The 44,337-nt window shown below is 72.8% G+C and carries 44 protein-coding genes and 3 pseudogenes; 35 read left to right on the plus strand and 12 right to left on the minus strand.

Going from position 1 to position 44,337, the window contains the following annotated elements; translation table 11 throughout:
• Nucleotides 1-124: 124 nt before the first annotated feature.
• The 9 genes and pseudogenes from ACFWUY_RS33190 to ACFWUY_RS33230 all read left to right on the plus strand — a co-directional run.
• Nucleotides 125-499 (plus strand): annotated as a pseudogene (locus tag ACFWUY_RS33190) (class I SAM-dependent methyltransferase); the annotation flags it as partial.
• Nucleotides 500-1,126: 627 nt separating this feature from the next.
• Nucleotides 1,127-2,377: an alpha/beta fold hydrolase gene (locus ACFWUY_RS33195; RefSeq protein WP_384118556.1), complete on the plus strand. Its 1,251-nt coding sequence runs from the start codon at nt 1,127-1,129 to the stop codon at nt 2,375-2,377.
• Between the two features lie 9 nt (nt 2,378-2,386).
• The gene (locus ACFWUY_RS33200) at nt 2,387-3,019 is read left to right on the plus strand and encodes an MBL fold metallo-hydrolase (RefSeq protein WP_384118558.1); all 633 of its coding nucleotides are present in this window, start codon (nt 2,387-2,389) and stop codon (nt 3,017-3,019) included.
• 47 nt (nt 3,020-3,066) lie between these two features.
• Nucleotides 3,067-3,846 (plus strand): exodeoxyribonuclease III, encoded by a 780-nt coding sequence (locus ACFWUY_RS33205; protein WP_384118560.1) that lies wholly within the window; start codon nt 3,067-3,069, stop codon nt 3,844-3,846.
• Nucleotides 3,847-3,962: 116 nt separating this feature from the next.
• Nucleotides 3,963-4,406, plus strand: coding sequence for a DUF6278 family protein (locus ACFWUY_RS33210; RefSeq protein ID WP_384118561.1), 444 nt, complete (start codon nt 3,963-3,965; stop codon nt 4,404-4,406).
• Between the two features lie 137 nt (nt 4,407-4,543).
• The gene (locus ACFWUY_RS33215) at nt 4,544-5,290 is read left to right on the plus strand and encodes an amino acid ABC transporter ATP-binding protein (protein ID WP_384118564.1); all 747 of its coding nucleotides are present in this window, start codon (nt 4,544-4,546) and stop codon (nt 5,288-5,290) included.
• Between the two features lie 14 nt (nt 5,291-5,304).
• Nucleotides 5,305-6,222, plus strand: coding sequence for a glutamate ABC transporter substrate-binding protein (locus ACFWUY_RS33220; RefSeq protein ID WP_384118568.1), 918 nt, complete (start codon nt 5,305-5,307; stop codon nt 6,220-6,222).
• 30 nt (nt 6,223-6,252) lie between these two features.
• The gene (locus ACFWUY_RS33225; protein ID WP_384118571.1) at nt 6,253-6,897 is read left to right on the plus strand and encodes an amino acid ABC transporter permease; all 645 of its coding nucleotides are present in this window, start codon (nt 6,253-6,255) and stop codon (nt 6,895-6,897) included.
• Nucleotides 6,894-7,751 carry an amino acid ABC transporter permease gene (locus ACFWUY_RS33230; protein WP_384118574.1) on the plus strand — a complete coding sequence of 286 codons (858 nt, stop codon included), beginning with the start codon at nt 6,894-6,896 and terminating at the stop codon, nt 7,749-7,751. Before ACFWUY_RS33225 ends, ACFWUY_RS33230 begins: the two co-directional genes overlap by 4 nt.
• 37 nt (nt 7,752-7,788) lie before the next feature.
• Here ACFWUY_RS33230 and ACFWUY_RS33235 read toward each other — a convergent pair whose 3' ends face one another.
• Nucleotides 7,789-9,345 carry a CocE/NonD family hydrolase gene (locus ACFWUY_RS33235; protein WP_384118576.1) on the minus strand — a complete coding sequence of 519 codons (1,557 nt, stop codon included), beginning with the start codon at nt 9,343-9,345 and terminating at the stop codon, nt 7,789-7,791.
• 101 nt (nt 9,346-9,446) lie between these two features.
• Nucleotides 9,447-10,358, minus strand: a complete 912-nt coding sequence (locus tag ACFWUY_RS33240; protein WP_384118578.1) for a hypothetical protein — start codon at nt 10,356-10,358, stop codon at nt 9,447-9,449.
• 41 nt (nt 10,359-10,399) lie between these two features.
• Here ACFWUY_RS33240 and ACFWUY_RS33245 point away from each other — a divergent pair, with 41 nt between their 5' ends.
• Both ACFWUY_RS33245 and ACFWUY_RS33250 read left to right on the plus strand, forming a co-directional pair.
• Nucleotides 10,400-10,567, plus strand: a complete 168-nt coding sequence (locus ACFWUY_RS33245; protein WP_384118581.1) for a hypothetical protein — start codon at nt 10,400-10,402, stop codon at nt 10,565-10,567.
• 264 nt (nt 10,568-10,831) lie between these two features.
• On the plus strand, nt 10,832-12,088 hold the full coding sequence (locus ACFWUY_RS33250) for a cytochrome P450 (protein ID WP_384118583.1): 1,257 nt from the start codon (nt 10,832-10,834) through the stop codon (nt 12,086-12,088).
• On the opposite strand, the pseudogene ACFWUY_RS33255 reads toward ACFWUY_RS33250, so the two are convergent.
• A pseudogene (locus tag ACFWUY_RS33255) lies at nt 12,039-12,769 on the minus strand (hypothetical protein). The gene ACFWUY_RS33250 and the pseudogene ACFWUY_RS33255 sit on opposite strands and share 50 nt — an antisense overlap.
• Before the next feature lie 105 nt (nt 12,770-12,874).
• Between ACFWUY_RS33255 and ggt the strand changes: the two are divergent.
• Complete coding sequence (gene ggt / locus ACFWUY_RS33260; protein WP_384118585.1) at nt 12,875-14,674, plus strand: gamma-glutamyltransferase; 1,800 nt, start codon at nt 12,875-12,877, stop codon at nt 14,672-14,674.
• A 30-nt stretch (nt 14,675-14,704) separates the two neighbouring features.
• Here the strand turns inward: ggt and map are convergent, their stop codons facing one another.
• Entirely contained in the window at nt 14,705-15,472 is a 768-nt protein-coding gene (gene map / locus ACFWUY_RS33265; RefSeq protein WP_384118588.1) for a type I methionyl aminopeptidase, read from the minus strand.
• Nucleotides 15,473-15,504: 32 nt separating this feature from the next.
• Here map and ACFWUY_RS33270 point away from each other — a divergent pair, with 32 nt between their 5' ends.
• On the plus strand, nt 15,505-15,756 hold the full coding sequence (locus ACFWUY_RS33270; RefSeq protein ID WP_384118592.1) for a helix-turn-helix domain-containing protein: 252 nt from the start codon (nt 15,505-15,507) through the stop codon (nt 15,754-15,756).
• A 61-nt stretch (nt 15,757-15,817) separates the two neighbouring features.
• Here ACFWUY_RS33270 and ACFWUY_RS33275 read toward each other — a convergent pair whose 3' ends face one another.
• A complete protein-coding gene (locus ACFWUY_RS33275) occupies nt 15,818-16,489 on the minus strand; it encodes an NAD(P)-dependent oxidoreductase (RefSeq protein ID WP_384118594.1) in 672 nt (223 codons plus the stop codon).
• 61 nt (nt 16,490-16,550) lie between these two features.
• On the opposite strand from ACFWUY_RS33275, the gene ACFWUY_RS33280 reads away from it, so the two are divergent.
• The 7 genes from ACFWUY_RS33280 to ACFWUY_RS33310 all read left to right on the plus strand — a co-directional run bounded on the left by ACFWUY_RS33280 (nt 16,551) and on the right by ACFWUY_RS33310 (nt 23,651).
• A complete protein-coding gene (locus ACFWUY_RS33280) occupies nt 16,551-16,955 on the plus strand; it encodes a winged helix-turn-helix transcriptional regulator (protein WP_384118596.1) in 405 nt (134 codons plus the stop codon).
• Between the two features lie 10 nt (nt 16,956-16,965).
• On the plus strand, nt 16,966-17,349 hold the full coding sequence (locus tag ACFWUY_RS33285; RefSeq protein WP_384118598.1) for a PPOX class F420-dependent oxidoreductase: 384 nt from the start codon (nt 16,966-16,968) through the stop codon (nt 17,347-17,349).
• A gap of 115 nt (nt 17,350-17,464) precedes the next feature.
• Entirely contained in the window at nt 17,465-18,847 is a 1,383-nt protein-coding gene (locus ACFWUY_RS33290; protein WP_384118600.1) for a UL36 very large tegument protein, read from the plus strand.
• Between the two features lie 228 nt (nt 18,848-19,075).
• Entirely contained in the window at nt 19,076-19,918 is an 843-nt protein-coding gene (locus ACFWUY_RS33295; protein WP_384118602.1) for a nitrilase-related carbon-nitrogen hydrolase, read from the plus strand.
• Entirely contained in the window at nt 19,915-21,195 is a 1,281-nt protein-coding gene (locus ACFWUY_RS33300; RefSeq protein ID WP_384118605.1) for an aspartate aminotransferase family protein, read from the plus strand. Before ACFWUY_RS33295 ends, ACFWUY_RS33300 begins: the two co-directional genes overlap by 4 nt.
• Nucleotides 21,196-21,223: 28 nt before the next feature.
• Nucleotides 21,224-22,627 carry a dihydropyrimidinase gene (gene hydA / locus ACFWUY_RS33305; protein WP_384118609.1) on the plus strand — a complete coding sequence of 468 codons (1,404 nt, stop codon included), beginning with the start codon at nt 21,224-21,226 and terminating at the stop codon, nt 22,625-22,627.
• Nucleotides 22,628-22,637: 10 nt separating this feature from the next.
• Entirely contained in the window at nt 22,638-23,651 is a 1,014-nt protein-coding gene (locus ACFWUY_RS33310; protein ID WP_384118611.1) for a TIGR03842 family LLM class F420-dependent oxidoreductase, read from the plus strand.
• Nucleotides 23,652-23,675: 24 nt separating this feature from the next.
• Here ACFWUY_RS33310 and ACFWUY_RS33315 read toward each other — a convergent pair whose 3' ends face one another.
• Nucleotides 23,676-24,386, minus strand: a complete 711-nt coding sequence (locus ACFWUY_RS33315; protein ID WP_384118613.1) for a TetR/AcrR family transcriptional regulator — start codon at nt 24,384-24,386, stop codon at nt 23,676-23,678.
• Nucleotides 24,387-24,516: 130 nt separating this feature from the next.
• Between ACFWUY_RS33315 and ACFWUY_RS33320 the strand changes: the two genes are divergently transcribed.
• On the plus strand, nt 24,517-26,151 hold the full coding sequence (locus ACFWUY_RS33320) for an amidohydrolase (RefSeq protein ID WP_384118616.1): 1,635 nt from the start codon (nt 24,517-24,519) through the stop codon (nt 26,149-26,151).
• 7 nt (nt 26,152-26,158) lie between these two features.
• Here the strand turns inward: ACFWUY_RS33320 and ACFWUY_RS33325 are convergent, their stop codons facing one another.
• Nucleotides 26,159-27,250, minus strand: coding sequence for a LacI family DNA-binding transcriptional regulator (locus ACFWUY_RS33325; protein ID WP_384118618.1), 1,092 nt, complete (start codon nt 27,248-27,250; stop codon nt 26,159-26,161).
• A 142-nt stretch (nt 27,251-27,392) separates the two neighbouring features.
• Between ACFWUY_RS33325 and ACFWUY_RS33330 the strand changes: the two genes are divergently transcribed.
• From ACFWUY_RS33330 to ACFWUY_RS33350, 5 genes are read left to right on the plus strand one after another with little or no spacing between them, the layout of a single operon-like run.
• Nucleotides 27,393-29,021, plus strand: coding sequence for an ABC transporter substrate-binding protein (locus ACFWUY_RS33330; RefSeq protein ID WP_384118621.1), 1,629 nt, complete (start codon nt 27,393-27,395; stop codon nt 29,019-29,021).
• Nucleotides 29,018-29,971 carry an ABC transporter permease gene (locus ACFWUY_RS33335; protein WP_384118624.1) on the plus strand — a complete coding sequence of 318 codons (954 nt, stop codon included), beginning with the start codon at nt 29,018-29,020 and terminating at the stop codon, nt 29,969-29,971. Before ACFWUY_RS33330 ends, ACFWUY_RS33335 begins: the two co-directional genes overlap by 4 nt.
• On the plus strand, nt 29,968-30,840 hold the full coding sequence (locus ACFWUY_RS33340) for an ABC transporter permease (protein ID WP_384118626.1): 873 nt from the start codon (nt 29,968-29,970) through the stop codon (nt 30,838-30,840). Before ACFWUY_RS33335 ends, ACFWUY_RS33340 begins: the two co-directional genes overlap by 4 nt.
• Before the next feature lie 5 nt (nt 30,841-30,845).
• Nucleotides 30,846-31,829: an ABC transporter ATP-binding protein gene (locus ACFWUY_RS33345; RefSeq protein WP_384118628.1), complete on the plus strand. Its 984-nt coding sequence runs from the start codon at nt 30,846-30,848 to the stop codon at nt 31,827-31,829.
• Complete coding sequence (locus ACFWUY_RS33350; RefSeq protein ID WP_384118630.1) at nt 31,826-32,611, plus strand: ABC transporter ATP-binding protein; 786 nt, start codon at nt 31,826-31,828, stop codon at nt 32,609-32,611. Before ACFWUY_RS33345 ends, ACFWUY_RS33350 begins: the two co-directional genes overlap by 4 nt.
• Before the next feature lie 158 nt (nt 32,612-32,769).
• On the opposite strand, the gene ACFWUY_RS33355 is transcribed toward ACFWUY_RS33350, so the two are convergent.
• The 4 genes from ACFWUY_RS33355 to ACFWUY_RS33370 form a co-directional block, all read right to left on the minus strand.
• The gene (locus tag ACFWUY_RS33355; protein ID WP_384118633.1) at nt 32,770-33,576 is read right to left on the minus strand and encodes a serine protease; all 807 of its coding nucleotides are present in this window, start codon (nt 33,574-33,576) and stop codon (nt 32,770-32,772) included.
• A 168-nt stretch (nt 33,577-33,744) separates the two neighbouring features.
• A complete protein-coding gene (locus ACFWUY_RS33360; protein ID WP_384118637.1) occupies nt 33,745-34,632 on the minus strand; it encodes a hypothetical protein in 888 nt (295 codons plus the stop codon).
• A 128-nt stretch (nt 34,633-34,760) separates the two neighbouring features.
• Nucleotides 34,761-35,402, minus strand: a complete 642-nt coding sequence (locus ACFWUY_RS33365) for a ScbR family autoregulator-binding transcription factor (protein ID WP_384118639.1) — start codon at nt 35,400-35,402, stop codon at nt 34,761-34,763.
• 222 nt (nt 35,403-35,624) lie between these two features.
• Complete coding sequence (locus ACFWUY_RS33370; RefSeq protein ID WP_384118643.1) at nt 35,625-35,960, minus strand: hypothetical protein; 336 nt, start codon at nt 35,958-35,960, stop codon at nt 35,625-35,627.
• Between the two features lie 65 nt (nt 35,961-36,025).
• Between ACFWUY_RS33370 and ACFWUY_RS33375 the strand changes: the two are divergent.
• The 8 genes and pseudogenes from ACFWUY_RS33375 to ACFWUY_RS33410 form a co-directional block, all read left to right on the plus strand.
• Nucleotides 36,026-36,613 (plus strand): annotated as a pseudogene (locus ACFWUY_RS33375) (MFS transporter); the annotation flags it as partial.
• 51 nt (nt 36,614-36,664) lie between these two features.
• Entirely contained in the window at nt 36,665-37,111 is a 447-nt protein-coding gene (locus ACFWUY_RS33380) for a hypothetical protein (RefSeq protein WP_384118646.1), read from the plus strand.
• Nucleotides 37,112-37,203: 92 nt separating this feature from the next.
• Nucleotides 37,204-38,040: an inositol monophosphatase family protein gene (locus ACFWUY_RS33385; RefSeq protein ID WP_384118650.1), complete on the plus strand. Its 837-nt coding sequence runs from the start codon at nt 37,204-37,206 to the stop codon at nt 38,038-38,040.
• Nucleotides 38,041-38,113: 73 nt separating this feature from the next.
• A complete protein-coding gene (locus ACFWUY_RS33390) occupies nt 38,114-39,535 on the plus strand; it encodes a phytoene desaturase family protein (protein ID WP_384118664.1) in 1,422 nt (473 codons plus the stop codon).
• A 36-nt stretch (nt 39,536-39,571) separates the two neighbouring features.
• Complete coding sequence (locus ACFWUY_RS33395; protein WP_384118654.1) at nt 39,572-40,192, plus strand: L-threonylcarbamoyladenylate synthase; 621 nt, start codon at nt 39,572-39,574, stop codon at nt 40,190-40,192.
• A gap of 113 nt (nt 40,193-40,305) precedes the next feature.
• Complete coding sequence (locus ACFWUY_RS33400; protein ID WP_384118657.1) at nt 40,306-41,076, plus strand: metallophosphoesterase; 771 nt, start codon at nt 40,306-40,308, stop codon at nt 41,074-41,076.
• Nucleotides 41,077-41,161: 85 nt separating this feature from the next.
• The gene (locus ACFWUY_RS33405; protein ID WP_384118660.1) at nt 41,162-42,637 is read left to right on the plus strand and encodes an AlkA N-terminal domain-containing protein; all 1,476 of its coding nucleotides are present in this window, start codon (nt 41,162-41,164) and stop codon (nt 42,635-42,637) included.
• Nucleotides 42,638-42,672: 35 nt separating this feature from the next.
• Nucleotides 42,673-43,149 (plus strand): methylated-DNA--[protein]-cysteine S-methyltransferase, encoded by a 477-nt coding sequence (locus ACFWUY_RS33410; protein ID WP_384118666.1) that lies wholly within the window; start codon nt 42,673-42,675, stop codon nt 43,147-43,149.
• A 22-nt stretch (nt 43,150-43,171) separates the two neighbouring features.
• Here the strand turns inward: ACFWUY_RS33410 and ACFWUY_RS33415 are convergent, their stop codons facing one another.
• The gene (locus ACFWUY_RS33415; protein WP_384118662.1) at nt 43,172-43,891 is read right to left on the minus strand and encodes an NAD-dependent deacetylase; all 720 of its coding nucleotides are present in this window, start codon (nt 43,889-43,891) and stop codon (nt 43,172-43,174) included.
• A gap of 64 nt (nt 43,892-43,955) precedes the next feature.
• On the opposite strand from ACFWUY_RS33415, the gene ACFWUY_RS33420 reads away from it, so the two are divergent.
• On the plus strand, nt 43,956-44,159 hold the full coding sequence (locus ACFWUY_RS33420; protein ID WP_030551217.1) for a type II toxin-antitoxin system VapB family antitoxin: 204 nt from the start codon (nt 43,956-43,958) through the stop codon (nt 44,157-44,159).
• The last annotated feature ends 178 nt before the right edge of the window (nt 44,160-44,337 follow it).

A 44,337-nucleotide genomic window follows, 5' to 3' on the forward strand; every position in this document is an offset into this window, starting at 1 on the left:
TCCCCTCCTCGGGGGTGCTTCCGTCTGCTCCCCCCTCTTTTTTCTATTTTAGGGGGGGGGGTTGTCTGCGGGGGGCCCGGCTCGCCACCCCCCCCACACCCGCTGTGCCGTACCGGCCTGAGGAATCCCGGCGGGTGCCGAGACGTGGCCGCTGCCGGATGAGTCGTTCGATGTGGTCTTCGCGGCGACCGCGTTCCACTGGACCGACCCCGCGGTAAGGGTGGCGAAGGCCGCCGACGTCGAGGGCTCGGATTATGCGCGGGAGGTCGCGCGAAGCGGTCGGTTCGGCTCCACGGTCTTCTCCCGCTGCGAGCAGGACCTCACGTACACCACGTCGGAGTACCTGGAACTGCTGCGCGCCTACTCCGGCCCCCGAGCTCTTCCGGAAGCAGCCAGGAACGGACTGCCGGAATGCGTCGCGGGCCTGATCGACGGGCGGTACGGCGGCCGGGTGACCAAGCGATCCCTCATCGAGCCGGCAGTGGCACACCGGCGGTGATGCCGGTCGGTGCACCCGGCCGCCCCCTGGGCGGGGCGGCCATGGAGGTGCCGCGTCCGTGAGCGGCAGGGACTCGGGGACGAGGCCGGCGAAGAGGCTCCGCGCCGGAGTCCGCGTCAGGAACCGGACCGCCTCGGCCAGGTCGTCGGCGGTGTAGTCGTGGCTGCCGACCGCGTGGGAGAGGTCGCGGACGAAGGTGCTGTGCTCGAAGCTCACCCGAGGGCCGGGAGAGACCGAGGACCGGCTCATGCAGAGCTTCTGGGCGGCGGCGGAGAATCCCTGCCGTGCGATGACGTGCAGGAAGATCCACAAGCGGTGCAGGTCGAGTGTCACGGAGACGCGTTCCCGTCGTGCGGAGGGGCACGGGAGTCATGGTCCATGTTGTGCCCCCGTGCCGGCCGCCGTGGCGGGGACGGCGAACCCGCGCCGGGCCGACCGGCCGTGGTCACCCCGGGCACGGGCTCGTGTGCCCCCTCGGCCCCGGAACGCGTCCGGAGATCTCCCGGCTGCCCCCCGCGAGGCCGACCAGGGCATCCGCACCTCTGCGACCTCGACGGCACGACGTGATCCGCTCCCCGCGTACCCCCGGCCATGGGGGGTTCCGTGAGAGATGAGAGGGTCTGGCGGGTGAGTGAGACATCGACGAACACCCTGCAATACCGCGTTGACGGTCCGGACGATGCCCCGGTCCTGGTCATGGGGCCCTCCCTGGGCACCACATGGCACATGTGGGACCGGCAGATACCCGAGCTCACCCGGGACTGGCGGGTCGTCCGTTTCGACCTTCCCGGGCACGGTGGCGCGCCCGCCCTCCCCTTCACGTCCGTCGCCGAGCTCGGCGACCGGCTCCTCGCCACCCTCGACTCGATCGGCGTCCAGCGCTTCGGCTACGCCGGGTGCTCCCTCGGCGGCGCCGTCGGCCTCGACCTCGCGCTGCGCGCCCCCCACCGGGTCGCCTCCCTCGCCCTGGTCGCCGCCTCACCGCGGTTCGGCAGCGCCGACGAGTTCCGCCAGCGCGGTGTCATCGTCCGGGCCAACGGTCTGGAGCCGATGGCCCGCGCCGCCCCCGAACAGTGGTTCACCTCGGTGTTCGCCGGCGCGCAGCCCGCCATCGTGGACTGGGCCGTCCAGATGGTCCGGACGACCGACCCCGTCTGCTACACCGCCGCCTGTGAGGCCCTCGCCGTCTTCGACGTACGCGAGGCCCTCGACCGGATCGCCATCCCCGCGCTCGTCCTCGTCGGCTCCGAGGACCAGGTCACCGGCCCCGCCGAGGCCAGGACCCTGGTCGCCGGGATCGCCGACGCCCGGCTCGCCGTCGTCCCCGGCGCCTCGCACCTCGCGCCCGTCGAGCAGCCGGCCGCCGTCACCGATCTGCTCCTCGACCACTTCGCGGGCACCGCCCCGGACACCAGCGGCATCCTGACCGTGCCGCCCCTGCCCGCGACCCCGGTGCCCGTGGCCGAGCCCGCCCCGGCCGCCGAGGTCACCGAGGCCGGCCGCCCCGACCCGTACGAGAAGGGGCTCGGGCTGCGCCGCGAGGTCCTCGGCGACGCCCATGTGGACCAGGCCCTCGCCGACGATCCCGACGGAGCGTTCCAGGACCTCGTCACCCGCTACGCCTGGGGCGAGGTCTGGAGCCGTGAGGGCATCGACCGGCGCACCCGCAGCGTCGTCACCCTCACCGCGCTCATCGCCGGGGGCCACCGGGAGGCCCTCGCGGACCACACCAGGGCGGCCCTCCGCAACGGCCTCTCGGCCGGGGAACTGCGGGAGATCGTGCTCCACGCGGGCGTGTACTGCGGCTTCCCCGCCGCCGAGACCGCGCTCCGCGTGGTGGCCCGCGTCGTCGAGGAGGAGACGACGCCTCCGGCGTAGCCTGGCGGCGTGAAGCTGACGAAGAAGTCCCACGCGTGCGTGCGTCTCGAGAAGGACGGGCGGACGCTCGTCCTCGACCCCGGCGCGTTCACCGAGGAGGACGCGGTCCACGGGGCCGACGCCCTCCTCGTCACGCACGAGCACCCCGACCACTTCGACGAGGGCCGCCTGCGGGCGGCCCTCGACGCCAACCCGGCCGCCGAGATCTGGACGCTGCGGAGCGTCGCCGAACAGCTCTCGGCGGCCTTCCCCGGGAGGGTGCACACCGTCGGGAACGGCGACACCTTCACGGCGGCCGGGTTCGACGTCCAGGTGCACGGCGAACTGCACGCGGTGATCCACCCGGACATCCCGCGCGTCACCAACGTCGGGTACTTCGTCGACGGCGCCGTCTTCCACCCCGGCGACGCGCTCACCGTGCCCGACCGGCCCGTGGACACCCTGCTGCTCCCCGTCATGGCCCCGTGGAACAAGATCTCCGAGGTCATCGACTACGTCCGCGAGGTCAAGCCGCGCCGGGCCTACGACATCCACGACGCCCTGCTCACCGATCTCGCCCGGCCCATCTACGACCGCCAGATCGGCGCCCTCGGCGGCACCGACCACGACCGGCTCGCCCCCGGCGCCTCCACCGACCTCTGAGCCGGGCGGGACGCCGATTGTCGGACCCCGCACGTAGGCTTGCGCACATGCGCATCGCCACCTGGAACGTCAATTCGATCACCGCCCGGCTGCCCCGGCTCCTGGCCTGGCTGGAGAGCAGCGGCACGGACGTGCTGTGCGTCCAGGAGACCAAGTGCACGGCCGAGCAGTTCCCCACCGAGGAGCTGCGCGCCCTGGGATACGAGTCCGCGGTCAACGCCACGGGCCGGTGGAACGGCGTGGCACTGATCTCCCGCGTCGGCCTCGCGGACGTGGTCACGGGCCTGCCCGGCGGCCCCGAGTACGACGGCGTGGAGGAGCCCCGGGCGGTCTCCGCGACCTGCGGCCCGGTCCGCGTCTGGTCGGTGTACGTGCCGAACGGCCGGGAGGTGACCCACGAGCACTACGCGTACAAGCTGCGCTGGCTGGAGGCACTGAAGGCGGCCGTCGCGGACGACGCGGCGGCGGGGCGTCCCTTCGCGGTCCTCGGCGACTACAACATCGCGCCGACCGACGACGACGTCTGGGACATCGCGGTCTTCGAGGGCGCCACCCACGTGACGGAGCCGGAGCGGGCCGCGCTCGCCGGTCTCCGCGAGACCGGTCTCTCCGACGTGGTCCCGCGCCCCCTCAAGTACGACCACCCCTTCACGTACTGGGACTACCGCCAGCTCTGCTTCCCCAAGAACAAGGGCATGCGCATCGACCTGGTCTACGGCAACAAGCCCTTCGCCGAGGCGGTCACGGACAGCTATGTGGACCGTGAGGAGCGCAAGGGGAAGGGCGCGTCGGACCACGCGCCCGTCGTGGTCGACCTCGACGTGTGACCCCGACGCACGACGGCCTGTGACCTCGGTGTACGGCGGTCGCCGCCACCCGGCGGCGGTAACGATCTCCGCGCGCCGGGTGGTCGACCGGGAGGCGGCAGTGCGACGCTGTTCTGATGAACATCCCGTTTCTCGACAACTGGCGCAAGCGGCATGAACCCGAGCCGGCCGACTCCCCGCTGGTCGCGGCCTTCGACCGCGACCCCGAGGGAGTCGGCGAGCTGCTTGCCGAATGCGAGCTGCTGCGTGCCCGTGTCGCGGAGGCAGGGGTGGCTCTCGACGACACGCCCCGCTCCCTCCAGGAGCTCGACCAGCTGCCGCCGCGCTGGCGTGACGATCCGGAGGAGCTGCCCTGGGTCGGGAACGACGCCGGGCTCTACCTCGGCACCGTCATCGTCCGGAACGTACCGGGCGCCCGCTGGCAGGTCATGCCGGGTGGCGGCCCGGTGGTGCGGCTCGCCTCCGGCCGGGAGATCCAGGTCGTCGAGGCCGGCCTCGACTGGGCGGTGACGGGCTCGCCCGAGCTCTCCCAGGTGTACGCGGAGGCCGCCGAGTACTGACTCCGCGGTGCCCCCGAACCACCCTTCCGCAGTAAATACGGCTTTTCCCGTTTTCATGCGTGTCGGGTGTTAAGTCCCTTTCCCCGTGGATAGTTTGCGCTGACTCGTCACCGCTGAGAAATGGGGCAGGGCAGCGTATGGCCGTCGTCGATCCGCTGATCGAACTGCGTGGCGTCAACAAGCACTACGGCACGTTGCACGTCCTCCAGTCCATCGATCTCACCGTCGGCCGGGGGGAGGTGGTCGTCGTCATCGGCCCGTCCGGCTCCGGCAAGTCCACCCTCTGCCGGGCGATGAACCGGCTGGAGCGCGTCGAGTCGGGCGAGATCATGATCGACGGACAGCCCCTCCCGGAGGAGGGCAAGGCACTCGCCCGGCTGCGGGCCGAGGTCGGCATGGTCTTCCAGTCGTTCAACCTCTTCGCGCACAAGACCGTCCTCGCGAACGTCTCCCTCGCACAGGTCAAGGTCCGCAAGCGAAGGAAGGACGAGGCCGACCGGCGTTCCCGCGAGCTCCTCGACCGGGTCGGACTCGCCGCGCACGCCGACAAGTACCCGGCGCAGCTCTCCGGCGGCCAGCAGCAGCGCGTGGCGATCGCCCGCGCCCTCGCCATGGACCCCAAGGCGCTCCTCTTCGACGAGCCGACCTCCGCCCTCGACCCGGAGATGATCAACGAGGTCCTCGAGGTCATGCGGCAACTCGCCCAGGAGGGCATGACGATGGTGGTCGTCACCCACGAGATGGGCTTCGCCCGCTCCGCCGCCAACCGGGTCGTCTTCATGGCCGACGGGAAGATCGTCGAGGACCGCGCGCCGGAGGAGTTCTTCACCGCCCCGCGCAGCGAGCGCGCCAAGGACTTCCTCTCCAAGATCCTCAAGCACTGAGCGGGACGGGAACCATGCAGCGTACGCACCGGACCCCGCTCGCCCTCGCCCTGCTGCTCGCCGTGACGGCGGCGCTCGGCGGCTGCGGCCGGGAGGGCAGCCCGCCCGTCAAGGGCCCCCAACCCGACCAACTCCCGGTCTACCGGGTCGACTCGGGCTTCTCCCTGCCCGACTCCGCCACCTGGAACCGGGCGAAGAAGCGCGGCCGGCTCGTCGTCGGCGCCAAGGAGGACCAGCCCTACATGGGCGAGAAGGACCCGGCCACCGGCCGCTACTCGGGCTTCGACATCGAGATCGCCAAGATGATGGCGGCCTCCCTCGGCTTCGACCCGGCCGGCATCGACTTCCGCACGATCGCCTCGGCCAACCGCGAGACCGCCCTGCAGAACGGCCAGATCGACTACTACGTCGGCACCTACACCATCAACGACAACCGCAAGAAGCTCGTCGGCTTCGCCGGGCCCTACTACCAGGCCGGCCAGTCCCTCCTGGTCCGCACCGACGAGAACGACATCGAGGGCCCGCAGGGCCTGGCGGGCAAGCGCGTCTGCTCGGCCGCCGGCTCCACCCCGTACCAGCGGATCGAGAAGGACTACCCGAAGGCGGAACTCGTGGCCTACGACACGTACTCCGCCTGCGTGGACAACCTGCTCACCTACCAGGTCGACGCCGTCACCACCGACGACACGATCCTCATGGGCTACGCCGCGAAGGTCCCCGACGAACTCAAGGTCGTCGGGAAGCCGTTCTCGAAGGAGCCGTACGGCATCGGCGTCCCGCGCGGCGACAACGCCCTGCGCTTCGCCCTCGACGACGCCATCGCCGCCCACGAGAAGAACGGCGACTGGAAGAAGGCGTACGACGCCACCCTCGGCCTCTCCGGGGTCCCCGCCCCGAAGCCGCCCGCCATCGACCGCTACCCGGCGAGCTGACCCGGAGGAGCCCCACATGGAGTCACCGGCATGGACGTCCTGACCGACAACTTCTCGCTCTACGGCAAAGGATTCCTCGGCACCGTCGAACTCACCGTCTACGCCTCGGCGCTCGCCCTCGTCCTGGGCTTCGTCATGGCCTCCTTCCGGGTCGCGCCCGTCGGATCCTTCCGGGTCTTCGGCACGGTCTGGGTCACCGTCCTGCGCAACACCCCGCTGACGCTGCTCTTCTTCGCGGTCATGCTGGGCCTGCCCCGGTTCGGGCTCGTGCTGCCCTTCGAGCTGTTCGCGGTCCTCGCCCTCGGCTGCTACACCTCGGCCTTCATCTGCGAGGTGCTCCGCTCCGGCATCAACACCGTGCCGCGCGGCCAGGGCGAGGCCGCCCGCAGCCTCGGCATGACCTTCACCCAGACCCTCGGCACGGTCGTCCTCCCGCAGGCCTTCCGCACGGTCATCCCGCCGATCGGCTCCACCCTGATCGCCCTCGCCAAGAACTCGGCCATCGCCGGGGCGTTCAGCGTCACCGAACTCCTCGGCACCTACAAGACGTTGAGCGAACTCGGCTACAACATCGTCTGGACCTTCGTCTGGATCGCCGTCGGATACCTGATCATCACCCTCACCATCAGCGCCTTCTTCCACGTCCTGGAGAAGCGCTGGGGAGTCGCCCGATGACCGAGTCCACCGCCCTCTACGACATCCCCGGACCGCACGCCCGGCGACGCCACCTCCTCTACGGCCTGGCGTCCACCGTGCTGATCCTCGCCCTGGCCGGCTGGATCCTCTACCTCCTCTTCGACAACGACCAGTTCACCTCCACCAAGTGGTCCCCCTTCCTCTACACGGGCATCCAGGAGCTGCTCCTCGAAGGCCTCGGCAACACCCTCAAGGCCTTCGCCTACGCCTCGGTGCTCTCGCTCGTCCTCGGCGCGGTCCTCGCCACCGGGCGCCTCTCCGAACACCGGGTGCCGCGCTGGATCTCCACCCTGTTCGTCGAGTTCTTCCGCGCCATGCCCGTCCTCGTGATGATCTTCTTCATCTTCGTGGCGCTCAAGGTGCAGGCGCTGCCCGCGCTCGTCGCCGGACTGACCCTCTACAACGGCTCGGTGCTCGCGGAGGTCTTCCGGACCGGGATCCACTCCGTCGCACGCGGCCAGGGGGAGGCCGCGTACGCGCTCGGCATGCGCAAGACGCAGGTCATGACCTACGTCCTGGCGCCCCAGGCCGTCCGCGCGATGCTGCCGGCCATCATCAGCCAGCTCGTGGTCGCCCTCAAGGACACCTCGCTCGGCTTCCTCATCACCTACGAGGAGTTCCTGCACGCGGGCAAGCTGATCGCGTCGAACCTCGACTACGACCTGCCGTTCATCCCCGTCGTGCTGGTCATCTCGCCGATCTACATCGGGATGTGCATGCTGCTCTCCTGGTTCGCCACCTGGGTGGCCCGCAAGGAGCGCCGCAGCCCGAAGACGAAGGCCGTGGACGTCGCTCCGGCCGAACCGGAGACGCTGCTGCCGGGACGGCAGTAGCGGCGAGGAGCCGCACCCGCCCGGCAGCAGCCGGTGATCACTCCTTCCGCAGCGGTACCGACACGTACGACGGGTCGGTCGCCGGGGAGGAGAAGGTCAGCTGCGCGCCGGTCGGGTTGTGCTCGATGTAGAGCGGGTCGACGGTGTCGACGACCAGCGCGAGCCGGTGCCCGGCCGGTACGTCGTACGCCGTGGAGAACAGCTCCAGGTCGACGGCGAACGGCGTGCCCGGCGTCCGGTCGTGGAAGGTGTACGGGGCGTTGCTGACCAGCTTGCCGACGCCGAGCGGGCCGACGTCGTAGAGGTACGCGACGAGGGTGCCGCTCGTTTCGGCGGGGGTGACGGTGGTGTGCACCTTCACCGTGCCGCGCACCCGCTGCGGGGTGTCGTACCGCTCCGAGTGCCAGACGCCGGCGAAGGCGCGGGGCAGCAGGGGGACGGAGACGACGGGCGGGGTGCGGAGGAACTGGTCCAGGGCGTTGGTGAGCAGGGTGATGCCGCCGTTGGCGCCGGAGTCGACGTTCGCCCAGACCCGCTGCGTACCGTCGAGGTCGAACTTCCGCTGGTTCGCGTGGACGGACTTCCAGTCGGGGTAGCCCTCGTAGCCGCCGGCCGACCGGGACGTGAGCTGGACGGGCTGCTCGCGGTCGATGCCGTTGTCGACGCCCTTGAGGTGGCGGTCGAACCAGCGGTGGGCGCTGGTCCAGGTGTCGTTGGGGAGCCCGAACAGGCCGGTGGCCTCGGCGGTGGCGTGGTCGCCGGGGCGGAACTCGAGCCGCTTGGGGCCGGTGAGCTTCTCGAAGAAGCTCGCGTACTGGTTGGGCGGGAAGATGGTGTCGCCCCAGGCGTTGCCGAGCATGATCGCGGCGCCGTTGGCATTGATCCGGTCGAGGTGGGCGGCGGGGGACCGGGTGCGCCCCCAGGCGATCATCTCGTCCTCCTTGTCGAGGTTCGACGAGAGGAAGTCGCCCAGCACTTCCTTGAGTTCGGGTCCGGGGCGGCCCGTGAGGTAGCCGGCGCCGCCGAGCAGGGCGGCGGCCTGGAGGTGCTGGGTGCGGCCGCTGTAGATGGACTCGATGAGGTCGGCCCAGCCGCTGAGCGCGGCGACGGCCTTGACGCGGGGGTCGTGGGCGGCGGCGAGGAGGCTGATCCCGGCGCCGTACGAGACACCCGCCATGCCCACGTGCTCGGGGTCGGAGGGGGTGTTCGCGAGGGCCCAGTCGATCACCTTCGAGGCGTCGGCGACGTCCTTCGGCCCGGCGGTCTCGATCTCCCCGCCGGACTGCCAGAAGCCGCGTGAGTTGTAGCTCACCACGACGTAACCGGAGTCGGCGAGCTTCTTGGCCTGGGCGAGGTACTCGATCTGGGGCATGGCCCAGCTGGTGGGAAGCACGATCAGGGGATGGCGGCCGGAACCGGCGGGGGCGACGACGTTCGCCTTGAGGACGGTGCCGCCCTCCCCGGCGATGTCGACGAAGCGGATGCCGGTGTCGGTGCTCGCTCCGGTCTCTCCGGCCTGGGCGGCGGGCGCGAGCCCGAGGGCCGTCCCGGCCACGAGAGCGGCCGAGACGGCGAGGGCCAGGGATGTGCGCACGGGTCACTCCTCACTGGGGACACTGCTGGGGGTGGTGGGGGGGCAGTGAAAGTGACCCGACGGTAACCGGGGCGGCTTACCCGTGGTAACCGGTCGGTATGTTACGCGAGAGTAACGATTGGCTGCGGTGTGGCGCCGCCCAGGATCCCCACCGCCTCCCCGAAGTCCGCGTGGGCCTCGCCGTACCGCTGGACGGCGACGAGGAACATGGCGCGGTCCGTCAGGGCGTGGGCGAGCGCCTCCGACGAGGCGGGGAGGCGCCGGGCGAGCGCTACACCTTCGTCGAAGACGGGGCGCAGACGCTCCTCGATCCGGTAGGTGCGCTTCCCTTCGAGCAGGGCAGCCCGCCGGGCCGGCCGCTGATGGGCCGCCGGCGCCTCGGAGAGCCGCCCCGCCTCGACCGGCCGGGCGACCTCCGCCTCCAGGGCGGGGGCGGCGGCGAAGTAGGACTTCCTCGTGTCGGGCGACCAGTGAAGGGGGTCGGCCCCGAAAGGCGGCGCCGGCGCCTCCCTGGACCCGGCGGGCTCCGCCGCCCGGCCCGACAGGGCGAACAGGGTGCTCCACCGGGAGAGGACGTTGCCCCAGACCTTGGGCTCGCCCGTCTCCGCCAGGCGGACGAGCGGCAGCAGGGCTTCCTGCCGGTCCGCGCCCGCCTCCTCCCGGCGGCCGGCGGCGTCGAACATCCGGGAGCGGTGGACGAGCTCCCACACGAGGACGGCGAGGGAGGAGGTGGCGGCCTCCGCCGTGCGCCGGGTGTCGTCCACGAGCACCGTGAAGGCGCCGAGGGCCTCGTCGCGCCGCCCGGCGGCGTCCAGCTCCGCCGACCACTCCACCGTGCTCCAGAAGGAGACCTCGGGCTGCCCCGATCCCCCGTACCTTCCGCAGATCTCCGCCGCCTCCGCGTGACGCCCCTCCTCGGCGAGGACCTTCGCCAGTTGCCCCTGCCCGTACGCGGGACTCGCTACCTGCCCCGCTCGTAGCCGAGCCGCCCGGCCGCCGCCATCTCCTCGCACGCCGCGAACCCCTCGGTCCGACGCCCGGCGGAGAGCAGGGTGTGCCGACAGGTGTCCAGGGCGCCGCAGAGCACCTCGGTCCTGTTCGGTTCACCGGCGTCGACGCGCCGGGCGGCCTCGGCGTGCAGCGCGAGCCGCAGTTCCCGCCCGCCCCGGTTCCCGACCTCGTACCCGTACGAGACGAGTGCCTGACCAGTTTCGGCAGATAGGCCGCCGGGCTCACCCGCGCGAGCACCCGGTACGCCTGGACCTCCTGGGACGGGCTCGGTCGTCCCGATCCGAGGAGCATCGTCCGCGCCCGCAGCACCGCATCGTGATCGACGTTCTCGGAGTGATTCATGACGGTGATTCCGGGAGTCGCCGACCGGGCCGGACAAGGCTCTCGAACTGTGCGATCAGTCCTACGAAAACCGCCCCTGACCTGTCAAGATGGAAACGTCTTCACCTCTGGACGACGGTCGGCGGGAGGCACGGTGGGGGACGCGAGCGACGTACCCGACGTCTTCGATCCGCGGATCTACGCCGCAGGCATCCCGCACGACCGCTTCCGCGCGCTGCGCGACCGGGCGCCCGTCGCGTGGCAGGAGGAGCCGGAGGTCCTGGGGTGGCCGGCCGGACCCGGTTTCTGGGCCGTCACCCGGCACGCCGACGTCGTCCGGGTGCTCAAGGACGCGGGGACGTACTCCTCGTGCCTCGGCGCCACCCAGATCCGGGACCCCGACCCCGCCGACCTGCCGTTCATCCGGCGCATGATGCTCAATCAGGATCCCCCGGGGCACGGGCGGTTGCGGCGACTCGTCAGCCGGGCCTTCACCCCGAGGCGGATCGAGCGCTTCGGAACCACCGCGCGGGAACGGGCCCGGACCCTGATCGGTGCGGCGGTCGCGGACGGCGGCGAGGTGGACCTCGTCCGGACCGTCACCGACGAGTACGCCCTGCTCAACCTGACCGACCTGCTCGGCGTGCCCGCGAGCGACCGGGGGCTCCTGCACACCTGGACCGAGCGGGTCATCGCCTACCAGGACCCCGATGAGCCCCCGGTCCTCGACGCCGAAGGCCAGCCGGTCAACCCCCGTTCGCCCGCCATGCTCGCCGACATGTTCTCCTACGCCCAGGAGCTCGCCGCGTACAAGCGCGCGCACCCCGCCGACGACGTCATGACCTCGCTCGCCACCTCCGAACTCGCCGACGCCGAACTGGAGATGTTCTTCTTCCTGCTGACCGTCGCCGGCAACGACACGGTCCGCAGCGCCGCCCCCGGCGGACTCCTCGCCCTCGCCCGGAACCCCGGCGAGCAGCGGAGGCTGTGGGGCGGGGAGGTCGCCATGGACACGGCGGTCGACGAACTCCTGCGCGTCCACCCGCCCGTGCTCTCCTTCCGGCGCACCGCGGCCCGCGACGCCGAGCTCGCGGGGCGGACGGTCCGGCGCGGCGACAAGGTCGTCGTCTTCCACGCCTCCGCCAACCACGACGAGCGCGTCTTCCCCGACCCGCACCGCCTCGACCTCGGCCGGACCCCGAACCCGCACGTCTCCTTCGGCGACGGCCCGCACGTCTGCCTGGGCGCCCACTTCGCCCGGCTCCAGCTCCGGGTGTTCTACGAGGAGGTGCGCCGGGCCTGCGACGGCCTGGAACCCGCCGGGCCGCCCCGCCGCCTCGTCTCCAACTTCATCAACGGCGTCACGTCGCTGCCGGTGCGGCCGCGGGGGCCGTCAGCGCCGCGCGCGTGACATCGGCCACCACCTCCACCACGTCGGGGCCGTACGCCTGCGTGTTGACCACCTTGAGGAGCAGGACGAAGGAACCCGAGCGGTGGGTGCGCGCAAGCGACTCGTGGTGGCGCGCCAGGTAGCGGGTCGCCGCCTGGTTGGTGATGGCCCGCTGCCCGCAGAAGAGGAAGACGGGCCGGCCGCCGTCCCCCGCCGTGAGCCGGGCGAGGATCACGTACTCGGTGACCCCCTTCTCCATGAGGTGCCGCTCACCGCCGACCGTGATCGATCCCCTGACCTCGGAGGGCTGCACGTCCACGTTCATGGTCACCCCGGGGAGCAGGGTGGCCAGGTGGGCGGCCGTCCTGCGATTCGAGTACGGCCCGCCGACACAGAACTCGGTCCTGTCGCCGAAGCCCTGGTGGGCCACGTCGTGCGCGAGGATCCGGGCCTGTGCCCCGCAGTCCTTGATGAGCGCCGAGAGCTCGAGCATCGCGAAGACGTCGAAGCGGTGCACGACGTTGTCGCCGCCCGCCTCCCGGTTACCACGAGCAGGCACTCCGAGCCCCCCGGAAGGCCGAAGAACGCCTGCTTCCGGCGGAGCCTGCGCCGCCAGAGGTACGTGCGGGCCAGCCAGCCGAGGGACGCGCTGACCCCCGTCGCGAGCACCCCGAGCACGATGTTGCGCACGTCTTCGTTCATGGGCGCGCATGGTAGCGGCGAACCGGCCCCTTGTTCGAGGCGGTCCTGACGGAACGGGCCGAGGGAAGTTACGCTGCGCGGACGGTCGTTGACTGGAGGTTGCGCATGCGTCGTTCCGCCGCTCGGAAGGTCTCCGTTCTCGCTGTCGCGGCGACGGTCCTCTCGATGGGTGCCGCCGCGCCTCCAGGAGCCCCGCCCGCACCGGTCAAGGTGCCCGTCGCCGTCGGATACGGCGGCGCCGTCTCCAGTGTCGACGCCGACGCCTCCGCCGTCGGTGTCGAGGTGCTCCGCAAGGGCGGCAACGCGGTGGACGCCGCCGTCGCCGTCGCGGCCGCCCTCGGCGTCACCGAGCCCTATTCGGCGGGGATCGGAGGCGGCGGCTACTTCGTGTACTACGACGCGAAGAGCCGGACCGTGCACACCGTCGACGGGCGCGAGACCGCGCCCCTCTCCGCCGACGCGAACCTCTTCGTGGAGAACGGCAGGCCCATCCCCTTCGAGGAGGGCATGACCAGCGGCCTCGGCGTCGGCACCCCCGGCACCCCGGCGACCTGGAGGGCAGCCCTCGACGCCTGGGGCAGCAAGCGGCTCGGGGCACTCCTCGAACCGGCCGAGCGGCTGGCCCGGGAGGGCTTCACCGTCGACCCCACGTTCCGCGCCCAGACCGCGGCCAACGAGGCACGGTTCCGTGACTTCCCCGCCTCCTCGGACCTCTTCCTGCCCGGCGGGCAGCTGCCGGTGGTCGGCTCCGTCTTCAAGAACCCCGACCTGGCCCGTACGTACGACACGCTCGGCCGCGAGGGCGTCGGCGCCCTCTACCGGGGCCCGCTCGCCCGGGACATCGTCAACACCGTCCGTACGCCCCCGGTCCGCGCGGACGCCACCCGGAAGGTACGCCCCGGCGACCTGACGACACGTGACCTCGCCGCGTACGAGACGGAGTCCCGCCGTCCCACGAAGGTCTCGTACCGGGGGCTCGACGTGTACGGCATGGCCCCCTCCTCCTCCGGCGGTACGAGCGTCGGCGAGGCGCTCAACATCCTGGAGGGCACCGACCTCGCGGGCGCCTCCCCGGCCCGCTACCTGCACCGGTTCATCGAGGCCAGCCGCATCGCCTTCGCCGACCGGGGCCGCTGGGTCGGCGACCCGGCCTTCGAGCCGGTGCCGACGCGCGGACTGCACTCCCAGCGGTACGCCGACTCCCGCGCCTGCCTGATCCGCGACGACGCCGTCCTGACCAGCCCCCTGGCGCCCGGCGACCCCCGCGACCCGGTGCCGTGCGCGAGCGGCGGCACGGCGGCCCCGACCACGTACGAGGGGGAGAACACCACCCACCTCACGGTGGCGGACAAGTGGGGCAACGTCGTCGCCTACACGCTCACCATCGAGTCCACCGGCGGCAGCGGCATCACCGTGCCCGGCCGGGGTTTCCTGCTCAACAACGAGCTGACCGACTTCTCCTTCGCCCCGGCGAACCCGGCCGTGCACGACCCGAACCTGCCAGGACCCGGCAAGCGGCCGCGCTCCTCGATGTCCCCGACGATCGTCCTCGACCCGCACGACCGGCCCGTGCTCGCCCTCGGGTCCCCGGGCGGCGCGACCATCATCACGACGGTCCTGCAGACCCTCACCGGAGTCGTCGACCGGGGCCTGCCGCTCGTCGCCGCGATCGCCGCGCCGCGTGCCAGCCAGCGCAACCAGGCGACCACCGAACTCGAACCCGCCCTGTGGAACAGCCCGCTCCGGGCGGAGCTCGAAGCGATCGGGCACGGCTTCCGGCAGAACCCGGAGATCGGCGCGGCGACCGGCGTCCAGCGCCTGCCGGACGGCCGCTGGGTGGCCGCCGCGGAGACGGTCCGCAGGGGCGGCGGTTCGGCGATGGTGGTCCGGCCGGCGGGAAGGTAGCCGACCGGCCGCCCCCAGGAGGGGGACGTCCTACAGTGCCGTCAGCACGCGCGGGCCCTCGTCGGTGATCGCCACCGTGTGCTCCGCGTGCGCGGCGCGCGAGCCGTCGAGCGTGCGCATCGTCCAGCCGTCGCGTGCCGTGTAGTGGTCGTCCGTCCCGCCCCCGATGAGCATCGGCTCGATCGCGAGCACCATCCCGTGGCGCAGCTTCATGCCCCGGCCCGGGCGTCCCTCGTTGGGGACGCCCGGGTCCTCGTGCATCGTGCGGCCGATCCCGTGGCCGCCGAAGCCGTCCGGGATGCCGTATCCGGCGTCACGGCAGACCCGGCCGATCGCGTGCGCGATGTCGCCGATGCGGTTGCCGACGACGGCCGCCGCGATGCCCGCCGCCAGGGCCTCCTCGGCGGTGGCGATCAGCCGCGTGTCCTCCGGCCGGGCGGGGCCGACCGTGAAGCTGACGGCCGAGTCGCCCGCCCAACCGCCGAGCAGGGCCCCGCAGTCCGCAGAGACCAGGTCTCCCGGGGCCAGCACGGTGCCGTCCGGGATGCCGTGCACGATGGCGTCGTTGACCGATACGCACACGACCGCGGGGAACGGGACCGGCGCCCACTCCGGGTGGTAGTCGAGGAAGGGCGAGCCCGCCCCCGCCTCGGCCAGGACCTCCCGCGCGGCCCGGTCGAGCTCGGCCAGGGCGACCCCGGGCGCCGCCTTCTCCCGTACGGCCGCGAGGGCGCGTGCCACCACCCGCCCGGACTCGCGCATGGACGCCAGGTTCTCGTTCGTCTTGATCTCCACCATGCCAATTACTATACCGGTATTAGAATGGTGGCATGGTGCGCACACCCCTGACCCCAGAAGAGCGCGAGCGCGGCGAACGCCTCGGCCTGTTCCTGCGCGAGGCGCGCGGCGAGCGGTCCATGGCCGAGATCGCCGCGGCGGCCGGCCTGTCCGCCGAGACCCTCCGCAAGATCGAGACCGGCCGGGCCCCGACCCCGGCGTTCTTCACCGTCGCGGCCCTCGCCCGGGTCCTCGGCCTCTCCATGGACGACCTGGTCGTCCGGTGCGCGCTCGTGCCCGCCTGAGGGGCGTGTCTCCCCCCACGGAGACCTGTGCGGAGGCCTGTGTGGAGGCCTGTATGGAGACCTATGCGGAGACCGCCAGCTGTACGCGGCTGTGGCGCGGGCGCTCGATCTCGTCGAGCAGGGCCAGGGCGAGGTCCGCGTGCGCGATCCGGCCCGGGCCCTCGATCACCGAGCCCACGGCCGTCCGGTAGCCGCCGGTCGGCTCCGCCTCCGCGTTCAGGTCCAGCGGCGGCACGACCATCAGCCAGTCGAGCCCCGGACCCGCCTCGGCCGAGAGCAGCGCGAACTCGGCCACGTGTCCCTGCGCGAACGCCCGCCACTCCGCCGGGAACTCGGGCGCGTCCATGATCCGCACCCCCGGCCCGGTCTCCAGCGTCGTGGCGATCCCCAAGGTCAACAGGCGTCGTACGCCCGCCTCTTCGAGTCCGCCGACCAGGGCCTTCGCCGCCGCCGTGAAGTACTCCTCCGAGGGGACGTCGAGGCGGGCCGAGGCGTTCACGGCCGCGTCGTGGCCGGCGGCAAGCGCGGCCACCGACGCGGGATCGGTGACGTCACCCCGCACGAGAGTGACCGAACCACCCTCCAGGTCACGGTACTTCGAGGGGTCGCGCACCACCGCCGTCACCCGGTGGCCGCGGGCCACCGCCTCCGCCACGACCGCGCGGCCGACCCGGCCGCCCGCCCCGAAGACGATGATGTCGTTGCTCATGCCGTTGTTCGTGTCGTTGCTCATGGCGGGACCGTAGAACCGGAGCACCTGGTTACTTCAACGGTACTGGGTTAGCTTCGGGGGCATGCCCCAGCCGCTGCCCGCCGACCTGTTCCACGACCCGGACTGCTCCGACCGCGCGCAACCCATCCGCGTCGGCGGCAAGTGGACCGCCGTGGTGCTCCGCTGCCTGGAGGACGGGCGGCCCCGCCGCTTCTCGGAGCTGCGTGTCCCGCTCCACTGGATCACCCCCAAGGTGCTCACCGAGACCCTGCGCGCCATGGAACGCGACGGATTCCTCACCCGCACCGCTTACGACGAGAACCCGCCGCGCGTCGAGTACGCGCTGACCGCCCTCGGCCGCGCGCTGATCGATCCGCTCGACACCGCGTGCGCCTGGGCCCGCGCCCACCTCCCGGAGATCACCGAGGCCAGGACGGCCTACGGGAGCGCCGACCCTGACCCGGCCTCCGCTCCGACCCCGGCATAGGCTCCCGGGCATGATGCCCGAAGAGCTGCGACGCGGCCGCTACGTCAGCCTGACCACGTACCGGAAGAACGGCACGGGAGTGGCGACGCCCGTCTGGTACGCGGTGGACGGCGCCGAACTGTACGTCTGGACCCGTGCCGACTCCTGGAAGGTCAAGCGCCTGCGGAACGACCCGCGGGTCGTGGTCGCCGTGTGCGACGTGCGCGGGAACGTCGCCGAGGGCGCGCGGCGCGTCACCGGCGAGGGCCGGCTGGTGGAGGGGGAGGAGCTGCGCCGGATCCGGCGCCTGCTCTCGCGCAAGTACACCTGGCAGTTCTGGCTGACCGACGTGCCGGCCATGCTCGTCCGGCTCGGGAAGCGCCCGCACGCCGGAATCGTCGTGCGCTTCGGGTGAATCGTACGGAGAGGCGCCTGCAGGAAAACGGTCCGTAGTCGTCCCGTAACACGACTGCGGTCCAATACCCGCGGACCGGAAGGTTCCAGTCGACCGCGGGGCAGGTGCGTGAAGCGTGACGGTACATCGACTTCCGAGCGAGTCTGCGGCGTTCACCCACTGGCTGGCGGAGCTCGCCGGCCGCATCACGCCGGGCGGCGGCTGGTACGGCGTCTTCGCCGAACGCGACCCCGAAGGGCTGCGCGCCTGCTTCGACGGGACGGAGATCCTGCCGTGGGACGTCGTCGAGTCCCTGCTCCAGGACGCCGGGGAACCCGCCGACGGACCGCTCGCCGTCCGGGGCAGGACGCTGTACGCGGCCGCCACCGCCGTCCACGACCGCCGGCCCGGGGGAGCGGCGGCGCTCACCGAGCGCAGGGAACTCATGGAACGCGAACGCCGGTACGCCGGCTCCCGCGCCCGCGAGCTGTACGACCGGCTCCGCGCGAACCCGGCCCCGGGCCCGGAGGAGACCGCCCGCCTGGAACACGACCTCGCCTGGACCCGCGACGACCACGCGAGGGCGACGGCCCGCGTCACGGACCTGACGACTCGCCTGGCGCGCCTGGAGGAGCGGAACCCGACCGGGACGAGCCAGGGCACCGCGGCCCCGGACCACACGGCCCCGGGCTCGGTCCCCGCATCCGCCCTCGCCCCGGCCCTCGCACCCACACCCACGCCCACACCGGTCCCCGAGTCCGAGCCCGCCGCAGGTCCCTCGCCCCGCCCCGTCAAAGCCAAGCGGCGGCCCCGGGGGGCGCGGTACGCCTGGCTGGAGGAGGCCGAGGATCAGGGGCCGGTGGCCGCGCCCGTGCCCGAGGCCGTACCGCCTGCCGGGGCAGCGGTGCCCCGTGGGGCCCGGTTCGGTGGTGCCGCCGTGCCCGACCGGGCGGCCGGCCCGGTCCGGGCCCCCGAGACGGACCCCGCCGAGGCCGCTCGCGCCGCGGCCAACGCGGTCTACGCCCTTCGGCGGCTCCGCGCCCAGGGCCGTAGCGGCGAGGCCCACGCCCTGCTCTGCGAGGCGCTCGGCGGACCGACCGCCCGGCTGCCCGCCCTCGCCGGGGAGCTCCACCGGGCCGGACTCGGCGCCGACTGGTCGATCCTGCTCTGGGAGGCCGCCTCGCTGCCGCCCGGCCGTCTCGCCGCCGTCGCGGGAGCGCTCGCGGACGCGGGCCGGGCCGCCGACTGCGAGCAGCTCCTCCGCCAGGGCGTGGCGCGCCCGGTCGAGGAGCTCGCGGGTGCGTGCGACGCCCTGCGTGCCGAGGGCCACCAGCGTGAGGCCCACGCGCTGCTCACCGCGTTCGTCCGGGTCCGTACGCCCGAGGACGCGGCCCGGCTGGCGGGCGAGGACCCGCGCGGGCTCGTACCCCGACTCCTCGAAGCCGCTCGGGCGGTGTCGGCGGCCCGTGAGCGCGACCTGCTCCACGCCCTGCGGGTGGCGGGTCTCGCCGGAGTCTGACCGGCAGGGGTGACCGGGAGGCCGGTGGGGCAGGATCCGTACGTGTCGGTCCTTGCCCGTACGTGTCGGTACGTGTCCGACGTGGACCACTCGGGTATGAAACATGATCGACCCGGCCGCTTCGCGGCGGCGGTCTTGCTCCGGGGTGTGACGGGGCTTACGTTCTCCTCCTACGCACCGCGTCTACGTGCGTAGAGGCTCTCTGACGCCGTGCCGAAGGAGCAGCTCATGACCGACGTCGTACGCGCCGCGCTCGTCCAGGCCACCTGGACCGGCGACACCGAATCCATGATCGCCAAACACGAGGAGCACGCCCGGGAGGCGGCCCGCCAGGGCGCCAAGGTGATCGGCTTCCAGGAGGTGTTCAACGCCCCCTACTTCTGCCAGGTCCAGGAGCCCGAGCACTACCGCTGGGCCGAGCCCGTCCCCGACGGCCCGACCGTGCGCCGGATGCGGGACCTCGCCCGGGAGACCGGCATGGTGATCGTGGTGCCCGTCTTCGAGATCGAGAGCGAGGGCTTCTACTACAACACCGCCGCCGTGATCGACGCCGACGGCAGCTACCTCGGCAAGTACCGCAAGCACCACATCCCGCAGGTCAAGGGCTTCTGGGAGAAGTACTACTTCCGCCCGGGCAACATCGGCTGGCCGGTCTTCGACACGGCCGTCGGCAAGGTCGGCGTCTACATCTGCTACGACCGGCACTTCCCGGAGGGCTGGCGTCAACTCGGCCTCAACGGAGCCCAGTTGGTCTACAACCCGTCCGCCACCCACCGCGGCCTCTCCTCCCATCTCTGGCAGCTGGAACAGCCCGCCGCGGCCGTCGCCAACGAGTACTTCGTCGCCGCCATCAACCGCGTCGGCGTCGAGGAGTACGGCGACAACGACTTCTACGGCACCAGCTACTTCGTCGACCCGCGCGGCAAGTTCGTGGGCGACGTCGCCTCCGACAAGACCGAGGAACTCGTCGTCCGCGACCTCGACTTCGGCCTCATCGAGCAGGTGCGCCAGACGTGGGCCTTCTACCGTGACCGCCGCCCCGACGCGTACGACGGGCTGGTGCAGCCGTGAGCGGCCTCCACGACCGGCACAAGGCGGTCCTCCCCGACTGGCTCGCCCTCTACTACCGGGACCCCATCGAGATCACCCACGGCGAGGGCCGTCACGTCTGGGACGCCGAGGGACGCAGGTACCTCGACTTCTTCGGCGGCATCCTCACCACCATGACCGCCCACGCCCTGCCCGAGGTCACCAAGGCCGTCGCCGAACAGGCCGGGCGGATCATCCACTCCTCCACGCTCTACCTCAACCGCCCGATGGTGGAGCTCGCCGAGCGGATCGCCGGACTCTCCGGCATCCCCGACGCCCGCGTCTTCTTCACCACCTCCGGCACCGAGGCCAACGACACGGCGCTCCTCCTCGCCACCGCGTACCGCCGTTCGAACCAGATCCTGGCCATGCGGAACAGCTACCACGGCCGCTCCTTCTCCACCGTCGGCATCACCGGCAACCGCTCCTGGTCGCCGACCGGCCTCTCCCCGCTGCAGACCCTGTACGTGCACGGCGGCGTCCGCACCCGCGGCCCGTACGCCCAGTACACCGACGAGCGGTTCACCGAGGCCTGCGTCGCCGACCTCGAAGACCTCCTCGGCCACACCCGGGACGTCGCCGCCCTCATCGCCGAACCCGTCCAGGGCGTCGGCGGCTTCACCTCCCCGCCCGACGGCCTGTACGCCGCCTTCCGCCGCGTCCTCGACCGGCACGGCATCCTGTGGATCTCCGACGAGGTGCAGACCGGCTGGGGCCGTACCGGCGACAACTTCTGGGGCTGGCAGGCCCACGGCCAGGCCGGACCGCCCGACATCCTCACCTTCGCCAAGGGCATCGGCAACGGCATGTCCGTCGGCGGGGTCGTCGCCCGCGCCGAGATCATGAACTGTCTCGACGCCAACTCCATCTCCACCTTCGGCGGTTCGCCGATCACCATGGCGGCGGGCCTCGCCAACCTCACGTACCTCCTCGACCACGACCTCCAGGGCAACGCGCGCCGCGTCGGCGGCCTCCTCATCGAGCGCGTCCGGGCCGCCTGCGCCGGAGTGGCGGCGGTACGGGAGGTCCGGGGCCGCGGTCTCATGATCGGCATCGAACTCACCGAGCCGGGCACCGACCGGGCGGACCCGGACGCGGCCGCCACCGTCCTGGAGGCCGCCCGCGAGAACGGCCTGCTGATCGGCAAGGGCGGCGGCCACAACACCAGCACCCTGCGCGTCGCACCGCCGCTCTCGCTCACCGTGAGTGAGGCCGAAGAGGGCGCGGCGATCCTCGAACAGGCCGTCAGGGCCCTGTAGTTACCCTCATCAAGCAGGGAGAGTCCCCGTGAGCACCCGTACCGTCATCCGGGGCGGCCTCGTCGTCACCGCCGCCGACGAACTCCACGCCGACGTGCTGATCGAGGACGGCCGTGTCGTCGCCCTCGCGGCCCACGGATCGGACGTGGCGGCCGGCTGGACCGCCGGCCGGACCGTCGACGCCACCGACCGCTACGTGCTGCCGGGCGGTGTCGACGCCCACACCCACATGGAGCTGCCCTTCGGCGGCACCGCCGCCTCGGACACCTTCGAGACCGGCACCCGCGCCGCGGCCTGGGGCGGCACCACCACCATCGTCGACTTCGCCGTCCAGACCGTCGGCCACAGCCTGCGCGAAGGGCTCGACACCTGGTACGCCAAGGCCGACGGCAACTGCGCGGTCGACTACGCCTTCCACATGATCCTCTCCGACGTCAACGAACACACGCTGAAGGAGATGGACCGGCTCATCCAGGAGGGCGTCACCTCCTTCAAGCTCTTCATGGCCTACCCGGGCGTCTTCTACAGCGACGACGGCCGGATCCTGCGCGCCATGCAGCGCTCCGCCGACAACGGCGGGCTGATCATGATGCACGCCGAGAACGGCATCGCGATCGACGTCCTCGTCGAACAGGCCCTCGCGCGCGGCGAGACCGATCCCCGCTACCACGGGGAGGTCCGCAAGGCCCTGTTGGAGGCCGAGGCCACCCACCGGGCGATCCAGCTCGCCCGGGTCGCCGGAGCGCCGCTGTACGTCGTCCACGTGTCGGCGGAGGAGGCCGTCGCCGAGATCGCCACCGCCCGCGACAAGGGGCTGCCCGTCTTCGGCGAGACCTGCCCGCAGTACCTCTTCCTCTCCACCGACAACCTCGCCGAGCCGGACTTCGAGGGCGCCAAGTACGTGTGCTCCACGCCCCTGCGGCCGAAGGAGCACCAGGCGGCGCTCTGGCGCGGGCTGCGCACCAACGACCTCCAGGTGGTCTCCACCGACCACTGCCCCTTCTGCTTCAAGGGGCAGAAGGAGCTCGGGCTCGGGGACTTCTCCAAGATCCCCAACGGGCTCCCGGGGGTGGAGAACCGCATGGACCTCCTCCACCAGGCGGTCGTCGACGGCCACATCTCCCGGCGCCGCTGGATCGAGATCGCCTGCGCGACACCGGCCCGGATGTTCGGCCTCTACCCCCAGAAGGGGACGGTCGCGCCGGGCGCGGACGCGGACATCGTGATCTACGACCCGCACGCCACGCAGACCCTGTCGGCGGCCACCCATCACATGAACGTCGACTACTCGGCGTACGAGGGGAGGACCGTCACCGGGCAGGTCGAGACGGTGCTGTCCCGGGGCGAGGTCGTCATCGACCGACGGGAGTACGTCGGCCGTGCCGGCCACGGCACCTTCGTGCCGCGATCCACCTGCCAGTACCTGAACTAGGAGAACGACGTTGGACTTCGGACTCGTCCTGCAGACCGACCCGCCCGCCTCGCAGGTCGTCGGCCTGATGCGGAGGGCGGAGCGCAACGGCTTCCGCTACGGCTGGACCTTCGACTCCGCCGTGCTGTGGCAGGAACCCTTCGTCATCTACAGCCAGATCCTCGAACACACCACCAAGCTCCACGTGGGCACGATGGTGACCAACCCGGGCACTCGCACGTGGGAGGTGACCGCCTCCACCTTCGCCACCCTCAACGACATGTTCGGCAACCGGACCGTCTGCGGCATCGGCCGCGGCGACTCCGCCATGCGGGTCGCCGGCCGCAGGCCGAACACCCTCGCCCGGCTCGGCGAGGCCATCGACGTCATCCGCGACCTGGCGGAGGGCCGGGAGGCGACGGTCGACGGCAGCCCGATCCGCATCCCGTGGATCAAGAACGGCAGGCTGCCGGTCTGGATGGCGGCGTACGGGCCCAAGGCGCTCGCGCTGGCCGGGCAGAAGGCCGACGGCTTCATCCTCCAGCTCGCCGACCCGTTCCTCACCGAGTGGATGGTCAAGGCGGTGCGCCAGGCCGCCACCGACGCGGGCCGGGACCCGTCCGCGATCACCGTCTGCGTCGCCGCACCCGCCTACGTGACCGCCGACGACTCGGCCGACGCCCTGGCCCACGCCCGGGACCAGTGCCGCTGGTTCGGCGGCATGGTCGGCAACCACGTCGCCGACCTGGTCGCCAAGTACGGCGAGCACTCGTCCATGGTCCCGGAGGAGCTGACGGCCTACATCAAGAACCGCCAGGGCTACGACTACTCCCACCACGGCCGCGCCGACAACCCCGACACCGCCTTCGTCCCCGACGACATCGTCGACCGCTTCTGCCTCCTCGGCCCCGCCGAGGCCCACATCGAGAAGCTGCGGCACCTGCGCGACCTCGGCGTCGACCAGTTCGCCGTGTACGCGATGCACGACAACCGCGAGGGCACCATCGACGCGTACGGCTCCGACATCATTCCGGCGTTCGGCTGACCGCTTCCCCCGACACCGGCCCGCCTACCGTCCCGTCGCGCCCGGGTGCAGGGCCGCCGCCGCCGTGAGCGTCAGCTCCAGCGCGAACGGATAGCCGCTGTGCCGCATGTCGGCGGCGAGCAGCGGGTACGTGGCCGCGATGTTCGGATGGGTCTCCGCGGGGAGGCGGCTGTAGGTGGCGTGCCAGACCTCCGCGTCCGCGTCCGCCGCCGCCCGGGGCAGGGCCGCCGTCGCGGCGTCCTGGGCGGCGAAGGCCAGGGCCTGGTCGACGAAGGCGTGGTAGATCCGCACGGCCAGGGGGTCGGGGAAGCCGCCGTCACGGAGGACGCCGAGGATCCTCTCGACGGCCCGCGTCTCGTGCGGACGGCCGGTGGTGCGGTGCGCCGCGAGCAGTGCCGCCTGGGGCTGGGTGAGGTACGAGGCGTGGATGCGCAGGCCCAGCGCGCGGAGGTCATCCCGCCAGTCGCCGGTGGCTTTCCAGCCCTCCTGCGCGCGTCCGATCATCTCGTCGGCGAGGGAGAGGAGCAGGGCGTCGGTGTTGCGGAAGTAGCGGTACAGGGCGCTGGGGTCGGCGCCGAGGGCGGCGCCCAGTCTCCGTACCGACAGGGCGTCGCCGCCGTGCTCGGCGATCAGCCGCAGCGCGGTGTCGACGATGAGGCGTTCGGAGAGGACGGCGCCCTGCTTGGTCGGCCGGCGACGGCGCCGGCTTCCTTCGGGGACCACGCGATCGGACATGGCCGGGACCTTACGTCAACACCATTGACGTGTAAACGGCCGACGGGCTTCCATGGCGCCCTGTCCGCCGTCCCGCGCCCGCCCGGCGCGCCGCACGCAAGGGAGCCGCCGTATGCAGGGGAACCGCCGTATGCCCCACGCCGACCTGGTCTTCACCCGAGGGCCCGTCCTCACCATGGACTCCGCCCGGACACGGGCGAGTTCGCTCGCGGTCACCGGGGAGCGGATCACGGCCGTCGGTCACGACGAGGTGCGCGACCTTGTCGGTCCCGGTACCGAGGTGGTGGACCTGACCGGCAAGCTGCTGCTGCCCGGCTTCCAGGACGCCCACATCCACGCGGTGGGCGGCGGCGTCGAGCTCGCGGAGTGCGATCTGACCGGGAGCGTCGACGCCGCGGAGTACCTGGCGCGGGTCCGCGCCTACGCCGAGGCGCACCCGGACCGGGAGTGGATCACCGGCGGCGGCTGGTCGATGGAGAGCTTCGCGGGCGGCCTGCCGACCCGTCGGCTGCTCGACTCGGTCGTGCCGGACCGTCCGGTGCTGCTCGTGAACCGGGACCACCACGGCGCTTGGGCGAACACCAGGGCCCTGGAACTGGCCGGGCTCACCGCCGATACCCCGGACCCGGCCGACGGGCGCATCGAGCGGGAGGCCGACGGCACCCCGAGCGGCATGCTCCAGGAGGGCGCGACCGGCCTGGTGTCCCGCCTCGTGCCGCCGAGCACGCCGGAGGACCGGCTCGCGGGCCTGCTGCGGGCGCAGAAGCTGCTGCACTCGCTGGGCATCACGGGCTGGCAGGACGCGCTGCTCGGCTCGTTCAACGGAATGCCCGACCCCTCCGGCGCCTACCTGACCGCGGCGAAGGACGGTTCGCTCACCGCCCGGGTGACCGGCGCGCTGTGGTGGGACCGGGAGCGGGGTGCCGAGCAGATTCACGAACTCGTGGCGCTGCGCGACGAGTTGAGCTTCGGGAGGTTCGGGGCGACCTCGGTCAAGATCATGCAGGACGGGATCGCGGAGAACTTCACGGCCGCGATGACCACCCCGTACCTCGACGGCTGCGGCTGCGCCACGGCCAACTCCGGCCTCAGCTTCGTCGATCCGGACGCGCTGCGCGGCTACGTCACCGAACTCGACGCGCGGGACTTCCAGGTCCACTTCCACGCCCTCGGGGACCGGGCGGTGCGCGAGGCCCTGGACGCGGTCGAGGCCGCCGTGGCCGCCAACGGGCGGCGCGGCAACCGTCATCACCTGGCCCATCTCCAGGTGGTCCACCCCGACGACCTGCCGCGCTTCGCGGCGCTCGGCGCCATCGCGAACATCCAGCCGCTCTGGGCGGCGCACGAGCCGCAGATGGACGAGCTGACCATCCCGTTCCTGGGGTCCGAACGCGCCGCCTGGCAGTACCCGTTCGGCGGCCTGCTGCGCGCCGGCGCGACCCTCGCCGCCGGCAGCGACTGGCCGGTCTCCAGCCCCGATCCGCTCGCCGGCCTCCACGTCGCCGTCAACCGCCGGGAGCCGGGGGCCGAGGACGAGCGGGTGTTCCTGCCGGAACAGCGCCTCGACCTGCCGACGGCCCTGGCCGCCTACACCGCGGGCGCGGCGCACGTGAACGGCCACGACGACGCCGGCAGCCTGCGCCCGGGCCACCTGGCCGACCTGGTGGTGCTCGACCGTGACATCCTCGCCGCGCCGCCGGAGGAGATAGCCGAGGCCCGCGTGGAGCGCACCTATGTGGGCGGCGCACTCGTCCACCAGGCCTGAGCGCGTCCTACGCGGGTCGCCGGGACGAGGCGCGGACGTGAAGGCGGACCGGTACGAGTACCCCGTCGGTCTGCTGCCGTCCGTGTTCGAGCACGGCCATCAGCAGATCGATCCCGGCCTCGGCGACCGCGTCCGGGCGCAGGCTCAGCGTCGACACCGGCGGATCGGTGTGCACGGCGGTCTCGTCCTCGCTGACGCAGACGAGGAGCAGATCGCCGGGGACGCGGTAGCCGTGGCGGCGGGCCGCGTCCAGGACGAGGGGCGGGCTGGCCTCGGCGACCACCAGCAGGGCGTCGGGGCGCTCGGGTCCGGCGGTCAGAGCGGTCTCGACGGCCCGGACGACCGGCCCGTTGCCGGGTTCGGAGGCTCGTACGGCCAGCTCGGGCAGCCCGTGTGCGGCGCACCAGTCCCGGTGCGCGGCGAACACCTCGCGGTGGAAGCGGGTGGTGCTGTCGGGCACGACCAGCGCGGGCCGCCGGGCGCCCTGGTCCAGGAAGTGGTCCAGGGCCAGCCGGACGGCGGCGGCCGCGTCGACGTCCACCCAGTGCGCCCCGGGCCGTCCCTCCACGGACCGGTCGCTGAAGAGCGGGATGCGGGCGGCCAGCACGTCCTCGACGATCCGGTCGTCGGGGACGGGGTCGGTGACGATCACCGCGTCGAGGGGCAGCGCGCCCCACTCGTCCTGCAGGGAGCCGGCGGGCAGCAGCACCACCGCGTAGCCGCGGGCGAGCGAGGTGGCGGCGGTGGCGCCGGTGAGCCGGGCGAAATACGGCGACTCCAGGAAGGTCCAGGGGGCGTCGGCCAGTTCGCCGAGCACGTAGCCGATCAGCCGGGCCCGTCCGGCGCGCAGTTGGCGGGCGGTGGCGTTGGGCCGGTAGCCCATGCGGCGCGCCGTCTCGCGGGCCCTCTCCCGTACCTCGGGGGAGAGCCGGCCGGTGCCGTTGAGCGCGGCCGAGACGGTGGTCTTGGACAGGCCCGCCTCGCGGGCCACGTCGACGAGGCGCACCCGGGGGGCGGGCGGCGAGGGCCGCCCGCGCCGCGCGACGGGCCTGCCGGCGGTCGGCACGGAGGGCGCTCCGTCCTGCTCTGAAGCGGTCATGGCGCTGATGTTGCCACCTCCGTGACCTGCGCAGAACCGTTCCCGCAAAACTCCGCGCACGTCTTGTGCGGGAACGTTCCCGCATCAATACTCGCTCCATCCCCCAGCACCCGTCACAACACCCGTAAAGGGGTGGGTCTGCATGTCCGTGCCCAGATTCGGCGCCTTCGCCTGTGTCGCCGCACTCGCGGTCTCCCTCAGCGCCTGCTCCGGCGCCACCAACCCCCGGGCCGGCGCCTCCGGCGTCGCCGTCGTCCCGCTCTCGCCCGCCGCGAAGGGTTCCCTGGACTCCTTCACCTGGTCCCTGTACGCCGAGCCGTACACCCTCGACTACGCCCTCGCGTACGACTACCCGCCCAACACCGTCCTCGCCAACGTCTGCGAGCAGCTGCTGCGGGTCACCCCCGACCTGAGGATCGAACCCGGTCTCGCGACGAAGTGGGCGCGGCCCGACCCCCGGACCCTCGTGTACACCCTGCGCCCCGGCGTGACCTTCCACGACGGCTCCACGATGACCGCCGACGACGTCGTGGCCTCGCTCGACCGGCAGAGGGACCCGGCCACGGGCTCCCCCTGGGCCTCGGCCTTCAAGAACGTCACCGCCGTCGAGAGGACCGGCCCGCTGGAGGTGACGATCAGGCTCGGCAAGCCCGACGTCCTCTTCCACGAACTCCTCGCCGCTTCCCCCGGCACCGTCGTGAGCGCCGCCTCCCTCAGGAAGGCCGGAAAGGACTACGGCACCCCCCAGGGCAAGCTGAACTGCACCGGCCCCTTCGCCCTCGACACCTGGGCGCAGGGCGACAGCATCACCCTGAAGAAGCACCCCGGCCACTGGGACGCGAAGCTCGCCCCGAAGTCGGACACCGTGAAGTTCACCTTCGTCGAGGACCCGGCCGCCCGCTCCAACGCCTTCCTGTCCGGCACCGCCGACGGCGGCTACCTGGTGCCGTCCTCCTCCCTCGCCCAACTGCGCGGCAGCGGCAAGGGCACGGTCCTCTTCGGCCCGAACACCGCGGCGGCCAACCTCGCCGTCCTCGACTTCCACGGCACGCTCGGCGACCTCAGGGTCCGCAGGGCCCTGTCCCTGGCGCTCGACAGGAAGAACATCGTCAAGGCCGCGGCGGGCGGGGTCGGCGTGCCCGCCAAGGCCCCCACCGCACGCGGCGCCTGGGCCCTCGCCCCGGAGAAGACCGCCGCCCTGTACGACACGCTGCCGGACCCGGTCCACGACATCGCGCGGGCGAAGGAACTCGTCGAGGAAGCCGGCGCCACCGGCCGCGTGATCACCCTCGCGACCAGCACCCTCGCCCCCGAGATCAGCGTCGTCGCCAACGCGGTGCAGGCAGCCGGCCGCCAGATCGGGCTCGACGTGAAGCTCAAGCCCGTCTCTCCCGACGCGTACAGCGGCATCTTCGTCGACCCGAACGCCCGCGAGGGCCTCGACCTGGTCATCACCAACGGCTACGACAACACCCCCGACCCGCTGGAGTTCTACCAGTACCTGCGCACCGGCGACTTCGGGAACTACGGCGACTGGTCGAACGCGGCGTTCGACGCCGCCTTCGACCGCGCCAACGCCGAACCGGACGCCGGCAAGCGCGCCGACCTCACCGCCGAGCTCCAGCGGATCGCCCTCGCCGAACTGCCCGTCATCCCCGTGTACGAGGCGCCGTACTCGGTCTTCCTCGGCAAGCGGATCACCGGCGCCCCCACCGGCATCGCCCAGCTCTACTACCCCTGGGCCGCGACGATCGGGGCCGCGCAGAAATGACCCGCTACCTCGTCGGCCGGCTCCTCGGCCTGGCGGCCGTGCTGTTCGTGACCTCGGTCGTCGTCTTCGGCACGGTCCACCTGGCCCCCGGCGACCCCGTGACCTTCCTGCTCCACGGCCGGCCCGCGACCCCCGAGGCCGTGGCCGCCCTGCGCGCCGAACACCACCTCGACGATCCGTTCGTCGTGCAGTACGGCACGTGGCTCGGCGGCGTCCTCGGCGGCGACCTCGGGCGCTCCGCCCAGTACCACCAGGACGTCACCGCGCTCCTCGGCTCGAGGCTGCCCGGCACCGCCCTGCTCGTCGGCTACGCGGCCCTGCTCGTCGCCGTCCTCGGGGTGGGCACGGGCGTCCTCGCCGCCCTGCGCCCCGGACCGCTCGACCGTGCCGTGCTCATCGGTACCGGCGTGGCCACCGCCACCCCGTCCTTCGTCACCGCCATCGCCCTCGTCTCGCTCTTCTCGGTGCGGCTCGGCTGGTTCCCCGGACCCGGCGGCGGAGTCGCCGAGGGCCTCGGCGCCCGGCTGTACCAGCTGACGCTGCCGGCCCTCGCCCTCGCGCTCACCTTCGCGGGCCTGCTCGCCCGGGTCACCCGCTCCGCGATGCTCGACGAACTCGGCCGCGAGCACGTCGAGGTGGCCCGCGCCCGCGGCGTCGCCGAGGCTGCCGTGGTCCGCCGGCACGTCCTGCGCAACGCCCTCGGCCCGGTCGTCACCGTCGGCGGCACCATGCTCGCCGGCCTGCTCGTCAGCACCGCGATCGTGGAGACCGCCTTCGACGTGCCCGGGCTCGGCTCGCTGCTCGTCCAGTCCGTCACCGCGCAGGACTTCGCCGTGGTCCAGGCGGTCACGCTGCTCAGCGTGGCGGCCTTCGTCCTCGTCAACCTCGCGGTCGACCTGCTCACCCCGCTGATCGACCCCCGTCTCTCCCCCGGGGAGGATCCGTCATGACCACCACGCTCACCACGGCGCCGTACCACCGGCGGCCGGGCCTGCGCGGACTGCGGCTGTTCGGCCGGGGGCCGCTGCCCGCGGTCTCGGTCACGGTGCTCGCCGCGCTCGTCCTGGCCGCCCTGCTCGCGCCCCTCCTCGCTCCGTACGACCCCGAGGCGCTCGACCTGTCCGCGAGCCTCGTCGGCACCACCGGCGACCACCTCCTCGGCACCGACCAGTCCGGGCGCGACATCCTGTCCCGGCTGATCCACGGCGCCCGCACCGGACTGCTCGGGCCGCTGCTCGTCGTCGCCGTCTCCACCCTGCTCGGCACCCTGCTCGGCGTGGCCGCCGCCTGGCGCGGCGGCTGGGCGGACGCGATCCTGTCCCGCTCGATGGACCTCGTCCTCGCGATCCCCGGCCTGATGCTCGCGATCCTGCTGGTGTCGGTCGTCGGGACCGGCATGACCGCGCCCGTGATCGCGATGGCCGTCGCCTACACCCCGTACGTGGGCCGGCTCGTCCGCGGCATCGCACGGCAGGAGAAGGCCCGGCCCTACATCGAGGCGTACGTCGTGCAGGGCTGGTCCGGCTGGACCGTCTGCGTGCGCCATCTGCTGCCGAACATCGCGCCGACCGTGCTCGCCCAGTCCGCGATGAACTTCGGTTACGCCCTGATGGACCTGGCGGCGCTGTCCTTCCTCGGCTTCGGGGTGCAGCCGCCCACCGCCGACTGGGGAGCCATGATCAACGAAGGCCAGGCAGCCGTGCTCCAGGGCGCGATGCTGCCGGCCCTCGCGCCCTCCGCGTGCGTCGTGCTCGCCGTGGTGGCGTTCGGCATCGTCGGCGAGGGCCTCGCCGACCGGATCGCGAAGCGGGAACGGTGAACGGCATGACCCAGGCTTCGACCACGCCCGTCCTCCGGATCGACGGACTCGGAGTACGACTCCCCGACGACAGGGCCGCCCGGCCCGTCCTGGACGGGGTGAGCCTCACCGTACGGCCGGGGGAGACCGTGGGCCTCGTGGGCGAGTCCGGCTCCGGCAAGTCCGTGGCCTGCCGCAGCGTCCTCGGCCTGTTCCCCGCGGGCGCCCGCACCAGCGGCGCCGTACGCGTCAACGGCCGGGACGTACTGACCATGAACCGCGCCGAGCTGACCGCGCTGCGGGCCCGCGAGGTCTCCATGGTCTTCCAGGACCCGCGCGCCTCCGTCAATCCGCTGCGCCGCGTCGGAGACTTCCTCACCGAAGGACTGCGAGCCGCTGGCACGCCCGCCGGAAAGGCCCTCGTCCGGGCCGAGGAACTCCTCGACGCGGTCGGCATCCGCGACCCGCGCGGGGCCCTGAGGCGCCACCCGCACCAGTTCTCCGGCGGCATGCTCCAGCGCGTCGTCATCGCGGCCGCCCTCGCCGCCGAACCGGCGCTGCTCGTCGCGGACGAGCCGACCACCGCCCTCGACGTCACCACCCAGGCCGAGATCCTCGCGATCCTGGCCCGGCTGCGCGCCGAACACGGCACCGGCATGCTGTTCGTCACCCACGACCTGGAGCTCGCCGCGGCCGTCTGCGACCGGGTGTACGTGATGTACGCGGGCCGGATCGTCGAGACCCGGTCCACGGACGAACTCTTCGACCGGCCCCGCCACCCCTACACCGCCGGCCTCCTCGCCTGCACCCCGCGCGTCGACGCGGGCGCGCCGCCGCCCCGGTCCGTCCCGGGCCGGCCGGTCTCCCTCGCCGAGGCTCCACCCGGCTGCGCCTTCGCCGCCCGCTGCGCCCACGCCGTGGCGCGCTGCACGGAGGAGAGACCCGAACTGGCACCGCACGGCGACGGCCTGACCGCATGCCTCCGCGCCGAGGAAGGAATCACGCCATGACGCAGGAACTGGTGGTCGAGGGACTGCGCAAGCGGTACGGGACCCACACGGCCGTCGACGGGGTCTCGTTCACGCTGCCGCCGGGTGGTTCGCTGGCGATCGTGGGGGAGTCCGGCAGCGGCAAGACGACGACGGTCCGGATGCTCGTCGGCCTGGAGCGCGCGGACGCGGGAACGGTTCGCCTCGGTGGCCGGGACCGTTCGGCCCGCCCGCGCGGCCGGGCCGAACGGCTCGCGCGGGCCCGGGAGGTCCAGATGGTCTTCCAGGACCCGTACCTGTCCCTCGACCCGCGGGTGACGGTGAACGGCTGCCTCGACGAGGTGCTGCGCCTGCACGGCGGCCTGGACGCGGTCGGGCGGCGGGCCAGGGCCGCCGAACTCCTCGACCGGGTCGGCCTCGGGGCCCGCGAGGCGGCGGCGCTGCCGCGCGGGCTGTCCGGCGGGCAGCGCCAGCGGGTGGCGATCGCACGGGCCCTCGCGGTGGAGCCGCGGGTCCTGGTCCTGGACGAGGCGGTCGCCGCGCTCGACGTGTCGATCCAGGCGCAGATCCTCGACCTGCTGCGCGAGATCCGCCGCGAGGCGGGGATCGGCTGTCTGTTCGTGACCCACGACCTGGCGGTCGTCCGGCACATCGCGGACGAGGTGCTCGTGCTCAGGTCGGGCGCGGTGATGGAGCACGGACCGGTGCGGCGGGTGCTCGACGCACCGGAACACCCGTACACCCGGCTGCTGCTCGACTCCGTCCCGCGGCGCGGCTGGAAGCCGGCGGGCGTGGACGTCTGAGCCACGCAGGGCGCGGTCGGCGGCGTCCTCGCCGCCGGCGGCTCCCGCTCGGCCCCGGCACCGGCCCGTTCCGCCCGTTGCCCCAGGACGGCCCGGTCCCCTTCCCCGAGCCGCTCGCCGACTGCGGACGGGCCGCCTCCCGCTCCTCCGCACCGCGCTCATGAAGCGCGGGGGAGCCGTCCGGCCGTCCGCTCGATCCAGCGGAGGTACGACCCGACACGGGTGTTCACGGCGGGGGTGTCGGTGGCGCACTCCCTGCCGTAGGACACCAGACCGACGACGTACGGCCGCCCCCCGACCGCGCGGACCAGGGGGCCGCCGGAGTCGTACTGGCAGGTGTCGCGGCCGGGGGCGTGGGTGCAGATCTGGGTGGGGGCGATCTGCTCCATGCCCCGGCTCGCGCAGGCCGCGTTGCTCATGGTGCCGAGGACCACGGTCCGCAGGACGTCGGAGGTGCGGCCGCCGAACGAGGTGGTGCCCCAGCCGGGCACCTCGACCTGGGTGTGGTCGAAGGCGCCGTGGGCGTACGGCGCGGGCAGGCCGACCGGGCGTACGTCACGGTTGAGGGCGACCGGCTCGGCGAGCCGGACGAGAGCGATGTCGTTCCGCTGGGTGACCGGGTCGTACTCCGGGTGCGGGAGGAACAGGTCGGGGGTCACCAGGACCGCGTGCGGGCTGTCGGCGCCGGTCGTCAGGTCGTGGTCGCCGAGGAGCACACCCACCCGCGAGGGGCTGCTGTACGAGCCCGTCAGGCAGTGGGCCGCGGTGAGGACGTACCGGTCGCCGATCAGCGCCCCGCCGCACATCACCCGGCGCTCCACCACGTCCACGAGTCCCGCCATGAAGGGGTACTGGTGGGGCCGTGCCTCCTGGCCGCCGACGACCGCCTGCGCGGGCGGCGCGATGCCGAGCGGGCAGACGCCCATCACCGCCCCCGCGACCGTCGCCACAAGCCTCTTCGCCACCCGTCCCACCTGGACTCCGTACTGTCGGCACCGTGTCTTCCGGGGCCGCCCGATCGTGCGGAGACGTTTCCGCACGTCCGTACCGGCCCGCGTCGGCATCAACGAGGGGGACCGGACGGGGTCACTCGATCACGGGGCCGGACTGGTGACCGATGCCCTGATCGGCGATCAGCGATCGGCGTCCGGGGCCCAGCCGGGGACGTGCGCGGCGGCGGCCGCGTCCCAGGCGGGGGCGCCGCCCGGGAACGGCCAGGCGCGGGTGAGGTCGGCGGAGTGGACGATGTCGGTGAGCCGGGAGGCCAGGTCCCGGCCCGCGTTCGCGATCCGCGTCGGGGCGAGCGGCCCCTCCGGTACGGCGGCCACCCGCTTCTCGTACTCGAGTACGGGACGCTCCGCGCAGCGCGCCACCCACGCGGCGTCGGCCGCCCGCGAGAGGAGGAGCACCTCCGGCCTGCCCCCTTCGGCGAGCGCCGCCGTCAGCCGGTCGTGGCCGTCGAGCACCACCGGGGAGTTGAGCCCGCTGATCCACCAGGCGAACACCGGTGGCAGCACCCCCTCCCGGTACTGCCGGCGGTACGCCTTCACCCGCGGCGCCTCCGGGTGCGACAGCGCCCGCAACGGCAGCAGATCGCGCGCGTCCTCCACCGGATCGCCGTACCCGAACCACGTCAGGTGGCCCCGGTCCGGGTCGTGGGCAAGGAGCTTGGGCCAGTTGGCGGCCACGAACCACCGGTGGACGTCCGGGGCCAGCAGCCACTCGCCCGCGTGGAGCGGGCCGTCGGCCGCCGCACGGAGCCCCGCCTCCGCGTACGCGGCCCAGCGCTCCGACCACTCCGCCGATCCCGGAGCCGCGAACTCCGCCGCCACGCGCGCCCGTTCGGCCCGGAGCGGTGGCAGCGGGGACGCGTACCGGCCCGTGCGCGCGTAGTGCAGGCCGTGATACGTGGCCCGCTGCCGGGCGAAGAGCACGGGGACCGCCCCTTGCAGCAGCACCAGCCGGCGCCCGTCGGCGCTCTCCATCCGCAGACCGGGCTTCACCGGCCCCTCGACACGCATGCCACGACCCTAGGGCCTGTCCTCGGGGCCTGTCCTTCGGGTCGGGCCCCGGGCGGAAGCGCCTGCCCCCTACGGCACCAGGGCCGGGTTCCGTCGCGGCCCTCGGCCCGGGGTGGGTGGAGCCTCGGTCACCGCGCGGTCAGGAGTGTCTCCACGAGCACCGCGCGGACCTCGCCCCACCGCTCCGACAGGTCCCGACGCTGGTGCGGGACATCGGAGATGTGCTGCATCCCGAACACCGCGGCGACGACGACGGTGGCCGCGGCGCGAGGAGTGACGCCCGTCCTGAGGTTGCCCGCTTCCGCCGCCTGGTCGAACAGCTGGGCCAGCCGGTTCGTCCAGCCGACGTACGGCTCGGGGAGCCGGGCGTCGATCAGGGAGCGTTCGGCCTGCAGCGGGGACCCCGCCTGGACGATGACGTCGTCCAGGAAGGTCCGGACGGTCCGGTCGGGCAAGGTCATGATCGAGGCGGCGGGATCACGGCTCTCCGCCGTGACCTCCTCCGTCAGGGCGCCCCAGATCCGGTAGGCGTCCTGCACGACTTCGACCGCCATCGCGTCCTTGTTCCTGTAGTGGAAGTACACGGCTCCCTTGGTCATGCCGATGTGTTCCGCGATGCCGGTGATGGACGTGTTCGCGTAGCCGTGCTCGGCAAACATCTCGGCTGCGGCACGCAGCACATGGCGACGGGTGCGATAGGCCCGGTCCTGCTTGAGGGCTCGCGGTTCGCCGGAGCCGGAGGGCGACGAGGAGGGCATCTGGAGGGTCAAGCCTTTCCGGTACATATCGTGCACGCCAGACAGGCGCGGGGCCACTAGCCGGTAGGACCCCCTTACCCAATGCCTTCGCGAAGGCATATTTCTTGTGGTCACAGCAAATGCCGGGGCGTACACGAAGCACACCTTCGGTTTCAGTGACACCCCACCGTGGTGGCTTCGTGGCGCCCTGCTGGGCGGCCTGCTGACCAACTGCCTGGGCTAGACCTGGGTGTTCTACGTCAACGTGCCGCTCGCCCTGATCGCGGTCCTCGCCGCGCCGCGCCTGCTGGGCGCCGACGCCCGCGCCACCGGCCCGAAGACCTCCTTCGACCTGCCGGGCGCGCTCATCGCCCCCGTCGGTTCCACCCTGCTGGTCTTCGGCCTGGCGACCGGCCCGGAGAGCGGCTGGGACTCGTCCCGCACCGTCGGCGCGCTGGCCGCCGGCGGCGTCCTCCTCCTGGTCTTCCTGGCCGTCGAGAACAAGGCCCGCAACCCGCTCGTCCCGCTGCGGATGCTGACGGGCCGGGGCCTGGCCGTGACGATGCTGGTGTTCTTCCTCTTCCAGGGCACCCTCGCCACCGGCTACTACCTGTTCACGACGTACCTCCAGAACGTCATCGGCTACAGCCCGCGGCTACAGCCCGCTCTCCGCCGGCCTCGCCTTCCTGCCCCTCACCCTCATCTCGATGGGCTCGTCCACGAAGTTCGTGGGTCCCCTGATGGGCAAGTGGGGCGTGGGCAAGACCCTCGCCTTCGGCTCCTTCTTCACCGGCCTCGGCATGGGCATCCTCGCCATCGGCATGTCGACGGGCGGCTCCTTCTGGTCCCTGGTCCCCGGGATCGTCGTCTGGGGACTGGGCGGCGGCATCGCCTTCCCGTCCCTGTTCGTCGCCGCCGCGGTGGGCGCCAGGCCCGGTGAGCAGGGCGTCGCCTCCGCGCTCGCCTCGACCGCGCAGCAGATCGGCGGTGCCGTGGGCCTTGCGGCCCTGGTCGCGGTCGCCAACGCCGGCCTCGACGTGAGCAAGGGCGCGCCCCCCGCGGCCGGTGCCGTCGTCGACGGACTCCAGCTCACCGGCTACCTCGCCGCCGTCATCACGATCGCGGCGGCCGCCCTCGCCCTCCTGTTCCAGCCTCCCGCCCCCGAGCCGGCGGCCGAGCCCGCCGACGGGGCCGAGGAGCTCACCCGGGACCAGCCTGCCGCTCAGGTCACCGGAGCCGTCTGAGGCGCATCGAGGAGACAACGTCCATGAAATGGGACGCCACCCACGTCAACGGTGCCGCAGCCCACCCGGGCCGTACCGAGGACATCGCCACGGCCGTGGCCGAAGGCCCACCGCAGCTTCCCGGGCGGCCACTTCTACCCCGACGGGCAGTCGGCGGCCGTGGTGCGGGTGATCGCCACCACCCTGACCACCGGGGCGCTCCTCGACCCGGCCGCGTCCGACGCGGCAGGACGGCGGCGGCGCATCGGACCGCCTCCTCGTCCGGTCGGTCGTCTTCTCCTGACCCCGACGGCGGAACCCGGCGCCACCTCCGGCCTCCGGACGTCCGGCCCGCCGCCCCCGCCCGCCCCTGTCTCCGTCCTTCAGAAGCCGGTGCCGCCCAGGTCGTCGCCCGGTTCGCTGTCGACGGGGCGGGGCGGCGGCCTTCCGCAGGGCCGCCTCGAAGTGCCCGGTCGCCTCCTCGCGCTCGCCGCGCACGGACCCTCCCCGCGTACGTAAGAGGTGAACTGGACCAAAGGGTTTCCCCAGGGAGAACGGGGGACGACGAGTGCGCCGGTCCGGCTGTCAGTGCCGCGTGCTTAGCTGGACACATGACCGAAGACTTCATCGAGCACGTCCTCGGCGGCCGTACGACCGAGGTGGAGGAGGCCGTCCGCAAGGCCGCCGCCGTCGAGATCATGCCGCGTTTCCGGCAGCTCGCCGCCGACGACATCGTCGAGAAGAACGGGCCGCACGACCTGGTCACCGTCGCCGACCGGGCCGCCGAGGCCCATCTCACCACCTCCCTGACCGCCCTGCTGCCCGGCTCGGTGGTCGTCGGCGAGGAGGCCGTCCACGCCGACCCCACGGTCTACGAGGCGCTGCGCGGCGACGCCCCCGTGTGGATCGTCGACCCCGTCGACGGCACCCGGCAGTTCGTCCACGGCGACCCCGCGTTCTGCACCCTCGTCGCCCTCGCCCGGAAGGGCGAGCTGCTCGCCTCCTGGACGTACGCCCCCGCTCTCGAGGAGTTCGCCGTCGCCGTGCGCGGCAGGGGCGCCACCCTCAACGGGCAGCCGTTGCACTCCGGTTCGCCCGCGCCCGGCGCCGTCCTCACGGTGGCCACCTCGCACCCCGACTACAGCACCCCGGAGCAGAAGCGGGCCCTGCTCGGCCTGACCGCCGAGGGCGTCGCCCCCCGGCCCTGCGGCTCGGCAGGACTGGAGTACCTGGCCGTGGCGCGCGGCGCGCTCGACGCCACCGCCTTCTCGTGGGAGTACGCCTGGGACCACGCGGCCGGACTGCTCCTCGTCGCGGAGGCCGGCGGCGCGCAGACAACCGTCGCGGGGGAGCCCTTCCGTATCACCGGCGGCAACGCGCTGCCCTTCACGGCGGCCAGGGACGCGGCCACCGCCGACCGGATCCGGACCCTGCTGAGGGGCCGTTAGGAGCCGCCGGGACCACAGGAATATCCTGAGTGTCCTGGTCATCGGCTGACGAAGGAGTCCGAAGGTGTCGAAGGTGACGTCGATGCTCGATGCCGTCGTCGTGGGCGCGGGTCCCAACGGACTGACCGCCGCGGTCGAACTGGCCCGCCGCGGCTTCTCCGTGGCCGTCTTCGAGGCCAAGGCCACCGTCGGCGGCGGCGCCAGGACCGAGGAGCTCACCCTTCCCGGCTTCCGGCACGACCCGTGTTCCGCCGTGCACCCGCTCGGGGCCGGCTCGCCGGTCTTCAAAACGATGCCGCTGGACCGGTACGGCCTGGAGTGGCTCCACCCCGATCTGCCCATGGCCCACCCCTGGGACGACGGCACCGCCGCCGTCCTCGCCCGCTCCGTCGCGGAGACCGCCGCCTCCTTCGGCCCGCGCGACGCGGGGGCGTACCGCAGGCTCGTCGACCCCTTCCTCGGCAGGTGGGACACCCTCGCACGGGACTTCATGCAGCTGCCGCTCACCGCGCTGCCCCGCGACCCGGTGACCCTCGCCCGTTTCGGCCTCGCCGGACTGCCGCCCTCCACCTGGCTGATGCGCCGCTTCCAGGACGAGAAGGCCCCCGCCCTCTTCGCCGGTCTCGTCGGCCATGTGATGGCCCCGCTCGGCGGCTTCGCCACCGGCGCCGTCGGCCTGGTCTTCGCGCTCGCCGCGCACGCCGGCGGCTGGCCCCTGCCCCGGGGCGGCTCGCAGTCGATCTCCGACGCCCTCACCGCGTACCTCAAGGAACTCGGCGGCGCCGTCCACACCGACTTCGAGGTCAAGCGCCTCGACGACCTGCCGCCGGCCCGCGCCTACGTCTTCGACACCTCGCCCACCGCCCTCGCACGGATCGCCGGTTTCGGCGGCCACTACGACCACTACCGGTACGGCGCGAGCGTCTTCAAGATCGACTACGCCCTGGACGGGCCCGTGCCGTGGACCGCCGAGGAACCCCGGCGCGCCGGCACCGTCCAGATCGGCCCCACCGCGGGGGAGATCGGCACCGCGCTGCGCCAGGCCTCCTCCGGCACCGCTCCCGACGCCCCCTTCCTCATCACCGCCCAGCCCAGCCTCGTCGACCCCTCCCGCGCACCCGAGGGCAAGCACGTGTTCTGGGCGTACGGCCACGTGCCGAACGGCTGGCGCGGCGACCTCACCGAGGCGATCGAGCGCCAGATCGAGCGCTTCGCCCCCGGCTTCCGCGACCGCGTCCTCGCCCGGGCCACCGCGGGCCCGGCCGAACTCGCCGCCCACAACGCCAACTACGTCGGCGGCGACATCGCCTGCGGCGCCGCCCGCGGCCTCCAGCTCCTGCTGCGTCCCACCCTCTCGCTCCGCCCCTACGCCACCCCGCACCCGGCGGTCTTCCTCTGCTCCTCCGCGACCCCGCCCGGCCCCGGAGTCCACGGAATGTCCGGCCACAACGCGGCGAAGGCTGTCTGGCGGCGCCTGCGGACCCAGAGCGGATGAGCCTGCGGACCCGGGGCGGATAAATAGACTGCCCCCATGGCCAAGTACTTCGACGTCCACCCCGACAACCCCCAGCCCCGCACCATCGGCGCGGTGGCCGACTCCATCCGGAACGGGGCGCTCGTCGCGTACCCGACCGACTCCTGCTACGCCCTCGGCAGCCGGCTCGGCAGCCGTGACGGCATCAGCCGCATCCGGGCGATCCGCGACCTCGACGACCGGCACCACTTCACGCTGATGTGCCAGAACTTCGCCCAGCTGGGCCAGCTCGTGCACATCGACAACGACGTCTTCCGCGCGGTCAAGGCGGCCACCCCCGGGGCGTACACCTTCATCCTGCCGGGGACGAAGGAGGTGCCGCGCCAACTGCTGCACCCCAAGAAGAAGACGGTCGGCGTCCGGATCCCCGACCACGTCGTCACCCAGGCGCTCCTCGCCGAACTCGGCGAGCCGCTGCTCTCCAGCACCCTGCTGCTGCCCGAGGAGGCAGAGCCGCTGACCCAGGGCTGGGAGATCAAGGAGCGGCTCGACCACCAGGTGGACGCGGTGCTCGACTCCGGCGAATGCGGCACCGAACCCACCACCGTCGTCGACTTCTCCAGCGGCGAGCCCGAGATCGTCCGTCGCGGGGCGGGGGACACGGCCCGCTTCGAGTAGGGGCGCGGGAAGCGGTCCACCGGCCCCGGAGCGGCCCTTTCCGGTACGGTCCCGGGCACCGTACGGTCGCGGTGAACGCCCGTTCGCGCGCACCCGACGGAGGACCCGGCCGCATGATCGTCATCGCTCACGTCAGCGACATCCACCTCGACGGCGGGCAGCGCGGCGCGGACCGCACCCGCGCCGCCCTGCGGTACCTGGAGGAGCTGCCGTACGACCTGGCGGCCGTGCTCGTCACCGGGGACGTCGCCGACCACGGGACGCCCGACGAGTACGCGGAGGCGCGCGAGCTGCTGAGCTCCCGTCACCCGCTGCTCGTCTGCCCCGGCAACCACGACGACCGCGCCGCCTTCCGGAAGGCCCTGCTTCCCGAGGAGACGGCGACCCGCCCGTACGCGCCCGTCGACCAGGTGCTCCGGGGCGAGGGCTTCGTCATCGCCCTCTGCGACTCGTCCGTGCCCGGCGAGCACCAGGGCCTCCTGGCGGACGAGACGCTGGAGTGGCTCGACGCCGTCCTCGCCGACACCCCGCGCGACGTGCCCGTCCTGGTCGCCTTCCATCACCCGCCCGTACCGCTGCACACCCCCTACGTGGACGAGATCCGGCAGTTCGGCGAGGAGCGGCTCGCCGCGCTCGCCGACCGCCACCCCCACCTCACGGCCTTCCTCGCGGGCCACGCGCACACGGCCGCCGCCACGACCTTCGCCGGGCGCCCGCTGCTCGTCGCGCCCGGGGTCGTCTCCGCCCTCCGGCTGCCCTGGGAGAGCCCGGGCCCGGAGAGCCCGCACGTCCACCTCGACCTGCCGCCCGGCCTCGCCTTCCACGTCCTCGGCGAGGACGGCAGGCTGACCACCCACTACCGGACGGTCACCGTCCGGCCGTGACGGGAACGGCCGGCCGCCGCCCGGGACGCACGGCCATGTCGTTTTTCCGCCAGCCCGCGCGCCGCCCGTCCCCGATCCTTGAACCATGCACACCGACACCGAGCGCTGCGTACGGGCCGTCCAGTCGAAGGACGCCCGCTTCGACGGCGTGTTCTTCACCGCCGTCCGCACCACCCGGATCTACTGCCGGCCCAGCTGCCCGGTCGTCCCGCCCAAACCCGAGAACATGGAGTTCCACGCCAGCGCCGCCTCTTGCCAGCGCGCCGGCTTCCGGGCCTGCAAACGCTGCCGCCCCGACACCAGCCCCGGCTCGCCCGAGTGGAACGTCCGCGCCGACGCCGTCGCCCGCGCCGTGCGCCTCATCCAGGACGGGGTCGTCGACCGGGAGGGCGTCCCCGGGCTCGCCCGCCGCCTCGGCTGGTCCACCCGCCAGATCGAACGCCAGCTCCTCGCCGAACTGGGCGCAGGACCCCTCGCCCTGGCCCGCGCCCAGCGCGCCCAGACCGCCCGGGTCCTCATCGAGACGACCCCGATGCCCCTGGGCGAGGTCGCCTTCGCGGCCGGCTTCGCCTCGATCCGCACCTTCAACGAGACCGTCCGCGAGGTCTTCGCCCTCACCCCCGGTGAACTCCGCGCCCGCGCCGCCCGCCCGGCACCCGACCGCGTCCGCACCCCCGGAGTGATCAGCCTCCGGCTGCCGTTCCGCGCGCCCCTGGAGCCCTCCAACCTCTTCGGTCACCTCGCCGCGACCGCCGTCCCCGGCGTGGAGGAGTGGCGCGACGGCGCCTACCGCCGGACCCTGGCCCTCCCGTACGGGCACGGGATCGTCGCCCTCGCCCCGCGCGCCGACCACATCGCCTGCCGCCTCTCCCTCACCGACCCCCGCGACCTCACCCATGCCATCAGCCGCTGCCGCCGTCTCCTCGACCTCGACGCCGACCCCGTCGCCGTCGACGAGCGGCTGCGCGCCGACCCGCTGCTCGCGCCGATCGTCGACAAGGCGCCCGGCCGCCGGGTACCGGGGAGCGTCGACCCCGCCGAGTTCGCCGTACGGGCCGTCCTCGGCCAGCAGGTCTCCACCGCCGCCGCCCGCACCCACGCCGCCCGGCTCGTCACCGCGTACGGCACCCCCGTCGACGACCCCGAGGGCGGCCTCACCCACCTCTTCCCCGGCCCCGAGGCGCTCGCCGGCCTCGACCCCGAGACCCTCGCCCTGCCGCGCAGCCGCCGCACCACCCTCCTCACCCTGGTCGGGGCCCTCGCCGACGGCTCGCTCACCCTCGGCCCCGCCGACGACCGAGAGGAGACCCGCGCACGACTGCTCGCCCTGCCCGGATTCGGCCCCTGGACCACCGAGATCATCGCCATGCGGGCCCTCGGCGACCCCGACGCCTTCCTCCCCGGAGACCTCGGCGTCCGCCGCGCCGCCCAAGGCCTCGGCCTGCCCGCCGCACCGGGCGCGCTCACCTCCCGCGCGGCCCACTGGCGCCCCTGGCGCGCGTACGCCGTCCAGTACCTCTGGGCGACCGACGACCATCCGATCAACCACCTGCCCGCGTAAGGATCCGCCCCGTGCCCACCATCCAGCACACCGTCATGGACAGCCCGTACGAGCCGCTGACCCTCGTCGCCGTCGACGGCGTCCTCAGCCGCGTCCACATGACCGGGCAGCGCCACCGCCCGCCCGAGCACACCTTCGGTGCACCGGACCCCCGCCCGTTCGGCGAGGCGATCCGCCAGCTCGACGCCTACTTCGCAGGCGAACTCAACGCGTTCGACCTGCCGTTGAAACTCATCGGCACCCCGTTCCAGAAGCGGGTCTGGGAGCAGCTGCTCCGCATCCCGTACGGGGAGACCCGGACGTACGGCGAACTCGCCGAGGAACTGGGCAACCCCGCCGCCTCCCGGGCCGTGGGCCTCGCCAACGGGAAGAACCCGGTCAGCATCATCGTCCCCTGCCACCGCGTGATCGGCGCGGGCGGCGGCCTCACCGGCTACGGCGGCGGCCTCGACCGCAAGCAGCGCCTCCTCGCCTTCGAGTCGGGTGCGGCGGAACCCGCCGGCCTCTTCTAGGAACGGCTCCTTGCCGCAGCGGCTACCGGAGCCGGTCGAGCAGCGCGGGCAGCGCCGTGCCGATCGGCTCACGGACGACCTCGTCGGCGACGGGGTCGTACGGGGTGGGCTCCGCGTTCACGATGACCAGCCGCGCGCCGTGCTCGGCCGCGATCCCGGCGAGGGAGGCCGCCGGCTGCACCTGGAGACTGCTGCCGACCGCGACGAACACCTCGGTGGCCTTGGCGATCGACAGGGCCTTCCCGAGCACCACCGGATCGAGCCGCTGTCCGAACATCACGGTCGCCGACTTCAGGATCCCGTCGCACACCCGGCACGCGGGGTCGTCCTCACCGGCCCGCACCCGGTCCAGGGCCTCCGCCATCGACGAGCGGGCGTGGCAGGCCGTGCACACCACCGACCGCGCCGAGCCGTGGAGTTCGAGCACCTTCCGGCCGGGCACCCCGGCGGCCTGATGCAGTCCGTCCACGTTCTGGGTGATCACCCGCAGCGCGTTCCCGCTCGTCCGCTCGTACGCGGCGATCGCGTGGTGCGCCACGTTCGGCTCGGCGCTCAGGACGGGACCGTCGAGCCGCATCCGCCACGAACGGCGGCGGATCTCCGGGTCGGCCATGTACGGCCCGTACGTGACGAGCCGCTCGGCCTCGGGGTCCTGCCGCCACACGCCGTTCGGCCCCCGGTAGTCGGGGATGCCCGAGTCCGTCGAGACACCGGCTCCACTGAGAATCGCGACCATGGTCATACGGCGAGCCTAGGCACCGCGAAACCGCTCCCGCGAACGGGTTTCCGGATGCTAGGTTCCCGGCATGGCCAAGGTGAACATCGCGCTCGACGCCGACCTCGTCGTGGAGGTCATGGTCCTGGCAGGGGTCGGGAACCCGCAGGACGCGGTGGAGGCCGTCGTCCGCGACTACATCGCGCGCGGACACCGCACCGAGGCCAGGGTCGCCACCCGCGACGAACCGCACCGCACCGGCGAACTCCTTCCCCCCGAACCCCCGCAGGGCTAGGGCCTGTCTTTCGAATCAGGCCGGGCTCGCGGCGTCTGGCACGCACGCTCGCCGCGTTGTCGTCGGTCGTCGATGCTCCGCATGGACTCCCTCCTCCGCCTTGCGATCGCACGCACCAGACGCCGCTCCCTGATCCGGCCTGATCCGAAGGACAGGCCCCAGGGCCTGTCCTTCGGAT

The organism is Streptomyces sp. NPDC058664 (genome assembly GCF_042716635.1).
GTDB lineage: Bacteria > Actinomycetota > Actinomycetes > Streptomycetales > Streptomycetaceae > Streptomyces.

Bases quoted from the DNA above. Each gene is read 5' to 3' on its own strand.
- ACFWUY_RS33285 (WP_384118598.1), top strand. From the start codon at position 16,966: ATGATGCCCGAAGAGCTGCGACGCGGCCGCTACGTCAGCCTGACCACG.
- ACFWUY_RS33415 (WP_384118662.1), bottom strand. From the start codon at position 43,891: ATGACCATGGTCGCGATTCTCAGTGGAGCCGGTGTCTCGACGGACTCG.
- ggt (WP_384118585.1), top strand. From the start codon at position 12,875: ATGCGTCGTTCCGCCGCTCGGAAGGTCTCCGTTCTCGCTGTCGCGGCG.
- ACFWUY_RS33400 (WP_384118657.1), top strand. From the start codon at position 40,306: ATGATCGTCATCGCTCACGTCAGCGACATCCACCTCGACGGCGGGCAG.
- ACFWUY_RS33335 (WP_384118624.1), top strand. From the start codon at position 29,018: ATGACCCGCTACCTCGTCGGCCGGCTCCTCGGCCTGGCGGCCGTGCTG.
- ACFWUY_RS33320 (WP_384118616.1), top strand. From the start codon at position 24,517: ATGCCCCACGCCGACCTGGTCTTCACCCGAGGGCCCGTCCTCACCATG.
- ACFWUY_RS33280 (WP_384118596.1), top strand. From the start codon at position 16,551: ATGCCCCAGCCGCTGCCCGCCGACCTGTTCCACGACCCGGACTGCTCC.
- ACFWUY_RS33325 (WP_384118618.1), bottom strand. From the start codon at position 27,250: ATGACCGCTTCAGAGCAGGACGGAGCGCCCTCCGTGCCGACCGCCGGC.
- ACFWUY_RS33205 (WP_384118560.1), top strand. From the start codon at position 3,067: ATGCGCATCGCCACCTGGAACGTCAATTCGATCACCGCCCGGCTGCCC.
- ACFWUY_RS33270 (WP_384118592.1), top strand. From the start codon at position 15,505: ATGGTGCGCACACCCCTGACCCCAGAAGAGCGCGAGCGCGGCGAACGC.
- ACFWUY_RS33215 (WP_384118564.1), top strand. From the start codon at position 4,544: ATGGCCGTCGTCGATCCGCTGATCGAACTGCGTGGCGTCAACAAGCAC.
- ACFWUY_RS33385 (WP_384118650.1), top strand. From the start codon at position 37,204: ATGACCGAAGACTTCATCGAGCACGTCCTCGGCGGCCGTACGACCGAG.
- ACFWUY_RS33350 (WP_384118630.1), top strand. From the start codon at position 31,826: ATGACGCAGGAACTGGTGGTCGAGGGACTGCGCAAGCGGTACGGGACC.
- ACFWUY_RS33395 (WP_384118654.1), top strand. From the start codon at position 39,572: ATGGCCAAGTACTTCGACGTCCACCCCGACAACCCCCAGCCCCGCACC.
- map (WP_384118588.1), bottom strand. From the start codon at position 15,472: ATGGTGGAGATCAAGACGAACGAGAACCTGGCGTCCATGCGCGAGTCC.
- ACFWUY_RS33210 (WP_384118561.1), top strand. From the start codon at position 3,963: ATGAACATCCCGTTTCTCGACAACTGGCGCAAGCGGCATGAACCCGAG.
- ACFWUY_RS33330 (WP_384118621.1), top strand. From the start codon at position 27,393: ATGTCCGTGCCCAGATTCGGCGCCTTCGCCTGTGTCGCCGCACTCGCG.
- ACFWUY_RS33420 (WP_030551217.1), top strand. From the start codon at position 43,956: ATGGCCAAGGTGAACATCGCGCTCGACGCCGACCTCGTCGTGGAGGTC.
- ACFWUY_RS33295 (WP_384118602.1), top strand. From the start codon at position 19,076: ATGACCGACGTCGTACGCGCCGCGCTCGTCCAGGCCACCTGGACCGGC.
- ACFWUY_RS33405 (WP_384118660.1), top strand. From the start codon at position 41,162: ATGCACACCGACACCGAGCGCTGCGTACGGGCCGTCCAGTCGAAGGAC.
- ACFWUY_RS33315 (WP_384118613.1), bottom strand. From the start codon at position 24,386: ATGTCCGATCGCGTGGTCCCCGAAGGAAGCCGGCGCCGTCGCCGGCCG.
- ACFWUY_RS33345 (WP_384118628.1), top strand. From the start codon at position 30,846: ATGACCCAGGCTTCGACCACGCCCGTCCTCCGGATCGACGGACTCGGA.
- ACFWUY_RS33220 (WP_384118568.1), top strand. From the start codon at position 5,305: ATGCAGCGTACGCACCGGACCCCGCTCGCCCTCGCCCTGCTGCTCGCC.
- ACFWUY_RS33225 (WP_384118571.1), top strand. From the start codon at position 6,253: ATGGACGTCCTGACCGACAACTTCTCGCTCTACGGCAAAGGATTCCTC.
- ACFWUY_RS33410 (WP_384118666.1), top strand. From the start codon at position 42,673: ATGGACAGCCCGTACGAGCCGCTGACCCTCGTCGCCGTCGACGGCGTC.
- ACFWUY_RS33230 (WP_384118574.1), top strand. From the start codon at position 6,894: ATGACCGAGTCCACCGCCCTCTACGACATCCCCGGACCGCACGCCCGG.
- ACFWUY_RS33275 (WP_384118594.1), bottom strand. From the start codon at position 16,489: ATGAGCAACGACACGAACAACGGCATGAGCAACGACATCATCGTCTTC.
- ACFWUY_RS33360 (WP_384118637.1), bottom strand. From the start codon at position 34,632: ATGCGTGTCGAGGGGCCGGTGAAGCCCGGTCTGCGGATGGAGAGCGCC.
- ACFWUY_RS33340 (WP_384118626.1), top strand. From the start codon at position 29,968: ATGACCACCACGCTCACCACGGCGCCGTACCACCGGCGGCCGGGCCTG.